Origin of the sequence: Roseburia sp. AM23-20 (genome assembly GCF_003470905.1) — a bacterium.
GTDB classification, from domain to species: domain Bacteria; phylum Bacillota; class Clostridia; order Lachnospirales; family Lachnospiraceae; genus Roseburia; species Roseburia rectibacter.
The window spans coordinates 57672-106975 of sequence record NZ_QRHS01000015.1 but is presented as its reverse complement, the minus strand read 5'-3'; the positions used below and the strand labels follow the sequence as shown (position 1 = coordinate 106975).

Sequence of the window (49304 nt, the reverse complement as noted above, 5' to 3'; positions counted from 1 at the left end):
TAATAATCTATTAAATATAGTTATTTGGAAATCTTTTTTTAATCAGATTCAGACACAAACATTAAAAATTTACGCACTTCCAAGGTTGCAAAATGAGTTCCCCGGCTAAGGGTGGTTCACAACTTAGTGGCTGGCAAATCGCATCAAGCCGGGATTCGTTTTGTGACTTTGGGAGAAAATTAGGCAATCTTAGTCTGCCTGTTCGTAACACAGTGTTGTGCTGCCACGGACGGCAGCACAAGTCTTAATGTGCCCGGATGGCACATTTAAGACGCACACGTCACTCCGAGAAACATTAAATCAGGCTGACTTAGACTTGCCTTATTTTCGTACAACGGAACAAAACAGTCCCGGCTTGATGCAATTTGCCAATCGAAAATCCCCGGAACCACCCTACACGAGGAAACTCATGTCGCCCAACAAACCAGCATTTGTTGGATAGTTCATTAAACAGTGCAGAAATGGAGATTATTATGACAGAGAAAATACCGGTTTCAAAGAGGCTGAGCGAGAATATCGCACAGATGGAGCAGTTTTTTCATGAGTGTGATGATATCAAGAAGAAGGAAATGATGCTTGGCAGGCAGATGGATGTGCCATGTTATCTGACGTTTATTGAGGTGTCGGTAGATATGGGAACATCGGCGCTTGGCGAGGTATTAAAGCATTTAAATGGGCTTGAAAAAGACGAAATCTATCAGGTGCTTGAGAAGAATGCGCTGGGAATTTCGGATGCAACGTATTTTGACACGATAGAAGATGCGGTGGACGGACTTCTGACCGGAGAAGTGATCCTGTTTGTGGAAGGATTTGACCAGGCAGTAAAGATACCGGATGACGGTTATCCGAATATGGGAATCACAGAGGCAGATTCGGAGAAGGTGATAAGGGGTTCTAATGAAGGATTTTGTGATTCCGTCAAGCAGAATGCAGCATTGATCCGGAAGCGTATCCGTTCGCCGAAAGTCAAGGTGAAGCAGAAGAAATGTGGTGTGCGTTCGAACACGAATGTCTATCTTGTTTTCATGGAGGATCTGGTGTATCCGGGACTGGTGAGGGAGATCGAGCACAGGCTGGAAGGATTTGAGATTGACGGAGTGCTGGACAGTGGTGTGATCGAACAGCTTACCGAAGAAAAGTGGTATTCGCCGTTTCCGCAGTTTCAGACAACGGAGCGCCCGGACCGTGCAGCAATGGCTGTTTTAGAGGGGCGGGTGGTCGTACTTTCGGACAATTCTCCGGTTGGGCTGATCCTGCCGACAGATTATAATTCGTTTATTAAGACGAGTGATGATTATTACAACCGGTGGGAAATTGCGAGTTTTGGAAGATTATTGCGTTATGTTGCATCCTTTTTTGCGATGACACTGCCGGGATTTTATCTTGCCGTGACAAATTTTCATACACAGATACTGCCAACTATGCTGCTTTTATCTTTTGCAGATGCAAGAAGCGGGGTGCCGTTTCCTGCAGTGGTCGAGGTGATCTTGATGGAACTTTCGTTTGAACTTTTGAGGGAGGCAGGTGTGCGGTTACCCGGTGCCATGGGAAATACGATCGGGATCGTCGGAGGACTGATCATTGGACAGGCGGCAGTCGAGGCGAATCTGGTCAGCCCGATCGTTGTGATCGTGATCTCATTTACAGCGTTATGCTCATTTGCGATACCGAATGAGGAATTTGCAACAGCATTCCGTCTTTTGAAATTCTTTTTTATCGGAATGTGTGCATGGTTAGGCTACTTTGGTATGCTGCTTGGATTGCTATTTGTACTGATTCATCTGGCACATTTAAAAAGTTTTGGAATCCCGTACCTGATGCCATTTGTCGGGGCAGATCTGACCGACTATGAAGACGAGCGGGACTTTCTGTGGCGTCTGCCGATACGGAAACTGACCAAGCGCCCGATCTACGCAAAGCGGGATGAGCGGGTGAAACTGAAATTGAAATAAGTATGAAAGATGTTTCGAATAAAATTTGAAATGAGTACGAAAGATGTTTGAAACAGTAAAACGAGCATGAAGGATGTTTGAAACAAAAAGGAGAAAAAATTATGTTTTCATCGAACGAAAAGATTTCAGGTCGTCAGGCTTTCCGGCTTCTGGTTTTTGATCTTCTGGGACTTGGAACACTTTTGATCCCGACTGCGGTTGCAGGTTTTTGCGGAAGAGATGGAATATTTTGTATCATTGCGGGAACGGTGGCAGGAATTTTGTTTTTGAAGCTGATGGTTTATGCGGTGGGGGATATGCAGGGCAGTTTTGCAGAATATACCGTAAACATGTGTGGTACATTTTTTGGAAAGATCATACAGGCGGGGTATTTTTTATATCTGGTGCTGTTAGCGGGATATACGGCATATCTTTTTTCTGTGACAGTGTTAAACAACCTGCTGCGGGGAGAATCATTTTATCTGGTGCTTGTGCTGATCTTAGGTTTAGTCTGGTATGGTCTGTTAAGCGGGATCGAGGGCAGGGCGCGTGTCTATGAACTGTTATTCTGGATTATCCTGATACCGCTTTTTATCATGTTAGCATCCGCACTTGATGAGGTGAAAACGGATTATTGGAATCCGGTGTTTTTTACGGAAAGAAGTGATTTTTTTGCCGGCAGTTATTATGTGTTTATCTGTTCATCTCTTATTTTTCTTGTTTTGTTTCTGGGAGGGTATCTGCGAAAACGGGAAAGCCTGATGAAAGCAGGACGCCTCGCATTGATTTTCACCGGCTGCCTGGAGGCAGGACTTTATCTGATCCTGCTTGGAGTGTTTGGAGGTGCGGCACTCTCAGACATGCAGACTCCGGCGATCACACTGATGAGTACGATCAAAATTACCGGTGGATTTTTAAAAAGGGCAGATGCATTTATGTTTGGAATCTGGTTCTTTACATTGTATGCATTGTTAAATAGTGCAGTATTTTATGCAGAAATGTTATTAAATGGTTTATATCATGCAAAAAAAAGACAGACATTGTGGAAAAAGTGGGAACGTGCGGCAGTGTTTGCTGTGGTTTTTGGCATTGCAGTATTCTTTTACAGTTCAAAAGAAAATACGGTACTGTATGAGAAATTTGTGTGGTATATCGGAACACCGTTTCTGGTGCTTATTCCTGTGGTGTTTGCAGTCATCCGGTATAAGAAACAATGGAAACATAAAAATTATCCTATTCTGCGCGTTTATCTGATGATAGCTGTCCTGTTTGTACTGACTGGTCTTTCCGGCTGTGCCACGGCAGAACTTGAGGAGCGCAACTTCCCGATCGAAATGGCAGTATGTGATATGGAACAGTTTGACAGGGAATGGCTAAATGCCGATGAGTCTGGGAACCGCGTGGTGGATTACAGCCATATGAAGGTTATTCTGCTGGATCAGACCTTTTTAGAGGATGCAGAAAATATGGATGCTTTTCTGGAGATTCTGGAAAAAAAGAGCGACGTGCCAAGAAATACTTATCTTGTGGTGGCAGAGGATGCACAGGCAATTTTAAATCTGCAGGAAAATATGGAAGAGTCCGTGGGAACTTATCTGGAAGATTATTTTGAAAATGTATCTGAAATCAAAAAGACTGCGTATCCGACGATTGGCATGCTTTATCAGGAGCAGGAAAATAAAATGGAAACACTGTTCATCCCCTATGTTGGGGAAGCAGAAAAAAAACCTGCCGTGAGGGGGTATTATGTCTGGAAACGCGGTGAGGCAGCAGGACTTATTAACAATCAGACGGCGATGCTTTCTTTTTTTATCCAGAATCAAATGAAAGAATATACGCTGACGCTTGCAGACGGAGTGGATGTACGCCTGTTTGATCCGCACAATCAGATTGTTTTTTCGCAGACAGAAGATAAAAGAGTCATCGCAGAAATTAATTGTAGTGGAGAGATTCTGTATGAAAAACCGGGATGGAGGAAGAAGATACAGGCAGAATATGGTCAAGGCTTAAAATCCGGTGATATAAAGGAAGAACTGGAGAAACAGATTACAGAATATTTTCAGATAATCGCACAAAAAGCGGAGATCGACTGCATGAACAGCTATAAAAAACTGGGCGGACAGCGCAGGGACTGGTATCTGTTTTATCAGAAGCAGCCTAAGCAGTATGAAAAAGATATGGAAATAATTTACAAGGTAAAGGTTGACTGGGTAAATCTGGGTGAGTGAAAAGGTGGTGGTTAGAAAGATTCGGGTGGAAAAAGGTGTTTTATAACTTAGTGGCCGGTAAATTGCACGAAGCAGGGACTAATTTTCGGACATCGGAACAAAATAGGCACTGTTCTGTGCAATTTGCCAATCAAGAAATTAAAAGACCCCTTTTGCCACCCGAATCTTATAAAATAGCCCCGATCACCAGTCCAAAGAGAAAGATCCCTACCAAAATCAGATCCTTTTTATAACTCCGATTCCTTTCTTTTAATGCGTACAAATTTAATTATATGGAAAATAATAATATTGTTTTAAAATGATAACAATAGATTTTGTTAACAGGTTTTGTATAAAAACAAAAACAAGTGGAATACTCCTGCTATCAAACAGAAAAGGAGTATTCCAATGAAATTACCGATCATAAAATGTAAAAAAGATTTCCTGTACATAACCCTGTTTTTCTTATTTTCTTTTGCCTGTATCATTGGATTGCGGTATGAACAGAGGCTTGAAATGCAAAAAGGTATCGCAGAAAAGATCATACGCTTTCATGTGATCGCAAACAGTGATGCCAAAGAGGATCAGGACTTAAAACTTGCTGTGCGGGATGCCGTCGGTATCCATATGTCAGAACTGTTAAAGGATGTGTCTGACCGCAGCAGTTCAGAAATCGTGATATGGAAGAACATGGAAAACATGAAGCAGACGGCGAAGAAAGTCATTGCAGACAAAGGATTTGATTATGATGTGGATATCTGCCTGAAAGAAACGGATTTCCCAGTAAAAACATATGGTGCGTACACATTTCCGGCAGGAAATTATGAAGCATTGGAGATTATCATCGGTGCGGGGAAGGGACATAACTGGTGGTGTGTGATGTATCCGAACATGTGCTTTTCGGATACGATGTACGAGGTGATCGATGATGATGCGAAAAGTTCATTAAAAAAAGTACTTTCTGATGATGAATATCAGAAAGTACTTGAGAGTGGCGATTATAAAGTAAGATTCCGTTACCTCACATTTTTAAACCAGTTATGTGAGGATAATAAAAACGCTTACATTGAAAAGGGAAAATAATCCCGGTATCGGATATGTGTCATCAGATTTTTTATCTAATGGGAAGTATGATGTACTTTATCTCCGATGTTGTTATTGCCAAAGCAGTGCTCGTAAGGAACACCGGTGAGGGCGGCGATAAACGGTTTTAGGTAAATGCTGCGGTAAAAAGCCATTCTGCGCCGAAAACGAACAGGTACATTCCAAGATGGCGGCGGAAAGTACGGATCTTTAAAGTAGATAAGATATCCGTAAAGAGCTTTTTGAAGCCTTCAAAAACGTTTGCCACGCACTCATCCTCAACCTCGTCACTCGGACGCTCCCAGGAGTTCGTGTAGAGCAGAATCATGGAAACGATAAGGATTGCTCCGTATGCAACACCGGTACAGAAGAACGGAGTCAGAGAGTCCTGTCCATAAATGCTGATGAAAAATCCCGGAAGTGTGTTGTATGGGATCATGACGCTGGTGTATACGATCTCAAACATGATATAGGTGGACAGATAATACCAGAAATTCATATTTCCACCCATAACAGCGGGTACAGACACATAAGGGGGATTCCAATCAGGATAAAGAAACGTCTTCGTCCAAATCGTTGACCGGGCTTTGTTTTATAAAAGCTGTCGGAGATAAAACCCATCAGTGGATTCATGATAACATCCAGGGCACCACTGCCGAGTAGGTTGCCTGTTCCATAGGCAAAGCGTACAGTCTATTGTATAAATTTAGGCAGTAAAATACTCTCTGTAAATACCTTGTCCCCAAAATGAAAGCACTTACATATTTTCTATATACCATTATAGAAAGAGATTTCAAAATATCAAGAAAAATAGTATTGAATAATAAAAAAAAAACATATAATATAATAAGGCAATTTAAGATAAATAATCCTGCAAAAATAAGGCAGGGTTAAATTAGAAATGAGGATCAGGATGACAAAAGAAGTACTGGTAACTATCAGCGGGCTTCAGTTTTCACCGGAAACTGATAATGAATCCGTGGAACTGATCACATCCGGCAGTTATTATAAAAAAAATGGAAAACATTATATCATCTATGATGAAGTCAACGAGGGATTTTCCCAGACAACACGAAACATCATCAAACTGAATGATGATTTTATGGATATCACCAAGAGAGGTGTTTCGAATGTACATATGATGTTCGAGAAGAACCGGAAGAATGTGACGTATTATTATACGCCATATGGAAGCCTTCTGATTGGGATCGATGCAAAAAGTGTGGATGTGCGGGAGACGGAAAATGATATTGATGTCAAGGTCAATTATGAGCTGGAGGTCAATTATGAGCACATGGCAGACTGCTGTATCACGATGAATATCAAGTCAAAAGATGCTGGTGATTTCCGGATCACAGAGTCTGAATAAAATGAAAACATTATTGTGTTATAATCGTACCATTAAAAAAGAAAGGACATGAAGTCAAGAGTATGAAGAAAAAATTGTTGACCTTTATTTTAGTGGGAACGATGCTGACTGCAGCTTCTGTAATCGGATGCGGAAAGTCTGCACAAGATGCACAGACAAGTGTAAATACAGAAACTAAGGCAGATACAGAAACTGCAGCAGAAGATAATGCAGATTCCGAAACAGGATCTGTCCAGATCAATGGAGGCATTGAAAATGATGGAATTGATCTGATGGAAGATGACGGATTGTATCGTACGGTGACTTTGGATGATTATCCGGTTTATTATTCAGTAGGCAAAGTAACACTTCCTTTATCTGAGGATGTAACCTTTGAAGATCAGGCAGATCAGAATCAGGAGTCAGACCTGCCGGTCATAGAGCTAAATGATCTGCCGGCAACCATTGAAAATAGTGATATGGCATTTAATTGTAACAATACAGTGATCACAGTCAGACAGGGACAGATCGTACAGATCATCAGATATTGGGCAGAGCCGGATTACCGGTTTCTGCCCATTTCTGTATATGTATTTCTAATGTTCCATCTTCCATACAGCCACAGAGTAACCCGGAAGATCCGTTCCACCGCCAAAATCATGCGGTGTATCGGTGATCAGTTCCTGTGCCGTGCCGCATCCGGCATCAAAATCTGCGTGGAAACTGTTTTCATCCGCATTGATCGCTACATAAATGCGTTCATGTTCACTCTTACGCTCGAAAATGCACTGACGGTTTGTTAAGAGTACAGAGCGGAAAGAGCCGTAATTTAAAGCCTCAGAGTTCTTTTTGATCTCGGCGAGACGGCTGATTATATCAGAAAGATCATTCCATTCCGGTTCCAAGAAGCAGGCGCGTAAAGCCGGATCGCCTTCTTCTTTTCTCGCCTTTGCGCCCCATTCACTGCCATAGTAGACACATGGGATACCAGGCATACCGAAGAGCAGGCCGTAGATCAGCGGCAGATGTTTTTCGTTGGTCAGGATACTTGCAATTCTTGTGACATCATGATTGTCCACGAAGCAGAGCAGATGTCTGCCTTTGTAGAGTGTCCAGTTGTCAGGACCGAACTGGCGAAGCAGGGAATGGTTGATCTCAAACATATTCATGCTGTTAAAACTGGAATAAAGTCCTTTGTAACACTCATAGTTGGTCACAGAGTGAAGCATGGAGTCATTCATCCACTGGTTGTAATCGCCGTGTAATGTTTCACCGACTAAGAAGAAGTTCGGTTTTAAACTGTCACAGAAACTGCGCAGACGGCGCAGAAAATCATGGTCGAGACAGTAAGCGACATCAAGTCGCAGACCGTCAATATCAAATTCTTCTACCCAGCCTTTGATCGCAGCAAAAATATGCTGGATGACATCTTCATTTCTCAGATTTAATTTAACCAGGTCATAATTGCCTTCCCAGCCTTCATACCACAGACCGTCGTTATAGTTGGAATTACCGTCAAAACTGATATGGAACCAGTCTTTGTACGGGGAATCCCACTTTTTCTCCAAAACATCCCGAAAAGCCCAGAAACCACGACCGACATGGTTGAATACACCATCTAATACGACTTTGATCCCTTCTTTGTGAAGATTGTCACAGACTGTGGCAAAGTCCTCATTTGTGCCAAGTCTGGTATCGATCTTTGTATAATCCCTGGTATTATATCCGTGTGTGTCAGACTCAAAGACCGGAGAAAAATAAATCGCATTGGCACCAAGTTTTTTGATGTGAGGAATCCAGTCATTGACCTTTAAAATACGATGCTCTAAAACACCATCATTCTCGAACGGAGCACCGCAGAATCCAAGCGGATATATCTGATAAAAAACACTTTCGTAAGCCCACATAAGAAAACCTCCAAATTATATTATTGAAATCAGAACTGATCATAAATCCTATGATACAGAAGAATGTATATCCTTATCAGGAGTTATGACTCATATCGTATGATTTTTTGGAACATGCGCGTTGTGCAGAGATCACGGTATCACGAAAGCCGCCATGTTCTAAAACTGCAACCGCTTCAATGGTCGTACCGCCAGGAGAGCAGACTGCATCTTTTAATTCACCCGGATGTTTTCCGGTCTCTAAAACCATTTTTGCAGCACCAAAAACGCTCTGTGCGGCAAACTTATATGCCTGGGTGCGCGGCATTCCATCTGCGACAGCGGCATCTGCCATTGCTTCAATAAACATATAGACGTAGGCAGGAGAAGAACCGGAAACACCGACAACAGCATCCATCATGCTTTCCGGTACGACTTCCGCACGGCCAAAGCTGTTGAATAATGATTCGATAAGTTTTACTTCCTCAGCTGTTACCTTGTCGTTTGGACAGAGTGCACTCATTGCAGCTCCGACAAGCGCCGGGGTATTTGGCATGGCGCGTACCAGCTTGATTTTGCCAAGTATTGCTTCAATATTTGAGATCGGCTGTCCGGCTGCGATGGAAACTACGATACAGTCCGGTTTTAAATGATCTTTGATCTGTGGAAGCACTTCCGCAAATTTATTTGGTTTTACAGCGAGAAATAAAATATCGCTTCGTTCTGCAACAACTTCATTCGATTGTGTTGTCTCTATCGAAAATTTTGTACGGATTTTATCAAGTGTCTCAGGAGAATGCGCACTTGCGATGATCTGGCTGGTCGTCACCAAAGACGCATCTAAAATACCGCCGATCATGGCGCTTCCCATATTGCCGGCACCGATAAAACCAATCATTTTATCTAACATAAAATCCTCCTTGTTTTTTTTATCATTCAAATTCTATCCTAGTCTATTTGGGTGGAAACGTCAATATTTTATACGCTTCTTGAGTTTCCGTACTTTTATCCACAAAGCCCCGTTTTTATAGGCATTGCTATAAACAACTTTCAAAAATGTCCAAAATATAAGGAATCCTGTTCCTTTTTGATGTAAAATTTAATCACTACAAAAAAATCATACTAAACAAAAAAAGAGGAGGATTCCCTGTGGTTAATTTTACATCAAATGAAACGGGAAATTTTAACTTTTACAAATAAGATTTCTGAACATCTTTCTAAGCCAGAAAAGAAGTTTACTGCTGATATCACTTATGGCATGCTGGCTTCTGGCAGTTGTCTGTTAACAGAGGTTGCAGATCAGCTCCATGAACCTTCCCAAAAGATCAACATTGTTGACCGTTTATCCAGACACCTTGAAAAAGGTACTCCTACCGTTGCAGCTGCTTCTTATCTTCAGTTAATAAAAAAGTGGATTCCATCAGATCCGGTCATCCATATCGATGATAGTGATGTTGTAAAACCTGATGGATATCAGTTTGAGTCGCTTGGCATAGTCTGGGATGGTTCAGAAAGTACATCTACAAAAAATGTTTACAAAAAATGTTTACAAAAAGGGCTATCATGTTACAGAGGCTTGTGTACTTACAAGCAGTAATCAAAGTGTCAAGAACCTATTTCTCACGCTGGAAAATAGAGGAATATTTTTGCTGTAAGAAGCAAATGTTCCAGTTTGAAAACTTTCGTGTTCGCAAACTGAAAGCTATCAATGCACTTCATTTTTACATTACTTTATGCATGGCATTTCTGGCTCACATTTCCATGAAATCAGAAATCCATGCGCTAAAAGTTGCAATTATACAAACAGCGGATACTATAAAAGAAAAAGAATATTTCTCCCAAAGCCCAGCTCCGGTGGGGGTTATTAAAGTATCTCTAATCAGAACACTGCTATTCAAAATCATTCAAAAATTTAGCAGATTGGTACTTTAGGAAGATATACTCACTTTTTATTACAGTTTGTGGAAACTCAAGTTTATACGGAGATAGGAAGTGACACCAGTTGCGGACACATAAGAATATTATTTTCGTTGACACGGGAGTTAGAAAAGACTAACATATAAACGTCAACAGAAAAATAAAGACGTACAGAAAGGAAACCAAAATGGAAAAAGAGAAGCAAAAAAGAGCAATGCTTGCAGGAATTGCGGCAATGGCGCTTTTTATGATCGGTGACTGGCTTTTGGATGTCAAAGGAAGCGGCAATAAAGAGGTTGGGTTATTTGTCAATTCCAACTGGCCAGCAATGTCTATGTGGCGTTTTGAGGTATCTATTCTTTTAGCAGCAGCGGCAATGCCGTTATACTGGATTGCGCTTAAGGAACTTAGGCATATAGTGACAGATACCTGCAGCAGGAATCCAAAGGGGCATGCCCTGGCAATGAAGCGTTTGTTTGATTTCAGTTCTGCAGCAGGATTAATATCTGTGTTGTTTATCCATATTATGTGCTGCCTGTTGCCGATTATCTTTAAAACATCTTATGGAATGGGAAGTACATTTGAACAGGCAGCAGATGTGACAAATCAGGTCGGCATGTACATATTGCTTCCATTTATGATTTATTATCTGGTTATGGATATCGGAATGTCTGTGGTGATGGTCTATCTGATCCTGACCAGACGGTTTGCACTGCCAAAATGGATGGCATGTTTTCATCCGGTGGGCGGTCTTGTGTTATGTGAAATTTTCGCGGCAATACCGGTTGTCTGGTGCAATGATGTGTCCGTTGCATTCGAGAGCATGGGACATTTGCTGATGTTTGTGGCAGGATATGTACTGCTACAGCAGTTTGACAAAATCAAAACAATCATCTATAGTACATACAAATGATAAATTTACGGACAAAGGCGTTGAAAACATGAAGTTTTTAGCGCCTTTTGGTTTGCGCGCCATGTAAATAAAGGTGAAAAGGCAATTCGTATACTATTCATGTATCCTCCTTTCGCTTTGGTTATTTTCCGCAAAACAATCATAGCAAAGAAGGGCAAAAAGAAAACAGGATTAACCAGTAACTGTAACTGATTAGTCCTGTTTTTTAGTAGATCGTAGCCCCTCAAAAACTTTGATTACCCATATCAGGGGAATACGGGATAAAAAAATGATGTAACTATTGACATTACATCAAAGGCGTGATATAGTACAACCATTAGATGTAACAAATAACATTACATCAAAAAACAAAACAACAATAAAAAACTTAGGAGGTACTATTTTATGCAGAAAGTAGTAGAATTTTTACAGGCAAACCCAGTTCAGTATTTAGCAACAGTAGGACGTGACGGAAAGGCAAAATGCCGTCCATTTATGTTCTGTTTTGAGCAGGATGGAAAACTCTGGTTCTGCACAAACAACACAAAGGATGTTTACAAGGATATGTTAGAGAATCCGGAAATCGAGGTATCCGTTTCTTCACCGGAGTATGCATGGATCCGTCTCCATGGCAAGGCAGTATTTGAAAACAACATGAGTGTTAAGGAAGGATGTATGAACAATCCGATCGTGAAAGGACAGTATCAGACAGCAGATAACCCAATCTTTGAGGTATTTTATCTTGAAAATCCACATGGTGTTATCGCAGATTTTTCCGGTAACCCGCCATACGAATTTTAATTACCGTAATATATAAGAGACTCACACCTGTTCTAAAAGGAGGGACACTGAGGTGTTTATTTTCTCACAGCAAAAGGCAAAGAATTTTATGCGCAGCTAATGCAGCAGCAATATGTGGCGATATCAGCAACAAAGGCAAAAATAGCAGTGTCACTTCGTGGAACGGTGAAAAATATCGGTAAGAAGCATCTTGATATCATGTTTGAGAAAAATCCTTACATGAAAGGAATTTATCCGGGTGATACAAGAGCGGCACTTGAAGTATTCTGGTTATGTGAGGCACAGGGAGAATATTTTGATATCAGTGATCCATCCAATATAGTGCGGGATACGATCATAATTGGCAATGGAAATACAGTACAGACCGGATATATTGCCGGAGAGGGCTGCATCGGCTGTAAATTATGCTATTCTGTCTGTCCGTAGAAATGCATTGATACATCAGCAAAGCCAGTTGTGATCAACCAGAATCACTGCCTGCATTGTGGAAGATGTACAGAAATTTGTCCGAAACAGTGCATTAAGAAAAGAGGTGCGGCATGATTTTATCCATTCCCATCGGAAGAAGCAAAATGGGGATACTGGTCAAAGCATGCACTTATAAACCAGTTTGACCCACCTGCATTGCCGCTTTACAAAGAATTGTACGATATTGTCAAGGATAAAGAATATTTTGTACTCACAACGAATGTGGATCATCAGTTTTATAAAGCGGGATTTGCAGAGAACAGGATATTTGCGACACAGGGAGATTATGGGAAAATCCAGTGCCAGAGAGGCTGTCATCCAAAGACTTATGATGCAAAAGAATTATTTCAGAAGATGGATGCTGCAAGAAAAGACTGCCTGATCCCATCAGAACTGGTGCCAAAATGTCCGGTATGTGGTGGAAATATGGCTATGAATTTAAGATGCGATAATTATTTTGTGGAGGATGAAGCATGGCATGAGGCGGCTGACAGGTATGCAGATTTCTTAGAGCAGCACCAGTCAGAAAAAGTTGTACTGATCGAGCTTGGGGTTGGATTTAACACACCAATTATAATCAGGTTTCCTTTTGAAAAAATGGTGCGGGAGAATGCCTCTTACAGCCTGATCAGACTGAATAAAGATGAAGCTGTTGTCCCGGAAAGCTTTGGAAAACGTGCAGTTGGGATCGGCGGAGATATGACCCATGCAATCACAGATATATGGAGGTTATCATGACACAGAATGAAAGACGGGAATATCTGATCAATTATCTTTTAAAAGAAGATAAAAAAATCTTCAGACAGAGAATACCGGATCAAAGGGAAGAACAGGAGCAACTGCTTCGTTCCCTAATGAATGTCAGATTGCCGAAACCGGTCAGTGAAGAATTTTTAAAAATTCAGGATGACTATCTGAAAGAAAGAAATCTGGAACGCGGAATCACAGATATCGAAGATTTAAAGCCGGTTTCATCGGATAAAAGACTTTATATCTGGCAGGGTGATATCACAACGTTAAAATGTGATGTCATTGTAAATGCTTGCAATTCGCAGATGCTAGGCTGTTTTTCACCAATGCAAGCCTGTATTGACAATTTTATCCACACTTATGCCGGAGTTGAACTTCGTCTTAAAATGTATGAGATCATGACAGCGCAGGGGCATGAGGAGGAGACCGGAAAGGCAAAGATTACTGCCGGCTATAATCTTCCTGCAAAATATATCCTTCACACAGTAGGTCCGATCGTTCAGTGGGCAGTTACAAAAAAGGACGAGGAGCTTTTGGCTTCATGTTATCGTTCCTGTCTGGAACTTGCAGAAAAATACGAAGTGAAAAGCATTGCTTTCTGTTGTATATCTACGGGAGTATTTATGTTTCCAAATGAACGCGCTGCCCAAATAGCAGTGGAAACAGTGCGTAAATACTATGCGGAAACAGGAAGTCAGATGAAAGTTATTTTCAATGTGTTCAAGGATGAAGATCTTGATATATATAGTAATATATTAGGTAAAAGTATGCTGTGCAATACAAAAGATGAAAAATAATTTTTAGACAGTAAAGGGAATCGGAAAACCGGTTCCTTTTACCTACGCAGACAATCAGTAAAACAATTACAGTACATGCAAACGGAAGAATTTTCTGAATATGCAAAATTTAGAAATGGAGTAGAAGCAATTTCCTCTCTTCTTCGTCGAAGATATCATGTGGACAAGCAATATATTAAGGATACCTTTAAATGTATCGCAGATTGTGATATGTGTGGACTGTGTACTGTATTCAAGGGGAAAGATCCGGAACTTGCCCATGAAGATTATATATCCGGAAAACGGGAGTATATGGATGTATCAGGGGATTATAAGTAACAGAATAAGAGCGCGAGACGGCGCAGGACATCCGGTGGATGTCCGCTATGCGCGGACCGGAGCGGAAGCGGAGAAACTCGAAAGTTCGAGTCCGGCAGGACTCGATTTATCAAAAAAAGGACATCTGAATGATGTCCTTTTTTTGATGAAAGAGAGCGCGAGACGGGACTCGAACCCGCGGCCCCGACCTTGGCAAGGTCGTGCTCCACCAACTGAGCCACTCGCGCACATATGAAAATTTATATATCTGTATATCAGATACAAGAGCGCGAGACGGGACTCGAACCCGCGGCCCCGACCTTGGCAAGGTCGTGCTCCACCAACTGAGCCACTCGCGCATATATGAAATGTTTATGTATCTGTTTGCCAGACACATTTGGTATCTTACCATGGAAAAGGATAATTGTCAATTATTTTTTGCAAATTTTTTCCTTTGAAAGGAAAGCACTGTTTTTTGGCGAAAAAAACGAAAAACAGAATGAAAACGTCATTTTTTAGGCTGGAACTCATAAATGAAGAATGTTATAATAGAAAGTATAGGAAAATGGTCACAGGAAGATTTTAAATCAGACATGGGAAAGCCAAAGGGGTGGCATAATGTATAAAAAAAATGCGGGAATTCGTAATGTGGCGGTTTTATGTGCGATATTACTGATTTTTGGAATAGCACTATTTGGATGTTTTGGGCAGATCAGAAATAGTTTACAGCAACAGTTGATGAGCAGCATAGAGGGGATGGCTGAGCAGAATGAGATACTGATTGAGAAAGAAGTAAGTACACGTTTTCGTCTGCTTTCAAGTCTTGCCAGAGAGTTTTCAGATGGGGACGAGAGCATTTTTGTTGATAGATTACAGGGATTTGTGGAGACATACCAGTTCAAACGTATGGGATATATCGCGTCAGATGGGATAGCACAGACGACAGACGGGTATCATCTGGATATGTCCGACAGAGAGACATTCAGACAGTCGATGCAGGGAAAACAACGTCTGACGGATACATTTGAAGACCAGATTGATGGTTCAGATGAAATTGTAAATGCATTCAGTGTACCGGTATATGAAAAAGATCAAAAAACGGTAAAAGGCGTTTTATTTGCAACTGGCAGATATGAAATGTTTGAGGGATGCCTGCAAAATGAGATATTTGAAGGTCAGGCTTTTAATTATATTGTAAAAATGGATGGTATGATCATTGCTGCTTCCGGAAACAGTAAGGAATGGGGAATTGGTAAAAATATTTTTACTGCCGATATTTCAGCAGATGAAAATGATGACGCTGCAAAGAGCCGTATGATCAGTGATATGAAGTCAGGAAAAAGCGGTTATGGAATGGATCCAAAACGTAAGGAAGTTTCTCTTTATTATTATATGCCGCTTAAGATAGAGGAAACCGGTGATGAATGGTATGTTGTCACAGCGGCATCGGAAAGTGTTCTGACAAACCGTATGCAGGTGGTTATGGATGCGATCAACAGCCTGATTGTTATCATTCTGGTTATAATATCAGTCAGTGTCGGAGTATATATTTATTCATGGCGTAAGAGTAAAAAAGAACTTATTTCGCTTGCATATCAGGATCCTGTCACATTAGGAGATAATTTTGCAGCATTTAAGGAAAAGGCAAAGAGCAAAAAAGATGGTGCTGGGTGGCTGGCAGCCATGGATCTTGCGGATTTTAAACTGATCAACAGTACCTGTGGCGTGAAAAAAGGTGACGAGGTGCTGCGGGCTGTAAGTGAGATATTTGAAAATGAGAAGGGGGATAATGAACTGGTGGCACATGTGAATGCTGACCGGTTTGTATTGTTCTGGATGGAAGAAAATCAGGACGCAATCAAAGAGAGACTGGAACGTGTGATCAAAAAGATAGAAGAGATACCGGAGCGTTTAGAGATACCAAATCTTTTTCCGGTGTTTGGAATTTATCATACAATGGTTTTGGATGAGATCGATCCTTTATATGGAAATGCTGTTCTGGCAAAGCACCAGATCAAAGGAAGACGTGACAGACACTACATGTTTTATGATGAACTGAATCATGAGAGTATCCAGGAAAATCGTGAACTGGAAGATCATTTTGAGATGGCACTTGAAAAAGAAGAGTTTGAGATCTGGTATCAGCCCAAATACAGCGCACATACCAGAAAACTTGTAGGTGCAGAGGCACTGGTACGCTGGAGGAGACAGGATGGAAGCCTTATTCCTCCGCTTAAATTTATTCCTCTGTTTGAGCGAAATGGCAACATCATAAGACTTGATGAGTATGTGTTCCGGGCTGTGTGCAGGCAGCAGAAAGCCTGGCAGGAACAGGGACAGAAGATGTTTCCTGTTTCAGTAAATATTTCGCGTGTCAGTCTCTATTATTCGAATGTTGTTGAAAAATATGAAAGCATTATCCGTTCGTATGATCTTGATTCAAAATATATCCAACTGGAGATCACAGAGAGTGCAACAATCGATAATAACGAAATATTTAATCTGTTAGAACAGTTTCACACGGCAGGATTTAAGATACTTCTGGATGATTTCGGAAGTGGTTATTCGTCCCTTTCCACATTAAACCGGATGCATTTTGATACGATCAAGCTGGATAAGAGTCTGGTTGATTATATCGGAGATGACAATGGGGAGAAATTGTTGAATTCTATCACAAAACTGGCGCAGAGTTTTGGAATGGAGATCACGGCTGAGGGTGTAGAGACTGTGGAACAGCTGATGTTTTTGTGCAATCTGGACTGTGATGATATACAGGGATATTATTTTTCACGGCCATTGCCGGTAAGAGAATATGAAGAATGTTTAAAAGAAGCATGCATGTAATATGCTTTGGATTCATACAATATAACAATCGATACCATGGAGGTACAGGGTGAGCGCAAAGACGAGGATCGTAGTCCTTCATATGAAGGAGGTTATCTATACAGCGATATTTGTCGGACTTGGGATCGTATTGATTATATTGCTGCTTTTCATGTTTTTGCCGAAAAAACAGAAGAATGGGGCAGAGCCAACGATGCAGTATACAGCAGGTGTATATACATCGTCGGTAATGATGGGCAGTCAGTCAGCTGATATACAGGTCATTGTAGATGAAAATCGTATACAATCTATTTCCCTGCTCAGTCTGGATGAAACAGTAGCGACAATGTATCCGCTTATGGAACCGGCATTGGAAAATGTCAGCGAACAGGTGATAAAACAGCAGTCAACGGAAGGAATTACATATAATAAGGATAATCAGTATACATCGATCGTACTGTTAAATGCGATCGAGAATGCACTTGCAAAAGCAGAGATCGCAGAGGGGGAAGCAGATTGACAGAGCATGGAAAAAGAATGGCTGGTCTGCAGATGATATGTTATGTAAAAAAGGTTCCGGATGTTCCGGAACCTTTTTGTTGAAATGTTATTCTTCTGTATCGAGTGTATTCATATAATTATTCACTGCGTCAAGATTGGCATAGATCGTTTTGATCGGTCTGCTCTTTTCATATGCATGATAACCGGAATATCCTGCCCAGCCAACGATAAGGACTGCGATTACCCATCCACAGATAATACCTGTGATGCGTTTTCTTTTTTCCTTTGCGAGAATCTTTTTGCGGTTTGCTTTCTCTTCTTTATAGCGGTCAACTTTTGCCTGACTCATAATTATCCTCCGTATTATTATTTACATGCTGATGCATGGGTAAAAATCATATAAACATATTGATAATATACCCCATTCTGCCCCAAAAAGCAATAGAAATACACCTTGTCATTTTTGGGGAAATTGGTTAAAATGAGAGTTTGAAAGAGTATGGACAGACAGAAAACAACAATGCACAGGGAAAGAAGTGCATTGTGGATGGAGGATAGAAATTTTTATGAATATAATTGTTGCAGCAGATGAAAACTGGGCGATCGGTAATAAAAATGAATTGTTAGTCCGGATTCCGGCAGATCAAAAGTTTTTCCGTGAAACAACGATGGGAAAAGTAGTTGTGATGGGGCGGAAAACGTTAGAAACATTTCCGAATGGACTTCCACTGATGGGGCGGACGAATATTGTGCTGACACATGATAAAAAGTTCCGGGTTCCGGGAGCTTTGATCGTACATGATATGGAAGAACTTCATGAAGAACTGAAAAAGTACGATAGTGAAGATATTTATGTGATCGGCGGCGAATCCGTATATAGGCAGCTCATTGATGAGTGTGATGTGGCACATGTCACAAAGATTGATTTTGCATATGATGCAGATGCACATTTTCCGGATCTGGATGCAGATCCAGCATGGCAGGTAACAGCGGACAGTGAAGAACAGACATATTTTGATCTGGAGTATTATTTTTACCGGTATGAGAGAGTCAGAAAATAAATAAACCAAAACAGAAAGCAGTGCAGCGAAGATGGGAAATTTTATTTACAGTATCAATGTGACGTTCCCGATTTTTTTAGTTATGGTCATCGGTTATTTTTTAAAACAGATCGGAATGTTAAATGACAATTTTGTTACGGTGGCAAATCGTTTTAATTTTAAGGTGACGCTGCCGTTTATGCTGTTTCGCGATATCGCAGGTGTGGATATCAGAGAAGTATTTGATTTAAAATATGTGTTATTCTGTGCACTGGTAAGTACAGCATGTTTCTGGCTGATCTGGGGCGGTGTGAAACTTTTTCTGAAAGATAAGTCCATGCGGGGCGCATTTGTGCAGGCATCGTTCCGCAGCAGTGCAGCGGTCATGGGGCTTGCTTTTATCCAGAATATTTACGGAACTTCGGCGATGGGACCGCTGATGATCGTCAGTGCGGTACCACTTTACAACATTTTTTCTGTGATCGTGCTGACTTTCGAGGGCGAAAATGCGAGCGGAGTAAATGGAAAAGAAAAGATCAAAGAGGCATGTGTCGGAATTGCTAAAAATCCGATCATTCTTGGTATTTTAGCGGGACTGATCGTGGGACTTTCCGGAATCGAATTTCCAACGATCATAAATAAGACGGTAAACAGTGTGGCGCAGATGGCAACACCGCTTGCACTGATCACGATCGGAGCCGGATTTGAGGGGAGAAAAGCACTCGCAAAAATAAAACCGACGATCGCGGCATCTATGATCAAACTGGTGATCCAGCCGCTTATTTTTCTTCCGGTTGCAGCCTGGATGGGATTTAGCGGGGAAAAAATGATCGCGATACTGATCATGCTTGCATCCCCGACAACACCGAGCTGTTATATCATGGCGAAAAGCATGAATAATGATGGTGTACTGACGGCGAGTGTGATCGTGACGACAACGCTGCTTGCAGCATTTACGCTGACCGGATGGATTTTTATATTAAAATCAGTCGGTCTGATTGGATAAATAAAATCATTGCATTTCCCGGTAAGATGGGATATAGTTTTTTGAAAGAAAAATACCTTGGTTTTTTGGGAGGACGATATGGATATAACAGGCAGAAAATTATTTGTAAAAGCGCTGCAGGAAGAGGGCGTGGATACCATTTTCGGTTATCCGGGCGGTACTGTAACAGATCTTTTCGATGAATTATATAAACAGGATAGTATTGACGTCGTCCTGCCGAGACATGAACAGGGACTGATACATGCAGCAGAAGGGTATGCGAAATCTACCGGAAAAGTCGGTGTATGTCTGGTAACAAGCGGACCTGGGGCAACGAATATCATCACAGGACTTGCAGATGCACATTATGACAGTATTCCGTTAGTTTGTTTTACGGGACAGGTTCCACTTTCTTTAATAGGAAATGATGCGTTTCAGGAAGTAGATATTGTCGGAATGACAAGAAGTGTCACAAAATATGGCGTAACAGTGCGCAGACGGGAAGATTTAGGACGGATCATCAAGATGGCATTTTATATCGCATCCACCGGCAAGCCTGGGCCGGTACTGATTGATATTCCAAAGGATATCCAGACGGCAGCAGGACCGGCAGAATATCCGTCAAATATCCAGATCCGTGGTTATAAGCCGAATGATTCGGTACATATCGGACAGTTGAAAAAAGCATACAAATTGCTCCGTACCGCAAAGAAACCGCTGATCCTTGCCGGAGGTGGTATCAATATTGCGCATGCAAATGATAAGCTGCTTGCGTTAGCAGAGAAGATGCAGATTCCGGTTGTTACGACGATCATGGGAAAAGGTTCGATCCCGACGAGCCATCCACTTTATGTTGGTAACAGTGGCATGCATGGAAAATATGCGGCAAATATGGCAGTCAGCAAATGTGATGTGCTCTTTTCCATCGGAACCAGATTTAATGACCGTATAACCGGAGATTTAAATGAATTTGCACCGAAAGCTAAGATCGTGCATATCGATGTGGATACGGCATCTATTTCCAGAAATGTCGTTGTGGATGTTCCGGTCGTATCGGATGCTAATTTAGCGTTGGAAAAGCTGCTTGAATGGGCAGAATCAAAGGATACAGAACAGTGGCAGAAAGAAATCGCAGAGTGGGATAAGAAAAATCCGCTTGAGATGCGCAGAGACTGTGGCATGACACCGCAGATGGTATTTGAGCATGTAAACCGTACTTTTGGGGAGGCTGTTTATGTAACAGATGTCGGACAGCATCAGATGTGGGCAACACAGTACTTAGAGTTAGATTCCTGGCATCAGCTGATCACATCCGGTGGACTTGGCACAATGGGATTTGGATTCCCGGCAGCAATCGGGGCAAAGATCGGTAATCGTGATAAGGAAGTCATCTGCTTTACCGGTGACGGCGGTTTTCAGATGAATATTCAGGAGATGGCAACGGCGGTGGTACAGGAAGCACCGGTGATCATCTGTCTGTTCAATAACTATTATCTTGGCATGGTACGTCAGATGCAGCAGTTGTTTTATGGAAAACGTTACGAGGCAACCTGTCTGCGGAGAAGAAGAACCTGTCCGGCGAACTGTAAGGGACCGAATGCATCCTGCCCTCCATATACACCGGATTTTATTGCATTAGCGAAGAGTTATGGTGCACATGGTATCCGGGTGGAAAAAGAGGAGGATATCCAGGCAGCACTTGATGAGGCACGTACTTATACAGATGCCCCGACGATCATTGAATTTATGATTTCCACAGATGAGATCGTACTTCCTATGGTAAAGAGCGGAAATCCAATGAGCGAGATGATTTTGAAATAGGAGAGGATACGGATATGAAAAATAGATGGATTGCATTATATGTGGAAAATCAGGTGGGTGTTTTAGCAAAAGTATCCGGTCTTTTTTCCGGAAAATCTTACAATCTCCAGAGTCTTACGGTTGGTACAACAGAGGATGAGACAGTTTCAAGAATGACGATCTGTGTGACCAGTGATGATATCACATTTGAGCAGATCAAAAAGCAGTTGAACCGTATGGTCGAGGTCATTAAAGTCATCGATCTTACAGATGTGCCGATCCACATGAAGGAGATTTTATTTGCGAAAGTGTTAGATGTCGATGAGGCTGGAAAACTTGAAGTATTCCAGATCGCACAGGTATTTAATGTGCAGGTGGCAGATATCGGAAACGACAGTGTACTCTTAGAGTGCAAACTGACAGAACGACGCAACAATGAACTGATCGCTCTGTTAAAATCCAAATTCCGCCGGATCGAGGTTGTGCGCGGCGGTGCAGTGGCGATCGAGTCGATCAGCACATCGTGCAGGTAAAATTTTCCGGGATCGTTGGGTTTATATAGGCAGAAAAAACGGAATCAGCAAAGATTAGTAAATTTTACAGGGATCAATAGGGTTATATAGTTAAAACAGAACGCAAAAAAGAGGCGGGTGATGATTTCACCTGCCTCCTTTCATTTGGAAAGAAAAATATATGGGATTGTCTATACACGCTTATTTAAGAAAGCGATAAATTTTTCGAAATGCATCGGTGTTCCCTGTATTTCCTGTACTTTCAGGCGGTTTTTCTCATTAAATCCCACAAGAATATTATGGTTTGCCTCCGAAAGATAATCAATGATACCGTCGATGTCGGATTTGATATTTTTCGGGCACTGGATATACAGATGCTTATTTGCACTGATATGCAGTGTATATGAGATACTGAAATGATACCAGAAGAACTTGTGCAGCGTGGAATATTTGTAGATCCATATGATCTGATCGATCGGTACGATCGCGTTGCCATAAACGGAAGTTTCGATGAAAAAATGTTCCGTGATAAACATATCTTCTGTTGCAAGCTGCGGCAATGTGGCAAGTTCTTCTTCTGCCTGTTCTAACATTTTTTTCGGATTGCCAAAAAGCGCAAGATCCTGGCAGGCAGGAGAGAGTACCGGGAAAAACATATACACAATAGACAGTGCGACACAGAGCAGTGCATAAATCCCGGTAATAAAAATAGCTGCAAACAAGATCCGGTTCCCAACATGATTAAATCCGGGTTCACTGATATAATAGGAAGATACCTTGTTGCGGATACCATTTTCTGTCCAGTTTAAATCGGTTGAAAGGTTTGAAAGCAGGGTGTCAAAGTTTTCATTTCCCTTTGAAATCTTTCCCTGAATGGTAACCTCTTCAATCGAAGGCAGACCTTCCTCACTTGTATCTGGGGCTAACAATACGATGACACATTCTCCGGCACGCATGGTGTAATAATAATAACCGTTGGTGTGCCCGAAAAGGGACTGTGTATATCCGGTAAATTTTAAATCAGAAAGCGTGGTGCTCACATACTGTTCGCCATTCCGGAAAGCTGTCTCTAAAGAAGTATCTGCAGGCAGAATATCCGGAGAAAATACGGAGGACAGTGAAAAAAAGTGCCATGCAAGAATGAGCACGATCAGGTAAATAATCGGAGCCGCAAGTCTTCGTTTATAAAACGCCTTTATATTTTTGCTGATATAATGATCGTAATTTTCAGGCATATCAAAATCCTTTTCTCAAATAAAAAATGACATACTGTTAATAGTATAGATTCTTTTTTGCTTTATTTCAACTAAAACCTGTGATAAGATGGTACTTGCTTGGAAAGGTACTGCAGAAATGACTAAAAGGTACGGCAGAAATGACTGAAAAGCAGTAACCAACATTAAAAGGAGATTATAATTTGGAAGCATATACGAGTTTTGCACAGGTGTATGATCTGTTCATGGATAATGTTCCATACGAAGAGTGGAGCCAGTACATTATAGGACTTCTGAAAGAATATGGGATCTGTGAAGGAACAGTGCTTGATTTAGGATGTGGTACAGGAAAGATCACAAGATTGTTGAAAAAAGCGGGCTACGATATGATCGGTGTGGATAATTCACCGGAAATGTTAGAGATCGCAGCGGAAACCGGATATCAGGAGATGCCGGAGGATGAGATTTTATATCTGCTGCAGGATATGAGAGAACTTGAACTGTATGGAAGTGTGCGTGCAGTCGTAAGTATCTGTGATTCCATGAATTATCTGCTGGAAGAGACGGATCTGCTTTCATTGTTTTATCGTGTAAATGAATATTTAGACCCGGATGGTATTTTTATCTTCGATCTGAACACAGTATATAAATATAAAGAGCTTTTAGGTGAGACGACGATTGCAGAGAACCGTGAGGAAGGCAGTTTTATCTGGGACAATTACTTTGATGAAGAAGAACAGATCAACGAATACGATCTGACACTTTTTATCCGCGAAGAAGAGGGGCTTTATCGTAAGTTTGAAGAGACGCATTATCAGCGTGCATATGCGTTAGAAAACGTAAAACACCTCTTAGAACAGGCGGGACTTGAACTCGTCGCAGCATATGACGCATTTACGAGAGAACCGCTAAAAGAGGACAGTGAACGCATCTATGTGATTGCGAGGAGTAATGCCGGAAAGACAGAAATAACTGAATAAAATTATAAATATAGTACGAAAATGGAGGATAAAATATGAGTGATTATATTGTAAGAGCAACAGCGGCAGACAGCCAGATCCGTGCATTTGCCATTAATTCAAAAGAGCTGGTGGAAGAGGCAAGACGTGACCATGAAACAAGACCGGTCATTACAGCAGCGTTAGGACGTCTTTTGAGTGGTGCAGCAATGATGGGAACAATGATGAAGGGGGAGAAGGATCTTTTAACGATCCAGATCCAGTGCGGCGGTCCTGCAAAAGGACTTACCGTGACTGCTGACTCCCATGGTCATGTCAAGGGATTTCCGATGGAGTCCCAGGTAGAACTGCCGTTAAATGCACAGGGCAAATTAGACGTGGGCGGTGCACTCGGACTTGGTGTGATGAGTGTAATTAAAGATATGGGGTTAAAAGAACCGTATGTGGGACAGATCGCACTGCAGACGGGAGAGATTGCAGAGGATCTGACGTATTATTTTGCGACATCCGAGCAGATTCCGTCCGCAGTAGGACTTGGAGTTTTAGTAGATACAGATCTGTCAGTGCGTCAGGCAGGCGGTTTTATTATCCAGCTTATGCCATTTACCAGTGATGAGATCATCGAGAAACTGGAAAATAAGATCAAAGAGATCGCATCCGTGACGGAAATGTTAGAACAGGGCATGACACCGGAGCAGATCTTAGAGGAGATCTTAGGAGATTTTGGTCTTGAGATCACGGATAAAATTCCGGCGGCATTTGAGTGTGACTGTTCTAAAGAGCGTGTTTCACGCGCAATCTCCACGTTGAGCAAAAAAGATTTAGATTCGATCATCAATGACGGAGAGGCAATCGAAGTAAAATGCCAGTTCTGTAATAAGGCATATCATTTTGATGTGGACGAGTTAAAAGAAATGCGTTCCGCAAAATAGAAAGTAAGGTAAAACGTAACCGGAAAAGAGGAAAGAATGAGACAGGGATTTGTAAAAGTTGCAGCAGTAACGCCAAAGATCAGGGTTGCCGACACCGGATATAATGCAAAAGTAATCTGCCAGGCAATCAAAGAGGCAGCAGATGAGGGAGCAAAAGTGATCGTTCTGCCGGAGTTATGTATCACCGGATATACCTGTGGAGATCTGTTTTTGCAGGAAAAGCTGCTTCGGGAGGCAAAAAATGAATTAATAAATATTGCAAAATTTACAGCAGATATAGATGCGATCGTATTTGTTGGTCTTCCACTTGCATATAAAGGTAAATTATATAATGCGGCAGCGGCACTAAACCGTGGAAAAATTCTTGGCATTGTGCCGAAAACCTATCTTCCGAATTACAATGAGTTTTATGAGGCACGTCATTTTACAAGAGGCATGGAAGAAGTGGTTGATGTGAGACTGACCGAAGAAATGATCGTGCCAATGGGAACAAGGCAGCTTTTTACCTGCCTCGAAATGCCGGAACTTGTGATCGCGGCAGAGCTCTGCGAGGATCTCTGGACGATGAATCCGCCAAGCATTTCACATGCTATGCATGGGGCAACTCTTATCGTGAATCTCTCTGCATCGGATGAGACAACCGGAAAACCGGCTTACCGCAGGGAGCTTGTGAGCGGACAGTCGGCGAGACTGCTCTGTGGTTATATCTATGCGAGTGCAGGAGATGGAGAATCCACACAGGATGTTGTCTATTCCGGGCATAACCTGATCGCAGAAAACGGCCGCCTGCTGGCAGAGTCGGAGCTTTTTTCTACACAGACAGTATCCACAGAGATCGATGTGATGCGTCTTGCGTCCGAGCGCCGCAGAATGACGACATTTGAGACAGCTACAGAGCCTATGTATCATGAGACAGTATTTTCCTTAAAGATGGAGGAGACAAAACTGACACGTTATATCGATCCGATGCCGTTTGTACCGTCCGGGGAGCGTGACAGAACACTGCGTTGTGAAGAGATATTATCCATTCAGTCAATGGGACTGAAAAAACGTTTAGAGCATACACACTGTAAATCTGCGGTGATCGGAATTTCCGGAGGACTCGATTCCACACTGGCACTTCTTGTTACCGTGCGTGCTTTTGATGCTCTTGGAATGGATCATGGCAATATCAAGGCAGTTACGATGCCGGGATTTGGTACGACAGACCGTACCTATGATAACGCTGTATCACTGATCCGCTGTCTTGGAGCGGACTTTACAGAGGTTGATATTAAAGACGCTGTTAACGTCCATTTCCGTGATATCGGACAGAATCCATCCGTGCATGATGTGACTTATGAAAACGGACAGGCGAGAGAGCGTACGCAGATATTGATGGATATTGCAAATAAATCCGGCGGTATGGTCATCGGAACCGGTGATCTCTCGGAGCTTGCGCTTGGCTGGGCAACTTATAATGGAGATCATATGTCCATGTATGCAGTAAATGCATCGGTGCCAAAGACGTTAGTGCGCCATCTGGTACGCTATTATGCAGATACCTGTGGGGATGAAACATTAAAACAGGTTCTTCTTGATGTGCTTGACACACCGGTTTCACCGGAACTTTTACCGCCGGAGGACGGAAAGATCTCACAGAAAACGGAAGATCTGGTCGGCCCTTATGAACTGCATGATTTTTATCTGTATCATATGCTGCGCCTTTCTTATGCACCGGCAAAGGTTTACCGTCTGGCAAAACAGGCTTTTGCCGGAACATATGATGATGCAACGATTTTTAAATGGTTAGAGACATTTTACCGCCGGTTCTTTGCGCAGCAGTTTAAGCGTTCCTGTCTGCCGGACGGACCGAAGGTTGGAAGTGTTGCAGTATCTCCGCGCGGAGATCTGCGTATGCCGTCGGATGCGAGTGCTGCTATATGGTTATCGGAACTGGAGGAGTTAAAGGATGCAGTATCGCAGGGATAAAAAAGGAAATGAAATTTCTGTTTTGGGATATGGATGTATGCGTTTTACCAAAAACGGCAGCAGTGTGGATATTGATAAAGCAGAAAAAGAAGTGATGGCTGCGATAAAAGCAGGTGTGAATTATTTTGACACCGCATATGTTTATGCAGGCAATGAAGTGGCAGTTGGAGAGATCTTAAAACGCAATCATTGCAGGGAGCAGATCTATCTTGCAACTAAACTGCCGCATTATCTGATTAAGTCTGTCGCAGGTGCGGAAAAGATGTTTCAGGAGGAACTTCGCAGATTAAAGACCGATTATATCGATTATTATCTGATGCATATGCTCACCGATATTCCAACCTGGGAAAAATTAAAAAAGATCGGTATGCAGGACTGGATCGAGGAAAAGTTAGCGTCCGGTCAGATCCGTAATATCGGATTTTCCTATCATGGGAATACCGAGATGTTCAAACAGCTTGTGGATGCTTATGACTGGGATTTCTGCCAGATCCAGTATAATTATATCGATGAATACTCACAGGCAGGCGTGGAGGGACTGCGCTATGCAAATGCGAAAGGACTTCCTGTTATTATCATGGAGCCGCTTAGGGGAGGCAGGCTTGTAAATCTTCTGCCGGAATCTGCAAAAGAGCTGTTCCGTAACGATGAAGAAGGACGTACACCGGCAGAACTCGCCTTAAAATGGCTTTATAACCAGCCGGAAGTGACCTGTGTACTTTCAGGAATGAATTCCATGGGAATGGTAGAGCAGAATGTAAAGACTGCCTCAGAGTCTCATGTGGGCTGTCTGACGACATCGGATGCTGCGCTGATCGAACAGGTAAAGGAAGAAATCAAAAAGCACGTGAAAGTCGGATGTACCGGCTGCGGATACTGTATGCCGTGTCCGCGAGGTGTGGATATACCGGGAACATTCCGCTGCTATAATGCAATGTACTCAGAAGGAAAAAAATCCGGAAGGAAAGATTATTTACAATGTACGGCTTTCCGCAAGGATACGGCAAGTGCTTCACAGTGTATCGGATGCGGAAAATGTGAGACACATTGTCCACAGCATCTTGAAATCCGAAAAGAGCTAAAGTGTGCGGCATCAGAACTGGAAGATGTGAAATATAAAGTAATGAAATCTGCGATCCGGATTTTCAAATTATGGTAAGACAAAAAGAAAAGGATAAAAAGTATTGGAAAAAAAGAGTTTTGTTTTAAAAGGAAATATTGTATTTTCAGGAGAAAATAAAGAACTGTACAGCATGGAAGGAGGTTATATCGTTTGTGAAAACGGTATCTGTAGAGGTGCATTTGAAAAGCTGCCGCAGCAGTATGAAAAACTGCCGATTACAGATTACGGAGATAAGATCATTCTTCCGGGCATGACGGATCTTCATGTGCATGCCCCACAATATACCTTCCGCGGGCTTGGCATGGATTTAGAACTTTTAGACTGGCTGAATGTGCATACTTTTCCGGAAGAGGCAAAATATGTGGATATCTCCTATGCAAAACGTGCATATGGGAATTTTGTGTCTGATCTGAAACACAGTCTGACGACACGTGCATGTATTTTTGCAACGCTTCACAGGAAAGCGACGATCATGTTGATGGATCTTTTGGAAGAGAGCGGAGTTGTAAGCTATGTCGGTAAGGTAGATATGGATCGCAATGGCGGTGAAAATCTATGCGAGGCAGATGCGCTGACAGCAGCAGAGGACACAAAAAAGTGGATTGATGAGACAGCCGGAAAATATGAAAGAACAAAACCGATCTTAACGCCTCGATTTATTCCAAGCTGTACGGATGAGCTGATGATGGCACTTGAAAAACTGCAAAAGACCACCGGGCTTCGTGTGCAGTCTCACCTGTCGGAAAATCCGTCTGAGGTTGCCTGGGTAAAAGAACTTGTTCCGGCGGCAAAAAATTATGCAGATGCTTATGCTATTTTTGATATGTTAGGAGATAAGGAGCATCCGGCGATCATGGCTCACTGTATTTACAGTGAAGATGAGATGGATCTTTTGAAAGAACATGGTGTCTATGTGGCGCACTGTCCGGAATCAAACTTAAATCTTTCCTCCGGTATCGCACCAATCCGGAAGTTTTTAGAAGATGGTATCGCGGTCGGACTTGGCTCTGATGTGGCAGGAGGCTCATCTTTATCCATGGCAAAAGCGTTGACATTAGCAGTACAGGTTTCAAAAATGTACTGGCGTCTGATCGATGAAAACAGCAAGCCGCTGACGTTTGCAGAGGCATTCTATTTAGCAACAGCCGGAGGCGGAAGCTATTTTGGAAAAGTTGGTACTTTTTTGGATGGATATGAATTTGATGCGGTAGTAGTAGAAGATCATATATCGAAGGAAGTCAGAAAATATACACCAATAGAGCGCACACAGCGGATGATGTATGATGAGAATTTGATGACAGTCTGTGCGAAATATGTAGCGGGATACGAGTGCAAATTATAAAAATTTGCGCTCGTATTTGCGCTCGCCAGCCGGCATACGTGCCGGATTCTGTACATAAACAAGCATATACATAAATACTGCCATGATGATTCCGGTAACAACATCGAATACAGAGTGCTGTTTTAAAAACATGGTAGAAAGAATAATACTTACCATAAGAACAGCAGAGCCGATCCGGATAACTTTTTTATCACGGAAATTCCCACTGTGCCATACAGCTAAATTGACAGCAATGGAATTGTAAACGTGAATGCTCGGAAAAAGATTCGTTGCTGTATCAGTTGCGTAAAGCCATTTTACCATATGTACAAATACATTATCACGTACAAAGGTAGTCGGTCTTAAATAATGCCCGTTTGGATAAATGGTAGAAACGATCAGAAAGATCGTCATACCGGTAAATAACATGGTGCATAAACGGAAATATTCATCTTTATTTTTAAAGTAGAAGAAACCAAGTCCCCATGCCACATATCCAAACCATAAGAAGTATGGAATGATAAAATATTCACAGAAAGGAATATAATCATCCAGTGCAACATGGATCACATGAAAATGTGTGGTAACGGTTCTCTCTAAATGACCAAACCATGGCAGATAAATCATGAAATAAAGCAAAAGAAGAGCATGTTTGTTTCTCTCGATAAATGCGTTGACCGCATCACGTGTCTTTGTTTTCACGGTTTCACCCTCTTTTCATTAATCTCAACGATAGGGATTATAGCACAGCAATTTTTCAGAAACAATTACCTTTTTCTTATTTTAAGAAAGATTATTTAAAATTTAAGAAAACTTTAAGCTATGACCAGTGTTTTTGGGGAGTTTGACGTTTTTTTTTATTACAGAACAATGCGAAAAAAGAACGAATTCTTAATTTAATGTTACGATTTGGACAATTTGTTGACAAGACTTTGCGGGATATTATAATAGAGTAGGTGTCCGTTTGCATATTTTATGCGATACAACATATCTTTACACATGGGATGAAAGGATATTTAGGAGAATGAAAGAAAAAAATAAGCGGAAAAAGCAGCAGGCTGCGTCCGGGAAAAATTATACGGGACTGGTGCTTACATGCATTATGACGGCGATCGCAGTGATTTATGTCGGTTTTGCGATTTATTTTGAAAGTCATTTTTGCTTTGGAACGTCTATTGATGGAATTGCTGTCGGTGGCAGCAGTGTGGAAAAAGTCGAGGATGCTTTTCGGACTGAAATGAAAAATTACCAGCTGACAGTTACTGCACGTGAGGATAAAAATGGAACGATCGCAGGTTCGGATATTGATATGGAGCCTGTATTCCAGGGTGAGATAGAAACACTTTTAAATGAGCAGAATGGCTTTTCCTGGCTGATACGGATGTTTCAGAAGCAGGAGTTTGAACTGGAAAAGGTTGTATCCTATGATGAGCAGAAACTGAATGAGGCAGTCAGTAATTTACCATGTATGAAAGATCAGCGCACACCGGTGGATGCGACTTATGCTGATTATACAAAAGAAAACGGTTATGCACTTGTCCCGGCCGATTATGGAACAGAGGTTGATGCGGCAAAAGTGAAAAAGGCAGTAAGTGACGCCATTTTAGTACTGGATGAAACCGTTGATCTAGAGCAGGGCGACTGTTATCGGAAGCCTGCAGTCGGAGATGATGACAAAGATCTGCTGGATTTGATTGACACGTTAAACCAGTATGTAGGTGTTACGATTACATATGACTTTGGGGATGATAAGGAAGTCTTGGATGGAACTACGATCAGTACCTGGCTTTCTGAGGGTACCGATGAAAAGGTTTCCATTGATGAGGAAGAAGTGCTTGCATTTGTAAAGACGCTGGCAAAAAAATATAACACAGCCTATTCCCCGAAAGAATTAAAAACTTCTTACGGTACGACAGTTACGGTCACAGGTGGTTTTTATGGCTGGAGAATTGACAACAGTGGAGAAGTAGAACAGATTTTAGCAGATTTAAAAGCAGGAAAAGACGTGGAAAGAGAGCCGGTATATCTCACAACTGCGAACAGTCATGGAGAGCATGACTATGGTGATTCTTACGTTGAGATCAATCTGACAAACCAGCATTTATTCCTCTATAAAGATGGAAAGCTGGTGGTGGAAAGTGATTTTGTTTCAGGAAATCTTGCAAAAGGGCATGATACTCCGACAGGTGCTTTTGGACTGACTTATAAGACCATGAATGCGGTTTTAAGAGGACCGGATTATGAGACACCGGTTACTTACTGGATGCCATTTAATGGTGACGTAGGTATGCATGATGCGACCTGGCGTAACAAATTTGGAGGAAGTATCTATAAGACAGGTGGTTCTCATGGATGTATCAACCTGCCGGCATCTGCAGCAAAGAAGATCTATGAGACGATCGATAAGGGATATGCAGTTTTAGTATATCGTATGCCGGGTGACAATCCGACTGTTGTGCAGCAGCCCCAGGCGGATGTTCCATCTGTGATCAATGCGATCAGTATTATCGGGCCTGTAACATTAGAGAGCGAAACAGCAATCGTGAATGCGAGAAATATGTACAATTCACTTTCAGATGCAGACAAGGCGCAGGTAACGAATTATGATACACTGACAGCGGCAGAGGCGGCACTTGCGGCATTGAAGGCACAGCAGCCGGCTGATGGAGGGCAGCAGCCAGATCAGAGCCAGCCACAGGATCAGAGCCAGCAGCCAGACCAGAGCCAGCCGCAGGATCAGAGCCAGCAGCCAGACCAGAGCCAGCCGCAGGATCAGGGGCAGCAGCCAGACCAGAGCCAGCCGCAGGATCAGGGACAGCAGTCAGACCAGAGCCAGCCACAGGATCAGGGGTAATAGACAGATAAAGAGCGGTAAGAGGATGAGAAAACTAATTTAACAGATACAGAGATCAGAGAGAAAAAGCTCCTGCGCATTATGTTTAGCGCAGGAGCTTTTTCGTGGCAGATTACAGATGCTGGTTATTGGAAGAAATATTCTTATGGGCGGTCAAAGTATTCATTTCCGCAGAGTGTTGTTTTTTATGTGAACTGTCTTTTTGTATTGTCGTACCGTGTAAAGGTGCAGGATTTTTGCGTGGCGCACTGCAGCCTAACAGAACGCTGACTGCCTCATGCATTTCCGGATGTGCACGGTAGGCTTCGATGATCATCCGTTCAGAGGGCGTTACATGAAAATTTTCATTACTGTCATAACCGAATGCGTCAAGAATATCGGTAATATTATATATATCACAGAGTGTTAATAGGATATCTGCACTTGGATTTGCCTGCCCGCTTTCCCAACCGTAAATTGTCTTTGGAGCAGCGGTAAAAGAACGTTCGTCCAACAGGAGAGATACATCATTGACAGACAGATGATTACGTTTACGATATTCTTTTAAAACCTTTGCTATATTCTGATTTTTCATGTTGATCTCCGTTCTATTGCATTTTAAAGCAGTCAAAATGCTTTGTAACCGTATCATATCCCACCTCATTTTATCAGTCAACGAGTTCTTAATACGGGAGAAAAATATAATTGCAATTCCTAAAACTAAAGAATAAAATAAGGGAAAACAGATTTTTGTAGAAGAGGTGCGATAACATGGGAAAATCAAAAGTGACTGATTATATGATCCGTTATATAGAAGAAAACCGGATGGATGCAAAATCGCTTGCGGCACATGCGGGCATCGATGCGGGAAAACTGAGGGAGGATTATGAAGAACCACTGGATGCGGAGGAATTTCTTACTTTATGTGTGTGTCTTGGCATACAGCCGGAGCAGGTGCGAAGCGTGATAAATAAAGTGTAATAAATGAAGTGCAAGTAGATGAAGACTCTGGTATAAATATCTGCAAAATGTACATGCTAAAGCATATAGAGAGCATGATGTTTGAAAAAACGATGCTGTAATAAGATCTGGAAATGGAGAATCATATGAGCATGCAGATGGGAAAACAGAGTATTTGTTTTAAGGAGCCGCCTTATATCATAAGCAGCGCAAGCATTGTTGGAAAAAAAGAGGGAGAAGGGCCACTGGGAGATTGTTTTGACCTGATCGGTGAAGATGATAAATTCGGACAGAATACATGGGAAGAGGCTGAGAGTACGCTTCAGAAAGAGGCCTTTGGGATGGCGGTTGGTAAAGCAGGACTTTTTAAAGAAGATATCCGCTATCTTTTTTCAGGGGATCTCCTGGGACAAAATATTGCAACCTCATTTGGACTTATGGATTATCAGGTACCGCTCTTTGGGCTGTACGGTGCATGCAGTACCTGTGGCGAGGCACTTTCACTTGGTGCAATGTGTGTTGCGGCAGGATATGCAGATTACGTTGTGGCAATGACGTCGAGTCATTTTGCAAGTGCCGAAAAACAATTCCGGTTTCCGCTGGAATATGCAAACCAGAGACCAATGTCAGCAACATGGACGGTGACAGGGAGTGGTGCGTATGTGCTTGGAAAAAGGAAAAGCAGTGCCTGTATCACTGGAATCACGACCGGTAAGATCATGGATTATGGAATTAAAGATTCCATGAATATGGGGGCAGCAATGGCACCTGCGGCAGCAGATACGATCTGTCAGAATTTCAAAGATTTCGGACGGAAACCGGAGGACTATGATCAAATTATTACCGGGGATCTTGGAAGTGTGGGACAGGAGATACTGATCGATCTTTTAAAGAAAGAAGGATATGATATCAGCCAGGAGCATTTAGACTGTGGTATGCTGATCTTTGAGAGTAAAGCACAGAAAACCGGCGCCGGAGGCTCAGGATGCGGCTGCTCTGCCGTGACACTTGCAGGACATTTCTTAAAGCAGGTTGAGATGGGAAAATTACGCCGTATCTTATTCGTACCGACCGGTGCACTGCTTTCCACGGTATCTTTTAATGAGGGAAAAACGGTGCCTGGAATCGCACATGGTGTTGTGATCGAGCATGCAGATTAAAAAGGAGGAAAGAAAAAATCATGGATTATGTCAATGCATTCTGGGTGGGAGGTGCGATCTGTGCACTGGTACAGATTTTAATGGAAAAAACGAAGATGCTTCCGGGCAGAATTATGGTCATGCTGGTGTGTCTTGGTGCGCTGCTTGGAGCGTTGGGAATTTATCAGCCGTTTATTGAATTTGCAGGAGCGGGAGCAAGTGTTCCGTTGCTTGGATTTGGAAATACCTTGTTTAAGGGTGTGAAAGAAGCAGTAGATGAATATGGTTTTCTTGGGATCTTTTTAGGCGGCTTAAAAGCAAGTGCCGCTGGTATTTCAGCGGCACTGGTCTTTGCATATCTTGCAAGTATTATTTTTCAGCCTAAGATGAAAAAATAGACTTTATAAGTATTTTTTGATCTCTTCGATCAATGTGGCATATTCTTCCTCTGACAGGAATTTTTCTCCCGGATTCATGGCAAATGTGCCTCCCCACTCGTAACCGTCTGTATATTTTGGAACGAGGTGGAAATGCAGATGATGACCTGTATCACCGTAAGCACCATAATTAACTTTCTGCGGGTGAAATGCTTTGTGAAGTGCTTCTGCCACATGATTGATATCTTCAATGTAAGCAGCACGTTCTTCGGCGGTCAGCTCGGTGATCTCACTGACATGTTTTTTGTGTGCAACGATTACACGGCCTTTGTGGCTCTGCTCTTTAAAAAGATATACCTTTGAACTTGGCAGTTCACAGATTTTAATACCAAACTGGGCAACTAATTCGCCCTCCATACAATATGCACAATTCTGATCCATAAGAAACCTCCCGTGTCTGTTTTTTTATTTAACATTGAAAAAAAGGTCTGCACAAATCATAGACCGGTGCAGACCTGATTTTTTAAAATTATTTCTGGTTGAAGTGAATTGCGAAACCTGCGATCTCGTCTTTTAAGTAGGCAACAGTAAGTTCGCCCTTGTCATTGTATTTGAAAGAAGATTCGTCAAATACGAAACCACGTTTCTCAAGATGATAAATAGCGCGGTCTAAGTAGTTAGTCTGGATGCAGATATGACCATTGGTTCCACGTCCCGGATTTTTCATCATTTCGATCAGGGAACCTACGAACATGGAGCTGTTTCCAACTTTTACGTTTTCACCAAGTAAAGTTGCGAATTTTGCTGACTCAGCAGCAGCTACTTCCTCAGAAGCGTTGTTTACACCTACATGTAACAGTTTGAAACCTAACATGGTAGAAACAGCCTCTTTTGTTAAAGCTGTGATGCCAGCCCAGTCTTTTGCTGCGATCATGTCTTTGTTAACCATCCAGGATCCACCACATGCGATGATCTTCTTGAAATCAAGATAGCTTGTTAAGTTCTTTGCATTGATACCGCCGGTCGGCATGAATTTCATTTTGGTATAAGGAGCTGCCATGGATTTGATCATGCTAAGTCCGCCTGCAGCTTCTGCCGGGAAGAATTTAACAACGTCAAGACCAAGTTCGATCGCAACTTCAACGTCGCTTGGGTTAGAGCATCCAGGAGTTACCGGGATTCCTTTTTCTACACAGTATTTTACAACTTTTGGATTTAAACCAGGGCTTACGATAAATTTAGCGCCTGCATTTACAGCACGGTCAACCTGCTCTGTGGTAAGAACAGTACCTGCACCTACTAACATCTCCGGGAACTGCTCGGACATGATGCGGATAGATTCCTCAGCAGCTGCTGTACGGAAAGTAACTTCTGCACATGGGAGACCACCGTCGCATAATGCTTTTGCTAAAGGTGCAGCATCCTCTACATTGTCAAGTGCGATAACCGGGATAATACCGATTTTGGAAAACTCTTCTAATACTTTGTTCATAATTCTTCTCCTTTATTTTGAATAATTTTAAGGTTCTTAAATTGGTTTCACAATATGAAACATTGTTTCATACAACGGTACAATAGTATTATAACATTACAAAATGCCTTGTCAATAATTTAGGGAAAGAAAATGTTGTATTTTGCAAAAAACAAAAATTTGACTTTTATTGGAAGGTCATGTTATGATGTCATATGGTTTCATATAATGAAACAATAATGTGAATTATGAAACCTAAAAGACAGGTATTGGAAAAATAACTGATACCTTACATAGAATATGAGGTAATTATGGCAGAACAGAAAGAAACAAAAAATCCGGTGCAGTCGGCTGAACGTATTTTTCAGGTAATGGAGATGTTAGCCGATCACGGTGAGATGGGACTGATGGAGATCAGCACAGCGTTAGGACTTCACAAAAGCACGGTACATCGCCTTCTGATGTCTTTAGTCTATATGGGATATGCAAAGCAGGATGAGGTATCCCAGAAGTATATGCTTTCCTATAAAATAGTAAGCATGGCAGGAAAAATGCTTGACCGCATGGATATTTTACAGGTCGCGAAACCATATATGGAACGTTTGTCAGATATCAGCGGGGAAACGGTGCATTTAGTGCAGCGGGAAGGAAATAATATTTTATATATTTATAAAATAGAAGCAAAGATTGGTACGATCCGCATGGTGTCCCATGTTGGTATGGTGCATCCGATGTATTGTTCCGGTGTGGGTAAAGCGATCATGGCAGAACTTCCGGAATCAGAAGTGAAGCAGATCTGGAATGAGAGTATCATCGAAAAAAAGACAGAGCATACGATCACAGATTATGATGAGATGCTTCGGGTGTTAAAAGAAGCAAAAAAGAATGGATATGCGCTTGATGATGAAGAAAATGAAGAAGGTGTGCGCTGCATCGCGGCGAGTCTTCGTGATTATCATAATGAAGTAAAATATGCATTCAGTATTTCCGGTCCGACCAGCCGGATGACGCGAGAGCGCGTGGAAGAGCTGTCTGTGGATGTCAAAAAAGTACAGGAAGAATTATCCATGGAATTAGGCTGGTATAGAAAATAGCAGAGTTGGTCATACTATCCTTGAAAAGGTAATGGTTCAGAGAGTTTTTGAGCGGTTACAAATAATTTCTTGTAAAGTAAAGGAGAAGAATGACCATGAAAAAATTCAAAATGCTTGCGGCATGCCTGGTGCTTACATTGTCTCTTAGTGCACTGACCGCATGCGGCACAAACAGTAACAACACGGATACCAATAACAATGGAAATAATCCGGCTGTAGGTACGGAAAATCAGGTAAAAGGTAACACGGAAAATGGTGTTAATGCTACCGAAAATGGTATGAATGATACCAATGTGAATGGAACTGATACAATGAATGATACCAACGCAAATGGCACGAATGGAACCGTAAATAATAACAATGGCAATGACACAGACGGTGGTGCTGTTGTGGATGATGTAGTAGACGGCATCGGTGATGCGGGAAAAGATATTATCGACGGTGTTGAAAACGGTGTGGATGATGCAACCGGAAATAATAACAATAGTGGAAATGCTACTGATAACAGTGCAAGATAACGGATGTGGAATCTCCGGGTATGACCTTTCGGTGAAAGGAATGCCCGGATTTTTTCTGCTACAGAATATTCGCAGAAATCCTTAAATAAAAATGAAATCTTCCTGATTTCCTTGTGATTGCAGATATTTTGCGGTACAATGTCTTAAATAAGTCTGTTTTAAAGATAGATGAATGGAATGATTTAGGAGATTTTCAGATGAATAATAATGATTATAGAGAAGTAACAGAGGATGAAGCAACAACAGTTTCTACAAGTTCAAAGGACGAAATAAACGGACAGGAAAACAGTAGTGATACCCATGATGTATCAGAACATGAAAAAGAAACCGCAGAGGCAGAAGTGACAAATGCAGACACACCGGAGGAGAAAGAAACGGAATACGAAGATATCTGCTATATCTGCCGCAGACCGGAACATATTGCAGGAAAGATGATACGGATACCGAATAATATCTGTATCTGTCAGGATTGCATGCAGAAAACTTTTGACAGTATGAACCAGACAGGATTTTCCATGGATGATATGCTGAACATGAATATGGGCAAGATGCCGAATATCAGCATGATCAATCTGTCAGATCTTCAGGGGATGCAGGGATTTATTCCGAATAACCAGAAGATCAAAAAGAAAAAGCCAAAAGAAAATAAAGAGCCGGTGCTTGATATCAAAAAGATCCCGGCACCGCATAAGATCAAGGCATCGTTAGATGAGTACGTAGTAGGACAGGAGCACGCAAAGAAGGTTATGTCTGTTGCTGTCTACAATCACTATAAGAGAATCGCATCAGATGAGAAGGATGGTATTGAGATTGAAAAATCCAATATGTTAATGATCGGACCGACCGGTTCCGGTAAGACTTATCTGGTGAAAACACTTGCAAAACTTTTAGATGTGCCGCTTGCCATCACAGATGCAACATCCCTGACAGAGGCAGGATATATCGGTGATGATATCGAGAGCGTTGTAAGTAAGCTGCTTGCCGCAGCAGATAATGATGTGGAGCGCGCAGAGCACGGTATTATTTTTATCGATGAAATCGATAAGATCGCCAAGAAACGCAATACGAACCAGCGTGATGTCAGCGGTGAGTCCGTACAGCAGGGAATGTTAAAACTGTTAGAGGGTGCAGAAGTTGAGGTGCCTGTCGGAGCCAGCAGCAAGAATGCCATGGTGCCGATGACTATGGTCAACACAAAGAATATCCTTTTTATCTGTGGAGGTGCATTCCCGGAGTTAGAGGATATCATTAAGGAACGTCTCAATAAGTCTGCGTCGATCGGCTTTAAATCAGAATTAAAGGATAAATATGATCAGGACGAAAATATCCTGCAGAAAGTGACTACAGAAGATGTGCGTAAGTTTGGCATGATACCTGAGTTCTTAGGACGTCTGCCGATCATGTTTACGCTAGAAGCACTTACAGAAGATATGCTGGTACGCATTTTGAAAGAACCGAAAAATGCGATTTTAAAACAGTATCAGAAGCTGCTGGCCATGGATGAGGTAAGACTCAAATTTGAGGATGATGCGTTGATGGCGATCGCAAAGCAGGCGAAGGAAAAGAAAGTCGGTGCGCGTGCACTTCGCGCGATCATCGAGGAATTTATGCTTGACATCATGTATGAAATTCCGAAAGATGACAATATTGGTATGGTAACCATTACGAAAGAGTATGTGGAGAAAAAAGGCGGTCCGCTTATTACGATGCGTGGCTGTGCACAGATTGCTGCTGTTCAGACGCAAGCTTGACACTTTGCTGTCAAGCTATGCGCCGTAGTGTATATTGTTGTGAGATTACAGCCCCTGCCTCGAAGAGGCACTTTTCATGGGCTGTAATCGTTGTTGGTCACACCGGAAGTGTGAACAGTAACCACAGATCGGGAAACAGAAAGCTCCGGAGATCGCGGCTTTCGAATAATACAATTAAATAAGTCTGTAACGGGCACTCCGGCATCTGTTTTACGATAAACAGATGACCGGAGTTTTTTCAATTTATAAAACATTTAGGGCGTATTTGTTGCGGACATTGACAGTAATGTATCTATTACATCAGGTGACACGATCTCCGGAGATGATTATGATGCAGGAGACAGCACAGTCAGTTACATTAAATGAACTTGTGCAGAAGTTCGAATTAAAATAAAAAATATGGTTCTAAAGTAAAAGATTCCGGCATCTATTTAGTAATTGAATAGATGACTGGAGTTTTTTTATTTATGGCAGATTGCAGGGAACAGGTATATTCTGATGATTTTTTTGATTTTATCGTATCTTATGAGGAAACCAGTGGACAGACGATCGCAGAGGCTTGTATCCAGAGAATCGATGAAGGGTATGATATCTATTATTATCCGAGGGAGAGATTACCTCCGCTTAGTGTAGGCGGTTATTCTTATTCTGAGATCCCAAAATGTTATGGACTGCTGGATCGGACAGCACTTGAGGTGTCCGGTATTTTAAAAATGCAGAATCAGCCTGTTCTTGCATTAAAGGGAAACGGTGTGCTGATCGGATTTATTGATACGGGGATTGATTATACAAATCCGGCATTTCGCTACAGTGACGGGAGCAGCCGGATCGTCCGTATCTGGGATCAGACGATACAGGATGGAACGCCACCAGCGGGTATTTTATATGGGGCAGAGTATACAAAAGAACAGATCAATGCGGCGTTATTTTCAGAAGACCCGTACGATATCGTGCCGTCGCGTGATACCAATGGACATGGTACATTTCTTGCAGGAGTGGCATGTGCAAGTGAGAGTGAAAACGGTGATTTTATCGGGGCGGCACCCCAGTCTGAGATCATTATGATAAAATTAAAAGAGGCAAAGCAGTATCTTCGGGATTTCTTTTTTGTGAAAGACGGTGTTCCGGCATATCAGGAAAATGATATTATGATGGCAGTTTCTTATTTAAACAGTGCAGCAAATATTTTGAATCGTCCGCTTGTCATATGCATGGCATTAGGAAACAGTGCCGGGAGCCATGCGAGTGAGGGTTTTCTTCCTTCTTATCTTAATTATATGTGCGGAAGAAGAAAACGAGTCGTTGTGGTTGCAGCCGGAAACGAGGCGAATGCAAGACATCATTTTCAGGGACGTATCATAGGGGAGATGGAGCATGAGGATGCAGAAATCACGGTAGAGCAAAATACGAAAGGTTTTTTTGTGGAACTGTGGGCATCTGCGCCGGAACTGTATGCGGTTGCGGTAATTTCACCATCAGGAGAGCAGATTCCGCGGATTTCGGTGCGCCGTGGGGCATCAGAGCAGTTTAACTTTATTTTTGAGGGGACGACGATCACGGTAGATTACCGGATCGATATGAAAGAAACGTCAAGCCAGCTGATTTTTTTCCGGTTTATAAGACCGACACCGGGACTTTGGACAATACGTATTTTTCCACAGCTTACTGTCACCGGAAATTATCATCTCTGGCTTCCTTTGAAAGAAATGACAGATGGCAATAATTTTTTCCTTCGGTCGAATCCGGAAATTACACTGACTTCCCCCAGTGCGGCAAGACAGGTCATCACAGTGGGCGGTTATCAGGCATCGAACACCAGTATCTATGCGGATTCCGGAAGAGGTTATACTACGACAGGAGAGATCAAACCCGATTTTGTGGCACCGGCGGTGGATGTTTATGGTCCCGGACTTCGCAATAATTTTATCACTTTTACGGGAACAAGTGCAGCCGCAGCGATCACAGCTGGAGCCTGTGCGCAGATCATGCAGTGGGCGATCGTGGATCAGAATAATACGATCATGTCACATACATCTATCAAAAACATGTTGATCCGCGGTACTGCAAAACCGGAAAACCGGACATATCCGAACCGGGAGTGGGGATATGGGACACTTGATGTGTATGGGGCATTTCAGAATCTGAGACTGTGATAAAACGACGAAATATTATTTAGAAAATGTTTAGAAAAAACAGCAAGATTGTTTATCTGTATTTATGTAATTTTTGTGAAACTGGTTATAAACTTCAAAATGTAATACGATATAAATAAAAATAAGAATACAAACGGGGAGAGAAAGGCGATATCTTAAAAGTGATCCAGAAAACAAAAGCAGAAGCAGAAGCAGGTCAGTCTGATGGATATTCTGCTTCCGGCGGAGCGGGACAGACAGGGCAGGCATCCGGAACCGGGGCTGCTGGTAGTGCCGGTGGAGACAGTGATGACGAAACTACTACAACAACAAAGACGGTTGTGGTCAATGGTATTACTTATCTTGAAACAACGACTGTGGAGAACGGTGTCACAAGTGTGCAGAGGACAAAGATCAGTGGAGTTGGTGAAGAATAGCGATGGTAAAAAATCCGAAGGGAGTGTGAACCTTCGGATTTTTGCTGAAATCAGGAAAGTAATCCCTAAATGTTAAAATAAAATTGCTTGCAATTTGTAACATGATATGATAAGATGTTTATTGTTCGAGCGATTAAAAAAGAATAAGCCGGCGTGGCGGAATGGCAGACGCACCAGACTCAAAATCTGGCGGTGGCAACATCGTATGGGTTCAAGTCCCATTGCCGGCATTAGAAAAAAGTCCAGTTTTACTGGACTTTTTCTTGATTCATAGGAAATTACATCCTATGAATCAAAAAGCCCTCCGGGCAGGATCGCACTGCGGCGGAGTGGAATAATGTCGCTAGAGCGACCCGCCGCAGGACATCCGGTGGATGTCCGCTATGCGCGGACCGGAGCGGAAGCGAAGAAACTCGAAAGTTCGAGTCCGGCAGGACTCGATTTATCAAAAAAAGGACATCTGAATGATGTCCTTTTTTTGATGAAAGAGAGCGCGAGACGGGACTCGAACCCGCGGCCCCGACCTTGGCAAGGTCGTGCTCCACCAACTGAGCCACTCGCGCATATCTGAAATTATTCTGTATCTGTCTGTCAGACACATTTGATATCATACTATGGCAAAAACAATTTGTCAACAATTTTTTTTAAATAGCAATCATATTTTTTGAATCCTTAAGGGAAAAAGTTCATCTGTGATTTAAAAAAGAATTAATAATATTCATCTATATATTAAGTAGGAAAAATGCTATAATACGGAATGTCTGATAATCAGGATGCAGACAGTGTACATTTAAGGAGGAACTATGGAAAAGAAAAAAATAATTATTCCGGTCGTAGCCATTGCAGTAATTGGAGCAGTAGGAGGAACCGGTTATTATTATCGCGACAATATTATAGATGTGACAACACAGGCAATTGATGTAGTTTCAGAGAAAATTCCGTTTTTACAGTCAGGAAAATCGGATGACAAGGTATATGTTGAGAAAGTTTCTAAGATCATGAATACATATACGGGAAATACCAACCGGTATAATGGTGTTGTGGAATCGCAGGACAGTTATGAGGTAAATGTAGATTCATCGCGTACCATCAAAGAAATCCTTGTAAAAGTAGGGGATGAGGTAGAAGAGGGTCAGACACTTGTTACCTATGATACCAGCGAACTTGAGATGCAGGTGAAACAGGCAAAACTTGAACTCGAGGGAATCCAGAATGAGATTGACAGTTCCAAAAAAAAGATAGCCACATTGACCGATGAATTAAATAAAACGACAGATGAGGACGATAAATTTTCACTGACGACAGATATTCAGTCGGAGGAAAATTCCATCGAGGAGAATAAACTTGATCTTGAGAGCAAGAACCTTGAAATATCAAAATATGAAGCCCAGATCGATGCATCGTCTGTTGTCAGCAAAAAATCCGGCGTGGTAAAGGAAATCAACGAGAACGGTACAGACAGTAATGGTAATAATGCTGCGTTTATGACGATTCTTCAGACAGGTGAATACCGTGTAAAAGGAAGTATCGATGAGCAGAATGTATGGATGATCTCAGATGGACAGGCGGTCATCATACGTTCGAGGGTGGATGAAAGTCAGACATGGAATGGAACGATTTCAAAGATTGATACAGATAACGTGCAGAAAAGTGATGACGATTCATCTTCAGACAGTAGTGTCTCTGCAACAAAGTACCCGTTTTATGTGGAACTTCCATCTGCAGAGGGACTGCTGTTAGGACAGCATGTATATATTGAACTTGACGAAGGTCAGGACGATCAGCAGAAAGAAGGAATCTGGCTGTATTCAAACTATGTTGTTCAGGATGACAGCGGTGCTTATGTCTGGGCTGCAAATGATAAGAAACGTCTGGAAAAACGATATGTAGAACTTGGTGAATATGATGAGGATCTGGCAGAGTATGAGATCTTATCCGGTCTTTCACTTGATGATTATATCACATGGCCGATGGAAGGACTCTATGAAGGAGTAACTACGGTGACAGATGTGAGCGAGGTCGATTATTCTTCTCCGTTGTACAATCAGGATGGTACAGAGATGCTTGATTACGGAACCGAAATGTTGTATGAAAACGGAATGTACGATACGGAAATGATGAACGATAATGGTATGCAGGATTATGTAAATGGCGATATGGAAGATGGATCAGGTTATGATGGAGCTGACGATGGCGATTCTGCGGATGATGCGGAATATGATGACTCTGATTACAATGATTCTGACTATGAGGATTCTGATGATTCCTATGATGATTCCAATGATATGGAGGTAGGGGAATGATACTGAATCTGCAGAATATTTACAAGGATTATCAGCAGGATAAGCTGGTCGTTCCGGTATTAAAAGATGTCTGTCTTACCGTGGAAGAGGGAGAGTATGTTGCGATCATGGGACCGTCCGGTTCCGGAAAGACAACACTTATGAATATCATAGGCTGTCTGGATAAGCCGACGAGCGGGACTTATGAGCTGGCAGGAGAGGACGTCTTAAAGTTAAAAGACAAGCAGCTGTCAGATTTAAGACTGCGCAGTATCGGGTTTGTATTTCAGAGTTTTCATCTGATGCCGAGAGAGACTGCGGTGGAAAATGTATCACTGCCGCTTAGTTATGCCGGCGTGAAAAAAAAGGAGCGCAGGGAGCGTGCAATCAAAGCACTGGAACGTGTCGGACTTGGTGACAGGGTGGACTTTCGTCCGACGCAGCTTTCCGGTGGACAAAAACAGAGGGTTGCGATTGCGAGAGCAATGGTCAATAATCCAAAGATCTTACTTGCGGATGAACCTACCGGAGCACTTGATTCCAAGTCAGGAGAGCAGATCATGGAACTGTTCCAGAAACTCAATGAAGAGGGTGTTACGATCGTTATGATCACACATGATCCGCATATCGCATCCAATGCAAAACGCATGGTGAAAATCATTGACGGGGAGATTTTTGAGGGCGATGAAAAGGAGGATGCATCATGAAATTAAAAAAAGTAATCGCAGTCATTGTCGTACTTGCCGTCACTGTTGGTGCAGTCACCGGAGGAATTTATGGTTATAAGTCGTATCAGAAGAAGAATCTGGTGGCAGAAGTACAGTCTGTTTCCAGTTTAAACTATGGATATTATGGGAACTCTGAAACAAGCTATGGTGTTGTGACGAATGATTCTTCCCAGGAAGTATATTTAGATGATTCCAACAAAGTGCAGGAGGTTTATGTTTCAAAAGGCGATACAGTGAAAGAGGGAGATCCGCTGATCCAGTATGATACATCGGAGGCAGAGATCGATATCCAGAGGAAAAACCTTGAGATCAGTACAACAGAAAACAGTCTTGCGAAGGCACAGCATTCTTTAGAGTCATTAAAAAACACAAAACCGGTGGATAAGACACGGCCTTCTACTGCCAGTACTGCATCCTCGTACATAAATAAAAAGCTGCAGGAATTAGAGCAGAAGAAAGCCTACATAGAGTCACTGCCAGAAAAGGATGCGAAGGATAACCGCATTTATAATTATGTGACGGAAGATTCGGAGCCATATAATAAAGACACGGCAGATGGAACAGCAGAGAATCCTTACATTTATTATTGTAATAAAGATGTTTTTGCATATGGAAGTTTTTACAATTCGCTGCGGCCGCAGAAAAAATCAGATGGCACCTATACGGATGGAAAATATGTAAAGTTTATTATCTGCAAAAAAGACAGCGATGGGAAAATGGTGTTTGAAAGTGTGGAAACAGGAGATGAAGTGGTGGATGACAGTACTGAGTCGAATGGTGCCACAAAAGAAGTTACAGTACAGAAATATGAGCCTGTGGCAGATGACAGTATTTCACCGAATGTAAAAGATGTCGATGGAAGTACCATGCCTATGGACTATGATAAAAGCCGGTCCTGGTATGTTTTTTCAGGAGAAGAAGTTGGAAAAAGTCTTCAGGATTATCTGGATGAACTTGAGAATGAAGATAACTGGAACGATGAAGATGACTGGGAAGAGCCGGAAGGATATACCGAAAAAGAACTTGCAGAGGCAATCAATGACAAAGAATCAGAAGTAAAAAAACTGGATATACAGCTTCGCAAGTTAAAACTGGAGCTGGAAACGTTACAGGACAGCATCAATGATGGTGTGGTTTATGCAAAACTTGATGGTGTTGTGAAATCTGTGGGAGATCCGGATCAGAAACAGGATGATGGGAATGCATTTCTTGTGGTAACCGGGGATGACGGACTGTACGTGAGCGGTACGATCAGCGAACTTTTGTTAGATGAAGTCAAACCGGGAACGGTTGTTACCGCAAATTCATGGGAATCAGGAATGACATTTGAGGCAACCGTAACGAGCGTATCGGATTATCCTGTGAGTGGCAATTCCTGGGGAGAAGGAAATCCGAATGTTTCTTATTATCAGTATACTGCATATATGGAAGACAGTTCTGCACTGAAAAATGGAGAATATGTGGATCTTGCAATTCAGACAAATCAGTCAGAAACAGGCGGTATTTACCTTGATAAGGCATATGTGAGACAGGAAGATGGAAAATCATATGTTATGATCGCAGATGAGAGTGATCATCTGAAAAAACAATATGTTGTAACCGGAAAAACAGTATATGGTACTGCAGTTGAGATCAAATCAGGACTGACAGAGGATGACAGGATCGCCTTCCCTTATGGAAAGACAGCAGTCGAGGGAGCAGCAGTAACAGAGGATGAAAGTGTTGAATATTAATCAGGAGGAACAGGATGTTTGAGAATATAAGATTATCTTTTCAGGGAATCTGGTCCCACAAGATGCGTTCCTTTCTGACCATGCTTGGAATTATCATAGGTATCGCAGCGATCATTGCGATCGTATCAACGATCAAAGGAACGAATGAACAGATCAAAGAAAACCTGATCGGCTCCGGAGAGAATACAGTGGAAGTGTCTCTTTATCAGGGCGAGTGGGAATACGAGATGGATTACAACGGAGTGCCGCAGGGAGTGCCGCTTGTAACGGATGAGGTCATGAGTGACATCAAAGATCTCGATCATGTAGAGAATGCATCTGCATACTTAAGCAGACAGGATTATAGCGGAGTGTATCATTTAAATACGGCTTTTTCCGGTGGATATGTGCGCGGAATCGACAACAGCTATTTTGATACCTGCAATTATGTTATGAAAGAGGGACGTGCTTTTACGGATGAGGACTTTAAAAAGTATAAAAAAGTCGCTATTTTGGATACGGATTCCGCAAATGCGCTGTTTCAGGGAGAAGATCCGGTCGGAAATACGATCGAGATCCAGAAGGAGCCTTATACGGTAATTGGAATCGTAACCAAGGCAAAGGTGTTTGAGCCGGTCATCAATTCCATTGATGATTATTATACATATGCGCAGGATACGGCAGGTTCTATTTATATCCCGAATACGACCTGGCCGATCATATATCAGTATGACGAGCCACAGAATGTTGTGATCCGTGTGGACAGTACGGATAATATGACATCTGCCGGAAAAGCATGTGCAGATCTGCTAAACAATTATCTGTCACCGAAAGATGATACGATCCAGTATAAGGCAAAGGATCTTTTAGAGCAGGCACAGCAGATACAGGAACTCAGCAGTTCAACAAATACGATGCTGATCTGGATCGCTGGAATTTCCCTGATCGTTGGTGGTATCGGTGTTATGAATATCATGCTGGTATCAGTGACAGAGCGTACGCAGGAGATCGGTTTAAAGAAGGCAATCGGTGCAAGAAAGTCAAAGATTTTGAATCAGTTTCTGACCGAAGCAGCGGTGCTTACAAGTTTAGGCGGTGTGCTTGGTGTAATTGTCGGTATCATATTAGCAGAGATCATTTCCTATGTGACGACGATGCCGGTTGCAATCAGTATTCCGGCGGCGATCGGTTCCGTGCTGTTTTCTATGGTGATCGGAATTGTATTCGGGGTTTTCCCGTCTTATAAGGCGGCGAATCTAAACCCGATTGACGCGCTGCGCCATGAATAAACGTCTGGATAATGGAAATGGAGATTCGTGTGAAAAAAATCGTGATGTTTGAAGGAGGCGTGGAAACGCTTGCGTATTTCTCGAAACAGATGGCGGGGCAGTTTGAAAAGATGGGATATGCAGTATTTTTCTACGACCTGAAAGATGAAAAGGGAAGTGCCAAAAGGCTGAGAAAATTCATAAAACCCGGCGAGACAGTGATGATCACTTTCAATTTTCAGGGACTGGAAAAAGAAGCGGGTGTATACAGTGAAAGAAACGGTTATATTTGGGATGAATATAAGATTCCCTGTTATAATATTGCGGCAGATCATCCGTACTATTATGATAACCGTCTGCATGATCTGCCATCCGGATATCACCACATCAGTATTGACAGAAAACAGGAAGCATATTTTTTAAAATATTATCCCGGATATAAAAGTGCCGGATTTCTTCCGTTAGCGGGAACCGGGCTGGATGGAGCACTTGATGTGTCGTATGAACAGCGGAATATTGATGTGATCATGACCGGAAATTACACGCCTCCGTCTTTTTTTGAACAGCATATCAACTGGATCAATGATGAGTATGCGGCATTTTACCGCGGAATCATTGACGAGCTGCTGGAAAAAACGGACCAGACCATCGAGGAGGTGACACTGCGTCACTGTGAACGTGAGATGGGGAAGGTGGTACCGGATGATTTCAGACTTGTGATGCATAAGATGATATTCATTGATCTGTATGTGCGCAATTACTGGCGTGGCCTGGTCATAAAGACGCTGGCAGAAGCAGGGATCACCGTGGATGTTGTTGGAAAGGGCTGGGAAGAACTTGACTGTACTGCGATGCAGAATATAAGAATACATCCGCAGACGGATTCCCTGACCTGTTTAGAGCAGCTTGCACATGCGAAGATTTCAATTAATGTGATGCCATGGTTTAAAGATGGTGCACATGACCGGGTGTTTAATTCGATTTTAAACGGTGCAGTCTGTGTTTCGGATACCAGTCACTACCTCTGCGAAGAACTAAAAGAGG

47 protein-coding genes and 4 tRNA genes (1 of these 51 only partly in view) are annotated in these 49304 nt (G+C 42.2%); 39 read left to right on the top strand and 12 right to left on the bottom strand.

The window, feature by feature from the left end; translation table 11 throughout:
* Positions 1 to 473 precede the first annotated feature (473 nt).
* The 3 genes from DW650_RS12380 (at position 474) to spoIIR (ending at position 5221) form a co-directional block, all read left to right on the top strand.
* Positions 474 to 1952: a spore germination protein gene (locus DW650_RS12380; protein ID WP_186900289.1), complete on the top strand. Its 1479-nt coding sequence runs from the start codon at positions 474 to 476 to the stop codon at positions 1950 to 1952.
* 101 nt (positions 1953 to 2053) lie between these two features.
* Positions 2054 to 4159, top strand: a complete 2106-nt coding sequence (locus DW650_RS12375) for a GerAB/ArcD/ProY family transporter (protein ID WP_118210082.1) — start codon at positions 2054 to 2056, stop codon at positions 4157 to 4159.
* A 387-nt stretch (positions 4160 to 4546) separates the two neighbouring features.
* Complete coding sequence (gene spoIIR, locus DW650_RS12370; RefSeq protein WP_118210081.1) at positions 4547 to 5221, top strand: stage II sporulation protein R; 675 nt, start codon at positions 4547 to 4549, stop codon at positions 5219 to 5221.
* 127 nt (positions 5222 to 5348) lie between these two features.
* On the opposite strand, the gene DW650_RS12365 is transcribed toward spoIIR, so the two are convergent.
* Positions 5349 to 5720 (bottom strand): hypothetical protein, encoded by a 372-nt coding sequence (locus DW650_RS12365; protein ID WP_199654272.1) that lies wholly within the window; start codon positions 5718 to 5720, stop codon positions 5349 to 5351.
* A gap of 414 nt (positions 5721 to 6134) precedes the next feature.
* Between DW650_RS12365 and DW650_RS12360 the strand changes: the two genes are divergently transcribed.
* Entirely contained in the window at positions 6135 to 6590 is a 456-nt protein-coding gene (locus DW650_RS12360) for a DUF1934 domain-containing protein (protein ID WP_117921593.1), read from the top strand.
* A gap of 575 nt (positions 6591 to 7165) precedes the next feature.
* On the opposite strand, the gene DW650_RS12355 is transcribed toward DW650_RS12360, so the two are convergent.
* Both DW650_RS12355 and proC read right to left on the bottom strand, forming a co-directional pair.
* Complete coding sequence (locus DW650_RS12355) at positions 7166 to 8476, bottom strand: alpha-amylase family glycosyl hydrolase (protein ID WP_118210080.1); 1311 nt, start codon at positions 8474 to 8476, stop codon at positions 7166 to 7168.
* A 76-nt stretch (positions 8477 to 8552) separates the two neighbouring features.
* Complete coding sequence (proC, locus tag DW650_RS12350; protein WP_118210079.1) at positions 8553 to 9365, bottom strand: pyrroline-5-carboxylate reductase; 813 nt, start codon at positions 9363 to 9365, stop codon at positions 8553 to 8555.
* A 258-nt stretch (positions 9366 to 9623) separates the two neighbouring features.
* Here proC and DW650_RS20090 point away from each other — a divergent pair, with 258 nt between their 5' ends.
* From DW650_RS20090 to DW650_RS12310, 9 genes are all read left to right on the top strand, one after another.
* A complete protein-coding gene (locus DW650_RS20090) occupies positions 9624 to 10052 on the top strand; it encodes a hypothetical protein (RefSeq protein WP_243102951.1) in 429 nt (142 codons plus the stop codon).
* A gap of 5 nt (positions 10053 to 10057) precedes the next feature.
* Entirely contained in the window at positions 10058 to 10387 is a 330-nt protein-coding gene (locus DW650_RS20085; protein WP_243102950.1) for a hypothetical protein, read from the top strand.
* Positions 10388 to 10559: 172 nt separating this feature from the next.
* Positions 10560 to 11285: a DUF6796 family protein gene (locus tag DW650_RS12335; RefSeq protein WP_118210078.1), complete on the top strand. Its 726-nt coding sequence runs from the start codon at positions 10560 to 10562 to the stop codon at positions 11283 to 11285.
* A 384-nt stretch (positions 11286 to 11669) separates the two neighbouring features.
* Positions 11670 to 12065, top strand: a complete 396-nt coding sequence (locus tag DW650_RS12330) for a pyridoxamine 5'-phosphate oxidase family protein (protein WP_117921584.1) — start codon at positions 11670 to 11672, stop codon at positions 12063 to 12065.
* A gap of 114 nt (positions 12066 to 12179) precedes the next feature.
* On the top strand, positions 12180 to 12491 hold the full coding sequence (locus DW650_RS12325; protein ID WP_243102949.1) for a hypothetical protein: 312 nt from the start codon (positions 12180 to 12182) through the stop codon (positions 12489 to 12491).
* A 6-nt stretch (positions 12492 to 12497) separates the two neighbouring features.
* Positions 12498 to 12608, top strand: a complete 111-nt coding sequence (locus DW650_RS20640) for a 4Fe-4S binding protein (RefSeq protein ID WP_279216769.1) — start codon at positions 12498 to 12500, stop codon at positions 12606 to 12608.
* An 81-nt stretch (positions 12609 to 12689) separates the two neighbouring features.
* Positions 12690 to 13271, top strand: coding sequence for a hypothetical protein (locus DW650_RS12320; RefSeq protein ID WP_118210077.1), 582 nt, complete (start codon positions 12690 to 12692; stop codon positions 13269 to 13271).
* Entirely contained in the window at positions 13268 to 14080 is an 813-nt protein-coding gene (locus DW650_RS12315) for a protein-ADP-ribose hydrolase (RefSeq protein ID WP_118210076.1), read from the top strand. Before DW650_RS12320 ends, DW650_RS12315 begins: the two co-directional genes overlap by 4 nt.
* Before the next feature lie 159 nt (positions 14081 to 14239).
* The gene (locus DW650_RS12310; RefSeq protein WP_207724066.1) at positions 14240 to 14398 is read left to right on the top strand and encodes a hypothetical protein; all 159 of its coding nucleotides are present in this window, start codon (positions 14240 to 14242) and stop codon (positions 14396 to 14398) included.
* Between the two features lie 154 nt (positions 14399 to 14552).
* On the opposite strand, the gene DW650_RS12305 is transcribed toward DW650_RS12310, so the two are convergent.
* Both DW650_RS12305 and DW650_RS12300 read right to left on the bottom strand, forming a co-directional pair.
* A tRNA-Gly gene (locus DW650_RS12305) sits at positions 14553 to 14625 on the bottom strand.
* 38 nt (positions 14626 to 14663) lie between these two features.
* A tRNA-Gly gene (locus DW650_RS12300) sits at positions 14664 to 14736 on the bottom strand.
* A gap of 259 nt (positions 14737 to 14995) precedes the next feature.
* On the opposite strand from DW650_RS12300, the gene DW650_RS12295 reads away from it, so the two are divergent.
* Both DW650_RS12295 and DW650_RS12290 read left to right on the top strand, forming a co-directional pair.
* On the top strand, positions 14996 to 17221 hold the full coding sequence (locus tag DW650_RS12295) for a bifunctional diguanylate cyclase/phosphodiesterase (RefSeq protein ID WP_118210075.1): 2226 nt from the start codon (positions 14996 to 14998) through the stop codon (positions 17219 to 17221).
* Between the two features lie 82 nt (positions 17222 to 17303).
* Complete coding sequence (locus tag DW650_RS12290; RefSeq protein ID WP_118210089.1) at positions 17304 to 17720, top strand: FMN-binding protein; 417 nt, start codon at positions 17304 to 17306, stop codon at positions 17718 to 17720.
* 87 nt (positions 17721 to 17807) lie between these two features.
* Here DW650_RS12290 and DW650_RS12285 read toward each other — a convergent pair whose 3' ends face one another.
* Positions 17808 to 18050, bottom strand: coding sequence for a hypothetical protein (locus tag DW650_RS12285; protein ID WP_118210074.1), 243 nt, complete (start codon positions 18048 to 18050; stop codon positions 17808 to 17810).
* A gap of 217 nt (positions 18051 to 18267) precedes the next feature.
* On the opposite strand from DW650_RS12285, the gene DW650_RS12280 reads away from it, so the two are divergent.
* From DW650_RS12280 to ilvN, 4 genes are all read left to right on the top strand, one after another.
* Positions 18268 to 18762 carry a dihydrofolate reductase gene (locus tag DW650_RS12280; RefSeq protein ID WP_186900281.1) on the top strand — a complete coding sequence of 165 codons (495 nt, stop codon included), beginning with the start codon at positions 18268 to 18270 and terminating at the stop codon, positions 18760 to 18762.
* Between the two features lie 31 nt (positions 18763 to 18793).
* A complete protein-coding gene (locus DW650_RS12275; RefSeq protein WP_118210073.1) occupies positions 18794 to 19747 on the top strand; it encodes an AEC family transporter in 954 nt (317 codons plus the stop codon).
* A gap of 78 nt (positions 19748 to 19825) precedes the next feature.
* A complete protein-coding gene (ilvB, locus tag DW650_RS12270; protein WP_118210072.1) occupies positions 19826 to 21547 on the top strand; it encodes a biosynthetic-type acetolactate synthase large subunit in 1722 nt (573 codons plus the stop codon).
* A 14-nt stretch (positions 21548 to 21561) separates the two neighbouring features.
* Positions 21562 to 22059 carry an acetolactate synthase small subunit gene (gene ilvN, locus DW650_RS12265; protein ID WP_118210071.1) on the top strand — a complete coding sequence of 166 codons (498 nt, stop codon included), beginning with the start codon at positions 21562 to 21564 and terminating at the stop codon, positions 22057 to 22059.
* Positions 22060 to 22229: 170 nt separating this feature from the next.
* On the opposite strand, the gene DW650_RS12260 is transcribed toward ilvN, so the two are convergent.
* Positions 22230 to 23273, bottom strand: coding sequence for a DUF6709 family protein (locus tag DW650_RS12260; protein WP_118210070.1), 1044 nt, complete (start codon positions 23271 to 23273; stop codon positions 22230 to 22232).
* Positions 23274 to 23455: 182 nt separating this feature from the next.
* Between DW650_RS12260 and DW650_RS12255 the strand changes: the two genes are divergently transcribed.
* From DW650_RS12255 to DW650_RS12235, 5 genes are read left to right on the top strand one after another with little or no spacing between them, the layout of a single operon-like run.
* Complete coding sequence (locus DW650_RS12255; protein WP_118210069.1) at positions 23456 to 24232, top strand: class I SAM-dependent DNA methyltransferase; 777 nt, start codon at positions 23456 to 23458, stop codon at positions 24230 to 24232.
* A 35-nt stretch (positions 24233 to 24267) separates the two neighbouring features.
* The gene (gene hslO / locus DW650_RS12250) at positions 24268 to 25143 is read left to right on the top strand and encodes an Hsp33 family molecular chaperone HslO (RefSeq protein WP_117921567.1); all 876 of its coding nucleotides are present in this window, start codon (positions 24268 to 24270) and stop codon (positions 25141 to 25143) included.
* A gap of 36 nt (positions 25144 to 25179) precedes the next feature.
* Positions 25180 to 27114: an NAD(+) synthase gene (locus DW650_RS12245; protein WP_118210068.1), complete on the top strand. Its 1935-nt coding sequence runs from the start codon at positions 25180 to 25182 to the stop codon at positions 27112 to 27114.
* Positions 27095 to 28273: an aldo/keto reductase gene (locus DW650_RS12240; protein ID WP_118210067.1), complete on the top strand. Its 1179-nt coding sequence runs from the start codon at positions 27095 to 27097 to the stop codon at positions 28271 to 28273. Before DW650_RS12245 ends, DW650_RS12240 begins: the two co-directional genes overlap by 20 nt.
* Positions 28274 to 28298: 25 nt before the next feature.
* Positions 28299 to 29579: an amidohydrolase family protein gene (locus DW650_RS12235; protein ID WP_118210066.1), complete on the top strand. Its 1281-nt coding sequence runs from the start codon at positions 28299 to 28301 to the stop codon at positions 29577 to 29579.
* Here DW650_RS12235 and DW650_RS12230 read toward each other — a convergent pair.
* Complete coding sequence (locus DW650_RS12230; protein WP_118210088.1) at positions 29574 to 30185, bottom strand: phosphatase PAP2 family protein; 612 nt, start codon at positions 30183 to 30185, stop codon at positions 29574 to 29576. The genes DW650_RS12235 and DW650_RS12230 overlap by 6 nt on opposite strands.
* Positions 30186 to 30582: 397 nt before the next feature.
* Here DW650_RS12230 and DW650_RS12225 point away from each other — a divergent pair, with 397 nt between their 5' ends.
* Positions 30583 to 32412 carry a L,D-transpeptidase family protein gene (locus DW650_RS12225; protein WP_118210065.1) on the top strand — a complete coding sequence of 610 codons (1830 nt, stop codon included), beginning with the start codon at positions 30583 to 30585 and terminating at the stop codon, positions 32410 to 32412.
* Between the two features lie 112 nt (positions 32413 to 32524).
* Here the strand turns inward: DW650_RS12225 and DW650_RS12220 are convergent, their stop codons facing one another.
* A complete protein-coding gene (locus tag DW650_RS12220; RefSeq protein WP_241070901.1) occupies positions 32525 to 32986 on the bottom strand; it encodes a helix-turn-helix transcriptional regulator in 462 nt (153 codons plus the stop codon).
* Between the two features lie 176 nt (positions 32987 to 33162).
* On the opposite strand from DW650_RS12220, the gene DW650_RS12215 reads away from it, so the two are divergent.
* The 3 genes from DW650_RS12215 to spoVAE all read left to right on the top strand — a co-directional run bounded on the left by DW650_RS12215 (position 33163) and on the right by spoVAE (position 34888).
* The gene (locus tag DW650_RS12215) at positions 33163 to 33372 is read left to right on the top strand and encodes a hypothetical protein (RefSeq protein ID WP_117921557.1); all 210 of its coding nucleotides are present in this window, start codon (positions 33163 to 33165) and stop codon (positions 33370 to 33372) included.
* Positions 33373 to 33497: 125 nt separating this feature from the next.
* A complete protein-coding gene (gene spoVAD / locus DW650_RS12210) occupies positions 33498 to 34511 on the top strand; it encodes a stage V sporulation protein AD (RefSeq protein ID WP_186900271.1) in 1014 nt (337 codons plus the stop codon).
* 20 nt (positions 34512 to 34531) lie between these two features.
* Positions 34532 to 34888, top strand: a complete 357-nt coding sequence (spoVAE, locus tag DW650_RS12205; RefSeq protein WP_117921553.1) for a stage V sporulation protein AE — start codon at positions 34532 to 34534, stop codon at positions 34886 to 34888.
* 3 nt (positions 34889 to 34891) lie between these two features.
* Here spoVAE and DW650_RS12200 read toward each other — a convergent pair whose 3' ends face one another.
* Positions 34892 to 35308, bottom strand: a complete 417-nt coding sequence (locus DW650_RS12200) for an HIT family protein (RefSeq protein ID WP_117921551.1) — start codon at positions 35306 to 35308, stop codon at positions 34892 to 34894.
* Between the two features lie 88 nt (positions 35309 to 35396).
* Positions 35397 to 36359 (bottom strand): bifunctional 4-hydroxy-2-oxoglutarate aldolase/2-dehydro-3-deoxy-phosphogluconate aldolase, encoded by a 963-nt coding sequence (locus DW650_RS12195; RefSeq protein ID WP_117921549.1) that lies wholly within the window; start codon positions 36357 to 36359, stop codon positions 35397 to 35399.
* A gap of 290 nt (positions 36360 to 36649) precedes the next feature.
* On the opposite strand from DW650_RS12195, the gene DW650_RS12190 reads away from it, so the two are divergent.
* The 6 genes from DW650_RS12190 (at position 36650) to DW650_RS12165 (ending at position 42500) form a co-directional block, all read left to right on the top strand.
* Positions 36650 to 37432: an IclR family transcriptional regulator gene (locus DW650_RS12190; protein ID WP_117921547.1), complete on the top strand. Its 783-nt coding sequence runs from the start codon at positions 36650 to 36652 to the stop codon at positions 37430 to 37432.
* A gap of 95 nt (positions 37433 to 37527) precedes the next feature.
* Positions 37528 to 37950 carry a hypothetical protein gene (locus DW650_RS12185; RefSeq protein ID WP_241070902.1) on the top strand — a complete coding sequence of 141 codons (423 nt, stop codon included), beginning with the start codon at positions 37528 to 37530 and terminating at the stop codon, positions 37948 to 37950.
* Positions 37951 to 38147: 197 nt separating this feature from the next.
* Positions 38148 to 39701, top strand: coding sequence for an ATP-dependent Clp protease ATP-binding subunit ClpX (clpX, locus tag DW650_RS12180; protein WP_117921543.1), 1554 nt, complete (start codon positions 38148 to 38150; stop codon positions 39699 to 39701).
* Positions 39702 to 40168: 467 nt separating this feature from the next.
* Positions 40169 to 41854 (top strand): S8 family peptidase, encoded by a 1686-nt coding sequence (locus tag DW650_RS12175; RefSeq protein ID WP_243102948.1) that lies wholly within the window; start codon positions 40169 to 40171, stop codon positions 41852 to 41854.
* A gap of 161 nt (positions 41855 to 42015) precedes the next feature.
* Positions 42016 to 42270, top strand: coding sequence for a hypothetical protein (locus DW650_RS12170; protein ID WP_243102947.1), 255 nt, complete (start codon positions 42016 to 42018; stop codon positions 42268 to 42270).
* Positions 42271 to 42417: 147 nt separating this feature from the next.
* Positions 42418 to 42500, top strand: a tRNA-Leu gene (locus DW650_RS12165).
* Positions 42501 to 42760: 260 nt separating this feature from the next.
* Here the strand turns inward: DW650_RS12165 and DW650_RS12160 are convergent.
* Positions 42761 to 42833, bottom strand: a tRNA-Gly gene (locus DW650_RS12160).
* A gap of 240 nt (positions 42834 to 43073) precedes the next feature.
* Between DW650_RS12160 and DW650_RS12155 the strand changes: the two genes are divergently transcribed.
* The 5 genes in view from DW650_RS12155 to DW650_RS12135 are tightly spaced (at most 29 nt apart) and all read left to right on the top strand, a layout consistent with a single transcriptional unit that may run on beyond the window.
* Positions 43074 to 44573 (top strand): efflux RND transporter periplasmic adaptor subunit, encoded by a 1500-nt coding sequence (locus DW650_RS12155; RefSeq protein ID WP_118210062.1) that lies wholly within the window; start codon positions 43074 to 43076, stop codon positions 44571 to 44573.
* On the top strand, positions 44570 to 45259 hold the full coding sequence (locus tag DW650_RS12150) for an ABC transporter ATP-binding protein (protein WP_006855684.1): 690 nt from the start codon (positions 44570 to 44572) through the stop codon (positions 45257 to 45259). Before DW650_RS12155 ends, DW650_RS12150 begins: the two co-directional genes overlap by 4 nt.
* Entirely contained in the window at positions 45256 to 47013 is a 1758-nt protein-coding gene (locus DW650_RS12145; RefSeq protein ID WP_118210061.1) for an efflux RND transporter periplasmic adaptor subunit, read from the top strand. The genes DW650_RS12150 and DW650_RS12145 overlap by 4 nt, the downstream gene beginning before the upstream one ends.
* 14 nt (positions 47014 to 47027) lie before the next feature.
* Positions 47028 to 48281, top strand: a complete 1254-nt coding sequence (locus tag DW650_RS12140) for an ABC transporter permease (protein ID WP_117921535.1) — start codon at positions 47028 to 47030, stop codon at positions 48279 to 48281.
* 29 nt (positions 48282 to 48310) lie between these two features.
* A protein-coding gene (locus DW650_RS12135; protein ID WP_243102946.1) for a glycosyltransferase crosses the window boundary here: on the top strand, positions 48311 to 49304 show its 5' portion. 188 nt of this gene lie beyond the right edge of the window; the window shows 994 of its 1182 coding nt (coding positions 1-994); the start codon lies at positions 48311 to 48313; its stop codon lies off the right edge, out of view.

Excerpts from the sequence above, each read along its gene's own strand:
- DW650_RS12295 (WP_118210075.1), top strand. The coding sequence starts at position 14,996 with ATGTATAAAAAAAATGCGGGAATTCGTAATGTGGCGGTTTTATGTGCG.
- DW650_RS12285 (WP_118210074.1), bottom strand. The coding sequence starts at position 18,050 with ATGAGTCAGGCAAAAGTTGACCGCTATAAAGAAGAGAAAGCAAACCGC.
- DW650_RS12190 (WP_117921547.1), top strand. The coding sequence starts at position 36,650 with ATGGCAGAACAGAAAGAAACAAAAAATCCGGTGCAGTCGGCTGAACGT.
- DW650_RS12280 (WP_186900281.1), top strand. The coding sequence starts at position 18,268 with ATGAATATAATTGTTGCAGCAGATGAAAACTGGGCGATCGGTAATAAA.
- DW650_RS12315 (WP_118210076.1), top strand. The coding sequence starts at position 13,268 with ATGACACAGAATGAAAGACGGGAATATCTGATCAATTATCTTTTAAAA.
- DW650_RS12240 (WP_118210067.1), top strand. The coding sequence starts at position 27,095 with ATGCAGTATCGCAGGGATAAAAAAGGAAATGAAATTTCTGTTTTGGGA.
- DW650_RS12360 (WP_117921593.1), top strand. The coding sequence starts at position 6,135 with ATGACAAAAGAAGTACTGGTAACTATCAGCGGGCTTCAGTTTTCACCG.
- spoVAD (WP_186900271.1), top strand. The coding sequence starts at position 33,498 with ATGAGCATGCAGATGGGAAAACAGAGTATTTGTTTTAAGGAGCCGCCT.
- DW650_RS12380 (WP_186900289.1), top strand. The coding sequence starts at position 474 with ATGACAGAGAAAATACCGGTTTCAAAGAGGCTGAGCGAGAATATCGCA.
- DW650_RS12150 (WP_006855684.1), top strand. The coding sequence starts at position 44,570 with ATGATACTGAATCTGCAGAATATTTACAAGGATTATCAGCAGGATAAG.
- spoVAE (WP_117921553.1), top strand. The coding sequence starts at position 34,532 with ATGGATTATGTCAATGCATTCTGGGTGGGAGGTGCGATCTGTGCACTG.
- hslO (WP_117921567.1), top strand. The coding sequence starts at position 24,268 with ATGAGTGATTATATTGTAAGAGCAACAGCGGCAGACAGCCAGATCCGT.
- DW650_RS12290 (WP_118210089.1), top strand. The coding sequence starts at position 17,304 with ATGAAGGAGGTTATCTATACAGCGATATTTGTCGGACTTGGGATCGTA.
- DW650_RS12355 (WP_118210080.1), bottom strand. The coding sequence starts at position 8,476 with ATGTGGGCTTACGAAAGTGTTTTTTATCAGATATATCCGCTTGGATTC.
- DW650_RS12145 (WP_118210061.1), top strand. The coding sequence starts at position 45,256 with ATGAAATTAAAAAAAGTAATCGCAGTCATTGTCGTACTTGCCGTCACT.
- DW650_RS12260 (WP_118210070.1), bottom strand. The coding sequence starts at position 23,273 with ATGCCTGAAAATTACGATCATTATATCAGCAAAAATATAAAGGCGTTT.
- DW650_RS12215 (WP_117921557.1), top strand. The coding sequence starts at position 33,163 with ATGGGAAAATCAAAAGTGACTGATTATATGATCCGTTATATAGAAGAA.
- proC (WP_118210079.1), bottom strand. The coding sequence starts at position 9,365 with ATGTTAGATAAAATGATTGGTTTTATCGGTGCCGGCAATATGGGAAGC.
- DW650_RS12155 (WP_118210062.1), top strand. The coding sequence starts at position 43,074 with ATGGAAAAGAAAAAAATAATTATTCCGGTCGTAGCCATTGCAGTAATT.
- DW650_RS12375 (WP_118210082.1), top strand. The coding sequence starts at position 2,054 with ATGTTTTCATCGAACGAAAAGATTTCAGGTCGTCAGGCTTTCCGGCTT.
- DW650_RS12140 (WP_117921535.1), top strand. The coding sequence starts at position 47,028 with ATGTTTGAGAATATAAGATTATCTTTTCAGGGAATCTGGTCCCACAAG.
- DW650_RS12225 (WP_118210065.1), top strand. The coding sequence starts at position 30,583 with ATGAAAGAAAAAAATAAGCGGAAAAAGCAGCAGGCTGCGTCCGGGAAA.
- DW650_RS12195 (WP_117921549.1), bottom strand. The coding sequence starts at position 36,359 with ATGAACAAAGTATTAGAAGAGTTTTCCAAAATCGGTATTATCCCGGTT.
- DW650_RS12330 (WP_117921584.1), top strand. The coding sequence starts at position 11,670 with ATGCAGAAAGTAGTAGAATTTTTACAGGCAAACCCAGTTCAGTATTTA.
- ilvN (WP_118210071.1), top strand. The coding sequence starts at position 21,562 with ATGAAAAATAGATGGATTGCATTATATGTGGAAAATCAGGTGGGTGTT.
- DW650_RS12365 (WP_199654272.1), bottom strand. The coding sequence starts at position 5,720 with ATGAATTTCTGGTATTATCTGTCCACCTATATCATGTTTGAGATCGTA.
- DW650_RS20090 (WP_243102951.1), top strand. The coding sequence starts at position 9,624 with ATGAAACGGGAAATTTTAACTTTTACAAATAAGATTTCTGAACATCTT.
- DW650_RS12220 (WP_241070901.1), bottom strand. The coding sequence starts at position 32,986 with ATGAAAAATCAGAATATAGCAAAGGTTTTAAAAGAATATCGTAAACGT.
- spoIIR (WP_118210081.1), top strand. The coding sequence starts at position 4,547 with ATGAAATTACCGATCATAAAATGTAAAAAAGATTTCCTGTACATAACC.
- ilvB (WP_118210072.1), top strand. The coding sequence starts at position 19,826 with ATGGATATAACAGGCAGAAAATTATTTGTAAAAGCGCTGCAGGAAGAG.
- DW650_RS12175 (WP_243102948.1), top strand. The coding sequence starts at position 40,169 with ATGGCAGATTGCAGGGAACAGGTATATTCTGATGATTTTTTTGATTTT.
- DW650_RS12200 (WP_117921551.1), bottom strand. The coding sequence starts at position 35,308 with ATGGATCAGAATTGTGCATATTGTATGGAGGGCGAATTAGTTGCCCAG.
- DW650_RS12185 (WP_241070902.1), top strand. The coding sequence starts at position 37,528 with ATGAAAAAATTCAAAATGCTTGCGGCATGCCTGGTGCTTACATTGTCT.
- clpX (WP_117921543.1), top strand. The coding sequence starts at position 38,148 with ATGAATAATAATGATTATAGAGAAGTAACAGAGGATGAAGCAACAACA.
- DW650_RS12275 (WP_118210073.1), top strand. The coding sequence starts at position 18,794 with ATGGGAAATTTTATTTACAGTATCAATGTGACGTTCCCGATTTTTTTA.
- DW650_RS12335 (WP_118210078.1), top strand. The coding sequence starts at position 10,560 with ATGGAAAAAGAGAAGCAAAAAAGAGCAATGCTTGCAGGAATTGCGGCA.
- DW650_RS12230 (WP_118210088.1), bottom strand. The coding sequence starts at position 30,185 with ATGATTTATCTGCCATGGTTTGGTCATTTAGAGAGAACCGTTACCACA.
- DW650_RS12245 (WP_118210068.1), top strand. The coding sequence starts at position 25,180 with ATGAGACAGGGATTTGTAAAAGTTGCAGCAGTAACGCCAAAGATCAGG.